At 48.9% G+C, this 57671-nt stretch carries 48 protein-coding genes and 1 tRNA gene (2 of these 49 running past the window's edge); 14 read left to right on the top strand and 35 right to left on the bottom strand.

From position 1 onward, the window contains the following. Positions 1 to 218: the beginning of a sensor histidine kinase gene (locus ACY2RQ_RS03225; protein WP_490111517.1), read on the bottom strand. The gene continues 871 nt to the left of window position 1, outside the view; only the first 218 of its 1089 coding nucleotides appear in the window; it begins with the start codon at positions 216 to 218; its stop codon lies beyond the left edge, outside the window. A gap of 135 nt (positions 219 to 353) precedes the next feature. Between ACY2RQ_RS03225 and argH the strand changes: the two genes are divergently transcribed. Then, on the top strand, positions 354 to 1703 hold the full coding sequence (argH, locus tag ACY2RQ_RS03230; protein WP_490111518.1) for an argininosuccinate lyase: 1350 nt from the start codon (positions 354 to 356) through the stop codon (positions 1701 to 1703). 19 nt (positions 1704 to 1722) lie between these two features. Here argH and rfbD read toward each other — a convergent pair whose 3' ends face one another. The 17 genes from rfbD to glnE all read right to left on the bottom strand — a co-directional run bounded on the left by rfbD (position 1723) and on the right by glnE (position 21752). Further along, positions 1723 to 2610, bottom strand: a complete 888-nt coding sequence (gene rfbD / locus ACY2RQ_RS03235) for a dTDP-4-dehydrorhamnose reductase (protein ID WP_490111519.1) — start codon at positions 2608 to 2610, stop codon at positions 1723 to 1725. Continuing rightward, positions 2610 to 3140: a dTDP-4-dehydrorhamnose 3,5-epimerase gene (gene rfbC, locus ACY2RQ_RS03240; RefSeq protein ID WP_490111520.1), complete on the bottom strand. Its 531-nt coding sequence runs from the start codon at positions 3138 to 3140 to the stop codon at positions 2610 to 2612. Before rfbC ends, rfbD begins: the two co-directional genes overlap by 1 nt. Then, positions 3140 to 4033: a glucose-1-phosphate thymidylyltransferase RfbA gene (gene rfbA / locus ACY2RQ_RS03245; RefSeq protein WP_490111521.1), complete on the bottom strand. Its 894-nt coding sequence runs from the start codon at positions 4031 to 4033 to the stop codon at positions 3140 to 3142. The genes rfbC and rfbA overlap by 1 nt, the downstream gene beginning before the upstream one ends. After that, positions 4033 to 5097, bottom strand: coding sequence for a dTDP-glucose 4,6-dehydratase (gene rfbB / locus ACY2RQ_RS03250; RefSeq protein WP_490111522.1), 1065 nt, complete (start codon positions 5095 to 5097; stop codon positions 4033 to 4035). The genes rfbA and rfbB overlap by 1 nt, the downstream gene beginning before the upstream one ends. Before the next feature lie 40 nt (positions 5098 to 5137). Next, entirely contained in the window at positions 5138 to 5992 is an 855-nt protein-coding gene (locus ACY2RQ_RS03255; RefSeq protein WP_490111523.1) for a glycosyltransferase family 2 protein, read from the bottom strand. Next, complete coding sequence (locus ACY2RQ_RS03260) at positions 5985 to 6899, bottom strand: O-antigen ligase family protein (protein ID WP_490111524.1); 915 nt, start codon at positions 6897 to 6899, stop codon at positions 5985 to 5987. Before ACY2RQ_RS03260 ends, ACY2RQ_RS03255 begins: the two co-directional genes overlap by 8 nt. A 436-nt stretch (positions 6900 to 7335) precedes the next feature. Next, positions 7336 to 8313, bottom strand: coding sequence for a glycosyltransferase family protein (locus tag ACY2RQ_RS03265; protein WP_490111525.1), 978 nt, complete (start codon positions 8311 to 8313; stop codon positions 7336 to 7338). Next, complete coding sequence (locus ACY2RQ_RS03270; RefSeq protein WP_490111526.1) at positions 8310 to 9230, bottom strand: glycosyltransferase family 2 protein; 921 nt, start codon at positions 9228 to 9230, stop codon at positions 8310 to 8312. Before ACY2RQ_RS03270 ends, ACY2RQ_RS03265 begins: the two co-directional genes overlap by 4 nt. Continuing rightward, entirely contained in the window at positions 9223 to 10965 is a 1743-nt protein-coding gene (locus ACY2RQ_RS03275; RefSeq protein WP_490111527.1) for a carbamoyltransferase family protein, read from the bottom strand. Before ACY2RQ_RS03275 ends, ACY2RQ_RS03270 begins: the two co-directional genes overlap by 8 nt. A 10-nt stretch (positions 10966 to 10975) precedes the next feature. Next, positions 10976 to 12430 (bottom strand): lipopolysaccharide kinase InaA family protein, encoded by a 1455-nt coding sequence (locus ACY2RQ_RS03280; RefSeq protein WP_490111528.1) that lies wholly within the window; start codon positions 12428 to 12430, stop codon positions 10976 to 10978. Continuing rightward, positions 12427 to 13194, bottom strand: a complete 768-nt coding sequence (locus tag ACY2RQ_RS03285; protein WP_490111529.1) for a lipopolysaccharide kinase InaA family protein — start codon at positions 13192 to 13194, stop codon at positions 12427 to 12429. Before ACY2RQ_RS03285 ends, ACY2RQ_RS03280 begins: the two co-directional genes overlap by 4 nt. Further along, a complete protein-coding gene (gene rfaP / locus ACY2RQ_RS03290; RefSeq protein WP_490111530.1) occupies positions 13191 to 14006 on the bottom strand; it encodes a lipopolysaccharide core heptose(I) kinase RfaP in 816 nt (271 codons plus the stop codon). Before rfaP ends, ACY2RQ_RS03285 begins: the two co-directional genes overlap by 4 nt. A 29-nt stretch (positions 14007 to 14035) precedes the next feature. Then, positions 14036 to 15157 carry a glycosyltransferase family 4 protein gene (locus ACY2RQ_RS03295; RefSeq protein ID WP_490111531.1) on the bottom strand — a complete coding sequence of 374 codons (1122 nt, stop codon included), beginning with the start codon at positions 15155 to 15157 and terminating at the stop codon, positions 14036 to 14038. 17 nt (positions 15158 to 15174) lie between these two features. Continuing rightward, positions 15175 to 16245, bottom strand: a complete 1071-nt coding sequence (gene waaC / locus ACY2RQ_RS03300) for a lipopolysaccharide heptosyltransferase I (protein WP_490111532.1) — start codon at positions 16243 to 16245, stop codon at positions 15175 to 15177. Next, a complete protein-coding gene (waaF, locus tag ACY2RQ_RS03305) occupies positions 16238 to 17305 on the bottom strand; it encodes a lipopolysaccharide heptosyltransferase II (RefSeq protein WP_490111533.1) in 1068 nt (355 codons plus the stop codon). Before waaF ends, waaC begins: the two co-directional genes overlap by 8 nt. A 289-nt stretch (positions 17306 to 17594) precedes the next feature. Beyond that, positions 17595 to 18524, bottom strand: a complete 930-nt coding sequence (locus tag ACY2RQ_RS03310; RefSeq protein WP_490111534.1) for a branched-chain amino acid transaminase — start codon at positions 18522 to 18524, stop codon at positions 17595 to 17597. A 288-nt stretch (positions 18525 to 18812) separates the two neighbouring features. Continuing rightward, the gene (glnE, locus tag ACY2RQ_RS03315) at positions 18813 to 21752 is read right to left on the bottom strand and encodes a bifunctional [glutamate--ammonia ligase]-adenylyl-L-tyrosine phosphorylase/[glutamate--ammonia-ligase] adenylyltransferase (RefSeq protein WP_490111535.1); all 2940 of its coding nucleotides are present in this window, start codon (positions 21750 to 21752) and stop codon (positions 18813 to 18815) included. A gap of 285 nt (positions 21753 to 22037) precedes the next feature. Here glnE and aceE point away from each other — a divergent pair, with 285 nt between their 5' ends. From aceE to rsd, 3 genes are all read left to right on the top strand, one after another. Beyond that, positions 22038 to 24701 carry a pyruvate dehydrogenase (acetyl-transferring), homodimeric type gene (aceE, locus tag ACY2RQ_RS03320; RefSeq protein ID WP_490111536.1) on the top strand — a complete coding sequence of 888 codons (2664 nt, stop codon included), beginning with the start codon at positions 22038 to 22040 and terminating at the stop codon, positions 24699 to 24701. A 66-nt stretch (positions 24702 to 24767) separates the two neighbouring features. Beyond that, on the top strand, positions 24768 to 26375 hold the full coding sequence (gene aceF, locus ACY2RQ_RS03325) for a dihydrolipoyllysine-residue acetyltransferase (protein WP_490111537.1): 1608 nt from the start codon (positions 24768 to 24770) through the stop codon (positions 26373 to 26375). 381 nt (positions 26376 to 26756) lie between these two features. Beyond that, entirely contained in the window at positions 26757 to 27242 is a 486-nt protein-coding gene (rsd, locus tag ACY2RQ_RS03330) for a sigma D regulator (protein WP_490111538.1), read from the top strand. Positions 27243 to 27338: 96 nt separating this feature from the next. Here the strand turns inward: rsd and bamJ are convergent, their stop codons facing one another. Then, positions 27339 to 28046: a BamJ family beta-barrel-assembly machinery protein gene (gene bamJ / locus ACY2RQ_RS03335; RefSeq protein ID WP_490111539.1), complete on the bottom strand. Its 708-nt coding sequence runs from the start codon at positions 28044 to 28046 to the stop codon at positions 27339 to 27341. 784 nt (positions 28047 to 28830) lie between these two features. Between bamJ and ACY2RQ_RS03340 the strand changes: the two genes are divergently transcribed. The 3 genes from ACY2RQ_RS03340 to brnQ all read left to right on the top strand — a co-directional run bounded on the left by ACY2RQ_RS03340 (position 28831) and on the right by brnQ (position 33343). Next, a complete protein-coding gene (locus tag ACY2RQ_RS03340) occupies positions 28831 to 29607 on the top strand; it encodes a histone H1-like repetitive region-containing protein (RefSeq protein WP_490111540.1) in 777 nt (258 codons plus the stop codon). A gap of 116 nt (positions 29608 to 29723) precedes the next feature. Beyond that, the gene (locus ACY2RQ_RS03345; RefSeq protein WP_490111541.1) at positions 29724 to 31655 is read left to right on the top strand and encodes an ATP-binding cassette domain-containing protein; all 1932 of its coding nucleotides are present in this window, start codon (positions 29724 to 29726) and stop codon (positions 31653 to 31655) included. Positions 31656 to 32020: 365 nt separating this feature from the next. Next, positions 32021 to 33343 carry a branched-chain amino acid transport system II carrier protein gene (brnQ, locus tag ACY2RQ_RS03350; RefSeq protein WP_490111542.1) on the top strand — a complete coding sequence of 441 codons (1323 nt, stop codon included), beginning with the start codon at positions 32021 to 32023 and terminating at the stop codon, positions 33341 to 33343. Between the two features lie 101 nt (positions 33344 to 33444). Here the strand turns inward: brnQ and ACY2RQ_RS03355 are convergent, their stop codons facing one another. Beyond that, a complete protein-coding gene (locus ACY2RQ_RS03355; protein ID WP_490111543.1) occupies positions 33445 to 33657 on the bottom strand; it encodes a cell division protein ZapB in 213 nt (70 codons plus the stop codon). A gap of 225 nt (positions 33658 to 33882) precedes the next feature. Between ACY2RQ_RS03355 and ACY2RQ_RS03360 the strand changes: the two genes are divergently transcribed. Next, positions 33883 to 34101 (top strand): hypothetical protein, encoded by a 219-nt coding sequence (locus ACY2RQ_RS03360; RefSeq protein WP_490111544.1) that lies wholly within the window; start codon positions 33883 to 33885, stop codon positions 34099 to 34101. Here the strand turns inward: ACY2RQ_RS03360 and ACY2RQ_RS03365 are convergent, their stop codons facing one another. The 8 genes from ACY2RQ_RS03365 to ACY2RQ_RS03400 form a co-directional block, all read right to left on the bottom strand. Beyond that, positions 34102 to 34833, bottom strand: a complete 732-nt coding sequence (locus ACY2RQ_RS03365; RefSeq protein WP_490111545.1) for an LrgB family protein — start codon at positions 34831 to 34833, stop codon at positions 34102 to 34104. Next, positions 34826 to 35188, bottom strand: coding sequence for a CidA/LrgA family protein (locus ACY2RQ_RS03370; RefSeq protein WP_490111546.1), 363 nt, complete (start codon positions 35186 to 35188; stop codon positions 34826 to 34828). Before ACY2RQ_RS03370 ends, ACY2RQ_RS03365 begins: the two co-directional genes overlap by 8 nt. A gap of 23 nt (positions 35189 to 35211) precedes the next feature. Next, positions 35212 to 35715: a disulfide bond formation protein B gene (locus ACY2RQ_RS03375; protein WP_490111547.1), complete on the bottom strand. Its 504-nt coding sequence runs from the start codon at positions 35713 to 35715 to the stop codon at positions 35212 to 35214. A 152-nt stretch (positions 35716 to 35867) separates the two neighbouring features. Then, entirely contained in the window at positions 35868 to 37496 is a 1629-nt protein-coding gene (gshA, locus tag ACY2RQ_RS03380) for a glutamate--cysteine ligase (RefSeq protein ID WP_490111548.1), read from the bottom strand. Positions 37497 to 37642: 146 nt separating this feature from the next. Next, positions 37643 to 40021, bottom strand: a complete 2379-nt coding sequence (locus tag ACY2RQ_RS03385; protein ID WP_490111549.1) for a Tex family protein — start codon at positions 40019 to 40021, stop codon at positions 37643 to 37645. A 901-nt stretch (positions 40022 to 40922) separates the two neighbouring features. Beyond that, the gene (locus ACY2RQ_RS03390) at positions 40923 to 41456 is read right to left on the bottom strand and encodes a hypothetical protein (RefSeq protein WP_490111550.1); all 534 of its coding nucleotides are present in this window, start codon (positions 41454 to 41456) and stop codon (positions 40923 to 40925) included. Positions 41457 to 43055: 1599 nt separating this feature from the next. Further along, positions 43056 to 43946, bottom strand: a complete 891-nt coding sequence (gene hslO, locus ACY2RQ_RS03395) for an Hsp33 family molecular chaperone HslO (protein ID WP_490111551.1) — start codon at positions 43944 to 43946, stop codon at positions 43056 to 43058. Positions 43947 to 44095: 149 nt separating this feature from the next. Further along, positions 44096 to 44728 carry a hypothetical protein gene (locus tag ACY2RQ_RS03400; protein WP_490111552.1) on the bottom strand — a complete coding sequence of 211 codons (633 nt, stop codon included), beginning with the start codon at positions 44726 to 44728 and terminating at the stop codon, positions 44096 to 44098. 162 nt (positions 44729 to 44890) lie between these two features. On the opposite strand from ACY2RQ_RS03400, the gene ACY2RQ_RS03405 reads away from it, so the two are divergent. Further along, positions 44891 to 45814 carry an alpha/beta fold hydrolase gene (locus tag ACY2RQ_RS03405; protein WP_490111553.1) on the top strand — a complete coding sequence of 308 codons (924 nt, stop codon included), beginning with the start codon at positions 44891 to 44893 and terminating at the stop codon, positions 45812 to 45814. 160 nt (positions 45815 to 45974) lie between these two features. On the opposite strand, the gene ACY2RQ_RS03410 is transcribed toward ACY2RQ_RS03405, so the two are convergent. Further along, entirely contained in the window at positions 45975 to 47165 is a 1191-nt protein-coding gene (locus tag ACY2RQ_RS03410) for a BaiN/RdsA family NAD(P)/FAD-dependent oxidoreductase (protein WP_490111554.1), read from the bottom strand. Between the two features lie 246 nt (positions 47166 to 47411). Then, positions 47412 to 48095, bottom strand: coding sequence for a zinc metallopeptidase (locus ACY2RQ_RS03415; RefSeq protein WP_490111555.1), 684 nt, complete (start codon positions 48093 to 48095; stop codon positions 47412 to 47414). A gap of 104 nt (positions 48096 to 48199) precedes the next feature. Between ACY2RQ_RS03415 and ACY2RQ_RS03420 the strand changes: the two genes are divergently transcribed. Then, positions 48200 to 49015 (top strand): hypothetical protein, encoded by an 816-nt coding sequence (locus tag ACY2RQ_RS03420; protein ID WP_490111556.1) that lies wholly within the window; start codon positions 48200 to 48202, stop codon positions 49013 to 49015. 382 nt (positions 49016 to 49397) lie between these two features. Here ACY2RQ_RS03420 and ACY2RQ_RS03425 read toward each other — a convergent pair whose 3' ends face one another. Together ACY2RQ_RS03425 and pdxH are read right to left on the bottom strand one after the other, a co-directional pair. Further along, positions 49398 to 49589 carry a hypothetical protein gene (locus tag ACY2RQ_RS03425; RefSeq protein WP_490111557.1) on the bottom strand — a complete coding sequence of 64 codons (192 nt, stop codon included), beginning with the start codon at positions 49587 to 49589 and terminating at the stop codon, positions 49398 to 49400. Positions 49590 to 50061: 472 nt separating this feature from the next. Continuing rightward, entirely contained in the window at positions 50062 to 50700 is a 639-nt protein-coding gene (pdxH, locus tag ACY2RQ_RS03430) for a pyridoxamine 5'-phosphate oxidase (RefSeq protein ID WP_490111558.1), read from the bottom strand. A 664-nt stretch (positions 50701 to 51364) separates the two neighbouring features. Here pdxH and ACY2RQ_RS03435 point away from each other — a divergent pair. Then, complete coding sequence (locus ACY2RQ_RS03435) at positions 51365 to 52075, top strand: TSUP family transporter (RefSeq protein WP_490111573.1); 711 nt, start codon at positions 51365 to 51367, stop codon at positions 52073 to 52075. Here ACY2RQ_RS03435 and ACY2RQ_RS03440 read toward each other — a convergent pair. From ACY2RQ_RS03440 to ACY2RQ_RS03450, 3 genes are all read right to left on the bottom strand, one after another. After that, positions 52072 to 53445: an ATP-grasp domain-containing protein gene (locus tag ACY2RQ_RS03440; protein ID WP_490111559.1), complete on the bottom strand. Its 1374-nt coding sequence runs from the start codon at positions 53443 to 53445 to the stop codon at positions 52072 to 52074. The genes ACY2RQ_RS03435 and ACY2RQ_RS03440 overlap by 4 nt on opposite strands. 59 nt (positions 53446 to 53504) lie before the next feature. Beyond that, on the bottom strand, positions 53505 to 54329 hold the full coding sequence (locus ACY2RQ_RS03445; protein ID WP_490111560.1) for a TauD/TfdA dioxygenase family protein: 825 nt from the start codon (positions 54327 to 54329) through the stop codon (positions 53505 to 53507). Between the two features lie 218 nt (positions 54330 to 54547). Continuing rightward, positions 54548 to 54624 (bottom strand) — tRNA-Arg (locus ACY2RQ_RS03450). Positions 54625 to 54958: 334 nt separating this feature from the next. Between ACY2RQ_RS03450 and ACY2RQ_RS03455 the strand changes: the two genes are divergently transcribed. The 3 genes from ACY2RQ_RS03455 to rpsF all read left to right on the top strand — a co-directional run. After that, positions 54959 to 55411 (top strand): c-type cytochrome, encoded by a 453-nt coding sequence (locus ACY2RQ_RS03455; protein WP_490111561.1) that lies wholly within the window; start codon positions 54959 to 54961, stop codon positions 55409 to 55411. A gap of 235 nt (positions 55412 to 55646) precedes the next feature. Beyond that, entirely contained in the window at positions 55647 to 56990 is a 1344-nt protein-coding gene (locus ACY2RQ_RS03460) for an EAL domain-containing response regulator (protein ID WP_490111562.1), read from the top strand. Between the two features lie 286 nt (positions 56991 to 57276). Continuing rightward, positions 57277 to 57671: the 5' portion of a 30S ribosomal protein S6 gene (gene rpsF / locus ACY2RQ_RS03465; RefSeq protein ID WP_490111563.1), read on the top strand. It continues 64 nt past the right edge of the window; the window shows 395 of its 459 coding nt (coding positions 1-395); its start codon is at positions 57277 to 57279; the stop codon falls past the right edge of the window.

Genomic DNA, 57671 nt, shown 5'->3' on the forward strand with positions numbered 1-57671 from the left:
CGTAAGGCACAGATAAGGCCGGCGGAAGAGAGCACAATCCACTGTACAAACAGGGATGTAAGGGCGAGCTTGTTCCAGTCAAGAGTGCCGGAACCGGTCCAGGCGAGTACAAGTACAAGAACAAAAAGTTCAGCGACAAGAACTAGCAGAAAAACCGCCCGGGATGAGCAGAAATTTGGAAGAAAAAAACGATCTGCTTCGTTGCCTGTCAGATTCATGGGCAAAAGAGCAACTCATGATTATTAGGATTTATATACCTGTTATACCGTTTATCGGCAGGCGAAGGAATGCCGGGCAAGGTATAATGCGGCAAATTTCGTAATCCAAGCAGAATAACAGAGCCAGTATTTACGATGACAGACCAGAAGAAATCCAATCAGCAATGGGGTGGACGTTTCAGCGAACCGGTTGATGAGTTTGTCGCACGGTTTACCGCATCAATTGATTTCGACAAGCGTCTGTATCATCACGACATTATGGGTTCGGAAGCCCATGCAAAGATGCTGAACAAGGCTGGAATTCTGACTGAAGAAGAGCTGACCAGTATTTTGACTGGCCTGCAGGAAATCAGGGAGGAGATTGAGCAGGGAGAGTTTGAATGGAGCGTAGCCCTGGAAGATATTCATATGAATATCGAAGCAAGGCTCACCGACAAGATTGGTATTGCCGGCAAAAAACTGCACACCGGACGTTCAAGAAATGATCAGGTGGCAACGGATATTCGTCTCTGGCTGAGGGATGAAATTGATAACATTCTGGGGGAGTTGCAGAGACTTCAGGACGGCCTGACTGAACTCTCCGGGAAAGAGAATAAAACCATTATGCCTGGTTTTACTCACCTGCAGGTGGCACAGCCAATTACCTTCGGCCATCATCTGAGAGCCTGGAGAGAAATGCTGGTAAGGGATTACAGTCGCATGGAAGACTGTAAGAAACGTATGAACCTGTGTCCGTTAGGCTCTGCAGCCCTGGCGGGAACCACCTTCCCTATCGACAGACACTTTACCGCTCAAGAACTCGGCTTTGATGGCCCGACAGCGAATTCACTGGACTCTGTGAGTGACCGTGATTTCGCCATTGAGTTCTGTTCGGCCAGCGCATTGATTCTGACCCACCTTTCCAGAATGTCTGAAGAGCTGGTGCTGTGGACATCCCAGCAGTTTGATTTTATCGAAATGCCGGATCGTTTCTGCACGGGGTCATCCATTATGCCCCAGAAGAAAAACCCGGATGTGCCTGAGCTGGTAAGAGGAAAGACAGGTCGGGTAAATGGCCATTTAATGAGCCTGCTTACCCTAATGAAAGGACAGCCCCTCGCCTACAACAAGGATAACCAGGAAGACAAAGAGCCGCTGTTTGATGCTGTTGATACAGTGAAAGACTGCCTCCGTGCTTTTGCTGATATGGTACCCCATATCAAATCCAAGCCGGAAAATATGAGAGCTGCGACAAAGAAAGGCTTCGCCACCGCCACTGACCTTGCCGACTACCTGGTGAAAAAGGGCGTTCCCTTCCGGGAAGCCCATGAGATTGTGGGTAAGGCCGTGGCTTATGGCCTGAACACCGGGAAAGACCTCTCTGAAATGTCACTGGAAGAACTGCAGCAGTTCTCCGGAGTTATTGAGAATGGGGTTCAGGATGCGCTTTCACTTGAGGGGTGTATTCAGGCGCGAGGGCATGTTGGGGGGGCTGGGGAAACTTGATTGATGCCGGGCTGTCTGCTCAGTTTTGGCGGGCAGCTAGTTTCTTGAGCACAAAACCCAAGCTCGTCTGCCAGTTTCGTTGATAGTTTCCTGGCGGATAGCTTTCGCAATCCAAAACAGAGTACTCCGGACGAGGGGCCTTAGTAGGGTACTCTGCAGTAGATATCGCTTTCAGCCGGGGCTTTTTCTCTAGCATGTTAATTTTATGTGCTTGGTCAATAATGGCTCTAGAAAATCCATGCCAGCTGGTAATGTCAGAGCCAGAGAAGTGGTAAATACCGAAGTCTGGTACAGCCTCTTCTGAGGTTATTGCATCAGCCAAAGATAATATAGCATCAGCCAAGTCTCCAGCATAAGTTGGGCAGCCATACTGATCAGCAACAATTGCAAGGGAATCTCGTTCTGAAGCGAGGTGCAGAATACTCTTCACGAAATTTGTGCCATGCTCGCTGAAAACCCAGGATGTTCTAATTATATAGTGCTTTTGAGATTGCCCTAGAACTTCACGCTCGCCTTCATATTTTGTTCTGCCATAAACGCTTTTGGGGCTGCACTTATCCCTTACGCCATAAGGGACTGTGGCTGTACCATCAAAAACGTAATCGGTAGAAATGTGTATTAAGGGGATACCAGAAGAGTGACAGGCTTGCGCTAAATACTTGGGGCCAAGCCGATTTACCCTGTCAGCGTTAGTTTGATCATCTTCAGCTTTGTCCACAGCAGTATATGCTGCTGTGTTAATAACAAGTGTGGGCTTATGTAAGGTGAAAAAATTAGAGATGGCTTTCTGATCAGAAATATCCAGGCTATTTCGATCCGTTGCGATTATTGAGAAAGAACTTCCGTTGGCTCTCTCCATGATACAGGAGCCAAGCTGACCACTAGAACCAGTAAGAAGTACGTTCATCAAAATAGCTCTTTAAATGGGAGTGCTTTGGCGTCTTTATCTGAGAGGATTGGTTCTTGAACTGGCCAGTCTATTGAGATGTCCGGATCATTCCACATTATTGAAGCCTCGTACTCAGGATGGTAGTAGTCAGTGCATTTGTACTCAAAGTCTGCAGACTCTGACAATACAACAAAACCATGAGCAAACCCCGGGGGAACCCAGAATTGCCTCTTATTGTTTTCAGAGAGAATGACGGAATCCCATTTGCCAAGAGTTGGCGATGAAGGCCTTACATCGACAGCGACATCAAAGACCTCTCCTCGGACAACTCTTACAAGCTTGCCTTGTGGATGTTTAGTTTGAAAATGCAGTCCTCTTAGGACATCTTTGGTGGATCGTGAGTGATTATCTTGAACAAAAGTCGAGGGAATACCGATTTCCTCATAACGCTTAGCCTGAAATGTTTCGAGAAAGAAGCCGCGATCATCACCAAAAACACTGGGCTCAATTATTAGCAGGTCAGGAATACTTGTTGTAACAACCTTCATTAGTGAGTTTCCTTCAGTAGTCTGAGCAAGTATTGTCCGTAATCAGTTTTGTTCATGCTTGTGGCGGACTTTTCGAGCTCAGAAGGAGTAATCCAGTTTTGGTTAAAGGCTATTTCTTCTAGGGCTGCAACTTTAAAGCTCTGGCGTTTTTCAACGGTTTGAACAAACTGGCCTGCTTCTAGCAGACTGTCATGAGTTCCAGTATCAAGCCAGGCGAACCCCCTACCCAAAAGTGTGACGTGAAGGTTGTCTGACTTTAGGTACTGCTGATTGACATCTGTAATTTCCAGTTCGCCACGTGGAGATGGTGTAATTCTCTTGGCAATATCAATAACCTTATTGTCATAGAAATACAGACCAGTTACAGCGTAGCTTGATTTAGGCTGAACGGGCTTTTCCTCAATGCCAGTGGCTTTACCGCTTTCGTCAAATGAAACGACTCCAAATCGCTCTGGATCACTCACGTGATAGCCAAAAATAGTGGCACCTTGAGAACGATTCTTAGCCTCAAGTAACTGAGAGGAGAAATGCTGACCGTAGAAAATATTGTCTCCCAGTATTAAACATACATTGTCTTGGCCAATGAATTTTTCGCCAATTAGAAATGCCTGGGCTAGACCTTCTGGTTGCGGTTGCTCAGCATAAGATAGGGACATACCAAACTGGCTACCATCTCCAAGCAGTGCTTTAAAAAAAGGTAAGTCTCTGGGGGTGGAAATAATAAGTATATCCCTAATCTCGGCCAGCATCAGAACCGAGAGAGGGTAGTAAATCATGGGCTTGTCATAGACGGGCAGTAACTGCTTCGATACACCTAATGTAATTGGGTGTAGGCGGGATCCCGATCCCCCAGCTAAAATGATGCCTTTGGTTGTTCTTTCGGGGTTTGACATTAGCTGTTCTCCCCCAAGCGATCTAATTTGTAATCGCCTGATAGAATACCTTCCCACCAGTTTTTATTGTTCAAAAACCATAGAACTGTTTTTCTCAGCCCAGTCTCAAAAGTTTCTTTTGGACGCCAGTCGAGTTCTCGAGAGATCTTCGAGGAATCAATAGCGTATCGTACGTCATGGCCGGGCCTATCCGGTACAAAATGGATCAGGTCTCGATAGTTGGTTATACCGGCAGGCTTATTGGGAGCTAACTCTTCAAGAAGAGCGCAAATATTGAGTACAACATCAATGTTCTTCTTCTCGTTATGTCCACCTATGTTGTAAGTGTTCCCTTCAACACCGGTCGTGAGAACCGTATACAAAGCTTGTGCATGATCATCGACATAGAGCCAGTCCCGAATCTGGCTGCCATCACCATATACAGGAAGAGGTTGGCCCTTTAATGCACTAATTATGATATGTGGGATTAGCTTCTCTGGAAAATGATAAGGCCCATAATTATTCGAGCAGTTGGTAACGACTGTTGGAAGACCGTATGTCCTATTCCACGCTCTGACTAAATGGTCTGACCCTGCTTTTGAGGCAGAGTAAGGGCTGCTGGGATTATATGGAGTCTCTTCTTTAAATAAATCATCTGTACCGTGAAGATCACCAAAAACTTCATCGGTTGAGATGTGGTGAAACTTGAACTTCTCTTTCCCTTCAGGTGAAAGACTTTGGTAATGCTGTTTACTAGCCTCAAGTAGATTAAAAGTACCAATTAAATTGGTTTCAATAAATTTAGCGGGGCTATCAATAGATCTATCGACATGTGACTCGGCAGCCAAATGCATAACTAAATCAGGATAATGTTTCCTGAAGATGGAGTGCATTGTCTCAAAGTTGTTGATGTTTTCTTTCTCAAAGAAATAGTTTTTTTCTTTCAAACTTTGAGATACAGAGTTGGGGTTGCCTGCATATGTTAAAGCATCAACATTGATAACAGTATGTGAGGTGTGAGTCAGTATGTGGCGGACGACAGCGCTGCCAACGAATCCATATCCACCTGTAATAAGAATCTTCATTTTGTGAGCTTGCTTTTTTGAAGTCTTGATACTTATGTTTTCACATAAGCGATTTTAAGATACTCTTAATGACTTTTAAGTTGTAATACTCAAAAGGTAGTTCTGTTAGAAGTTTTTTGAATGTGGCTTTGTCTGATGTGGCTGATTTATATAGCAGGGATCTTACATTGAGAGCACGAGACTCTTTATGTAGAGGGTGTGATTTGAACTGGTCGATGGTATCCAATATCGCCTTAGACATGAAGCTAAGGTTCTTATATGTATTTTGAGAATGAACACGATAGTATGCAACTGTGTCATCACTTATAAAAGCTCTCTCTCCTTTAGATGTTAGCAGTAATGCTATATATAAATCTTCGAGCTTGATGGTTGTATTAAATCCATCGTGCTTGCGTAAGATATCACTCCGGAATATCATTGTGGGTGCAGGTATTCCGCTCCTTTTGCCCAGGAATATATCTTCAAAAGATATAAAGCCTGCCTCTCTAACCTTGTTCTTTTTTGATGGCGTATTCTTCTCATCTATTGTTATTATGTTACCACCTAGCAATGCAATAGATGGATCTGCCTCCATGGTGGTTACTTGTTTTTGCACCCTATCATCAAACATTATGTCATCAGAGCCAAAGGGGATGAAATACTTCCCTTGACTCTTTTCCAACATGTGATTGAGGTTGCTAGGAAGTCCTCCGTTCTCTTTTTCTTGGAAAGAAAAGGAGAATTTATCTGCAAGAGGTCTTAGCAATGAGGGAGAATTATCACTTGATCCGTCGTCAATAACTAAGAGTTCAATATTCTTGTAGGTCTGATTTAGAATGCTGTTTATGCAGTCACCAATGTAAGGACCATGGTTGTAAGAAGATACTGCAACGGTGACAAGGGGTTCTTTATTCATGTTTATCTTTGGAAAGAGGGGGAGCTATGCAAGCGATTAGTAATGCGAGAGGAAACCAGAACTTAAACCATGAAAGACCAGGTCTTGATAGCATTGATGAGCCCTCCGTCAGACTGCATGAGAGGCTAAATGTAACCAAGGCTATCGCAATTGTTATCTCTTTTATATGTCTTAATCTAAAAGATTTATAGTATATATATGAGCAGAATAATAGAAATGCAGATAGCCCTAAGGCTCCAGAAAAATATGCTACCTGCAAAAATAGATTATGAGTATCATAGAGCTCAAGTGGGGGTACGCTAATGATTATGGTGCTATCGAATCCGTAGCCTAACAATGGATTTTCTAATACTTTGAGGAAGCTTTCTTTCCAAATATCTAAGCGAAAAGAAGTTCCCCTCTCCAAAATGGTGCTCGGATGAATGATAAAAATACCTAATATGGTCGCTGCAAATGCTCCGTAAGCTATTTTTGTGTATTTATTCCAGTTATATAATCCTACTGTTAATAGTGAAATTGCGATTGCCAATAGAGGGGTTCGTGACTGCGTTTGCAAAATAAGAATGAGTATTAATGTAGCCTGAGTCACATCTAAGAGGGAAATGTGTTTTTCAGTTATCGTGCGGCTGATAATGAAGGTAAAGAAAAATCCGTAAGTGAAACTGACAGGTAGAGGATTGTAAAGTATGTCGTTATTGTATGGCTCATACCCAAATCGATAACTGGAGAACAAAGTTCCATCAATGTACATTGATGTTAAGTGATAAAGTGCTGAGATTGAACAGAGTAATGTTGCAAGTTTGTAGAATTTGATGGTGAGGGTTTTGGATTTTTGAAACAGAATTATATTAAGGTAGATGTAAATGATTATGAATATGGCGCGTTTTAATAGATGCCCTGTGGACATGTCTGAGTCTGACCATGAGAGCGATATGACCTGTATGATAAAGTAGGTTGATAACAATAATACTGCTGGCTGGGTGATGAAGTGTAGGAGCTTTTCTCGGTATAAGAGTATATGTACGAGCGATGGCAGCAGAACCAGAATATAGAAGAATGTCTTGTATGAATTTATGCTTGGCATAAAAAATACGCCAGATAAAGCATAGAGAAGTCCAAAGAATAAGACATGGTCTAATAAAGTTAACTGATTTTCTTGAGGCATTTTTTAATATATAATAAATTCTAATTTATACGCTTTAGATGTAACGCTTCTGTCTCAAGCGCTGAGGTTTTGGGCGGTTTCATGGGCTACGATTATACTCGATTTGAATACCCAAAACATTGATGTCTGTGGGTTGACTTGCCTACGGATTCTGAGCAATTACTGAAAATGCGTAGATTTAAATATATGTTCTAATTCGAACAGCTATTTTTTCAAAAGGCGAGGCTCGGTACTCTGTCTCTGGAATAGAATTGATTATATTGCAAAGTTTATCCCCTATTGACTTGAATTTGTGGTTTTTGTTTGCAAGCTTTTGTCCCTCTTTTGCAATGTTTCCAGTCAAAGTGGGATTGGAACGGAGAATGTTTATTTTCTTGATGAGTTCTTCTTTATTGCTATACAGTACAACATTTTCCATGTCGCATAACCCTTGTCCCTCTTCCTCTCCCCTTCCTTGTCTATATGCAATTAGGACGCAGCCGCAAGCCATAGCTTCATAGTTCTTGGCCATGTACTCATTTAGTCCGACGTCTGCACTGATGAAGTATTTTATTTTACTTAGGGTTTCTCTATACTCTTTAATAGAACTGGTTCTAAGAGCCTTCAAGCCTTCGTTTTCTATCAAGTATTCTAAGAGATCCTTTCTCTTAGAGTAGGTGTTACTTTTGTAACGCCCGATAAAGCCAAGCTCAATACTCCTATCTTCTTTGACAGGGTATATTGATTTTTCATCATATCCTTTCTGTAAATATACGGCATTATAACCATCGCCGGAGAAATTTTTCGTTGTTATTATGCCGGATAGAATTAGGTGTGGTTTTTTCAGTTTCTGATAGAAATCTGTAAATTTTCCATGCCATTTAGACTCTTTTATTCGATCCTGACAAGCGTCTATTTCAAGCATTGCCAGATTCTTGTAACAACCAAGATGTCTTGTTTGGTTGTGTATTCTCTTGAAAAAAAGGTCTATTAATATAATGTCAAATGTAGAGTGGTTTTGCTTTGCAAAAATTTTCCTTAGGTTTTTCTGTTCTTTTGATGTTACTTTTATCAGGGTTACATCATGCTGCTTTGAGAGCTCTTTATACACTAAGTCAATGTTAGGGAGCCTTTCCTTGGAGCAGAGAACAAGTATTTTTCTTCTCTTGAAGTTCATTTTTTCTCGCAGTGTTTAAGAAAAGTTAATATGAATTTTCTTGTGTAAGACCACTTTAATATGTTTCTCGGCTTTATATTGACTGCCTGCTTATAGTATTTTCTTGTCTCGATATACTCGCCTGATAAATAGTGTGAACGCGACAGGGATAGTAATCTCAGTGACATATAGTCTTTTTTATATTTTTTCAGGGTTTTCGGTAGAGCTGAATGGCTAAATATTTCATCAACTATTCTGGTTTCGACGTTTTTTGCGTATTGTGTATTGTGCCTGAGACTATCATCATGCTTATGGATCTTGTTGATGGCTTGCTCTGTGATAGATGTTTTATATCTTGCAAGTATATGAGTAAATACAGAGATATCTTCCGAGTTTCTAAAGTTTTTTGGATACCGGTATCTCTTAAACGCTTCCCTGTGGATGGCAGTCGCACCATTAGAGATGGTTAAAGTTTTATCTAAAAGGTAGGCACAAAACCTTTTCTCGGCCGTGTCAGGTAGAAATCCAGGTGCCCGGTGTTTCTCTTTCAGGTTGCTATCAACCGAAATATGACCTCCGATTATCATCCTTGTATCTGGAGTCTCTCTAATAGCGTAGCGAAAGTGATCTAAGGCAGATGGCATGAATTCATCATCTGAGTCCAGAAAGATTAGGAAATCCCCACTTGTTTCATCAATGCCTTTATTTCGTGTGGCAGCAAGTCCTCGATTTTTCTGATTAATGTACCTGAAACGTTCGGGGAAACGTTGATTTAGCTGTATCAGAAGTTCTTCAGTATTATCCGTAGACCCATCATTAATCACTAGAACTTCATAATCATCTCCAGGCTGATTAATGGCTGAAGCGAGCGCCCTGGGTAGGGTGCTCGCATAGTTGTAAGCCGGAATGACTATACTAAAAAGCAAAGGTTCAGACATACTCCGGAAAATCCCCCTTCACAACCAGAATATCTTCCATAATCAAGTACTGAAGATCAGAACCAAAGAACATATTCAGGGCATCAGTAGGCGTGCACACAACAGGCTCGCCACGACGGTTCAGGGATGTATTCAGCACTACACCATTGCCAGTGAGTTTCTCCATCTCTTCCATAAGGGCGTAGTAGCGGTCGTTCATGCCGGGCTTGAGGGCCTGAGCACGGGAAGTGCCGTCTTCGTGAACAACTTCCGGTACCCGTGTTTTCCACTCTTCATTCACTTCAAAAGTGAAGGTCATGTAGGGAGCGGGGTGATCAACCTTGAACATTTCTTTGGCGGTACGCTCCAGCATGCTGGGGCAAAAAGGACGCCAGCGCTCGCGGAACTTGATCTGTTCGTTGATACGATCAGCAATGCCCGGGTGGTTGGGGCAGCCTACGATGCTTCGTCCTCCCAGGGCGCGGGGACCAAATTCCATACGGCCCTGGAACCAGGCCACAGGGTTTCCTTCGTGGAGAATCCTGGCAATGTTCTGAGGAACATCACTGATTTTCCTGAACTTGGGTTTGTCAGCGTGCTTCTCACAGGCTTCAATAACCTGCTCGTTGGTGAAAGAGGGGCCGAGATAAACATGCTCCATCTTTTCAACTTTTTTGCCTCGCATCACTGAAACATAGGAGGCTGCGCCGATAGCTGTACCGGCATCGCCGGAAGCGGGCTGCACGAACAGCTCCTTCACTTCGGGGCGGGCAACAATCTTCTGGTTCAGTTTTACGTTCAGAGCGCCACCACCAGAGAAGGCAATTTTTCCAGTTTCTTTGATGATATCGCCCAGGTAGTGATCCATCAGGCCGAGAGTGACTTTCTCATACAGCGCCTGAATAGAGGCTGCGTAGTGAATGTACGGGTCGTCAGCCATATCGCCTTTGCGACGGGGGCCAAGCCACTTCACTAGCTCAGGGGTAAAGTAGAAACCTTTACCCTTTTCCTTGTAACGGCGCAGGCCGACAACGTTTGTCAGCTTGGTGTTTACCTTGAAGTCTTTACCATCAAAGTCGATCAGGCGGCTAAGGTCGTATTTATTGGGGTCACCATAGGGTGCCATGCCCATAACCTTGTATTCACCGTCCAGCATATCGAAGCCGAGGTATTCGGTGATGGCGCCGTAAAGCCCACCAAGTGAATCGGGATCGTAGAACTCTTTGATTTTGTGAATCTTGCCGTTTTCGCCATAACCAAAGAAGGTGGTAGCGTATTCGCCCTTGCCATCAACACCCATAATGGCGGTTTTCTCTTTAAAACCGCTCAGATGATAGGTACTGGATGCGTGGGCCAAGTGGTGCTCAACGGGTTCAAATTCAAAATCACCCCAGGTGAAGCCCAATCCTTCCAGCATATTACGGATCTGGCCGACATAACGCTTGTAACGGCGGTTGCCGTTAAACAGGGCATCCAGGGAGCGATCGGGGGCATACCAGTAACGCTTGGCGTAGTGCCAGCGGGCACCGGAAGAGAGGCTGATGGGCGCCATGGGAACGGCAACAATATCAACATCGGCAGGTTTAATCCCGGCCTGCTGCATTACAAACCGTGTGGACTCTACCGGCATTTTGCCTTTAGCGTGTTTATCGCGAATCAGTCGTTCTTCTTCAACTGCGGCAACCAGCTTTCCATCAATATACAGGGCTGCGGATGGGTCATGGCCAATAGCGCCAGATACACCAAGAATGATCATGGATGGTTCCTTACTCTGAATCCCGATCGGTATTTAATTGGGTAATAATTGGAGAAAAAATTTTTTTGGCTGGAGTAATATCCAGCCAGTTTTTAGCAAACCGCTTCAGGTCTGTCTGATGTGCCTGTTCAAATCTGGATGGGCTCTTATAGGATATCATTGCATCCAGATCAATTAATGTGGGAACACCATCAACCAGCAGAATATTAGTGGCTTTCATATCTCCATGGCAAACAAGCGCGCGCTTCAGCTTGTACAGCATATCCCCTATGGACTCGGCAACCTGCTGGCTGTTGTTCGGCAGAGGAGTTTGGGAAAACCATTCCAGGGCATGGGGCGCTGGTTCATAGCTGTTTACAAGGTAGCTGCAGGTTGTAATCGGACCGAAACGTTTTTCCATCATAGCCAGAGGACGGGGAGTATTAATACCCAGCATCTCCAGCAAATGGCCGTTCAGCCAGCTGATTCTGGCCCGGGATGGCATCAGGCAGCGAAGGTATTTGTGCAGGATGCCTTTCCTGCTTTTGTAGCGCTTGATAAATACCTGTTTCCCATCACTTAAAGTGACAATGGCAACTGTATTGGTGCGCCCCCGTTTCAGGATTGTGCCCGCTTCTATTAAAGGCTCCGGATTATCCAGAAAATGTCGCAAAGCGGGGGAATCCGTTTGCTTGTCAAAAGCCGCAAACCGACGCCAGCTTTTTTCTACCCTGAAGCGTGTACAGTTACGCAGGGACTTTTGAATAAAACGTTCCCGCCATTTCCGTTGCTTCTGTACTTCCCGGGAGAATGTGGCTTTATTTGTTTCCTGGGTAAACTGTGGGGCACAGGCCGTATATGTTTGCCAAAGATCAGGAGTAAAGCGATCGTAAATTGGGAACAGCACTGCCTGAAACAGCGCCAGATTCTTTATGGCCGTCTGGGCATTGAGAGTCAATTTTTGCTCGCAGGCTCCACCATCAATCAAATATAACTGGCCATCTTTCACGAGGAAATTATCAAGATGGATATCCTTCTGATAAACACCCTCTTTGTGCATGGAGGCGATGATTCCAGCAATATTTTTCAGCCAGTGTCTGCGTTTTTCATCTGTTAGCTCTCCACTCCAGATGTTTTCAAAACTTTCTGAATCTTCCAGGTATTCCGTTAGCACCAGGCTGAAAGATGGGCTGGAAAAATGCTCAATCAGTACTGGCGTTTGAACATTCGCTTTTTGGAAACCATAAATGCCATTCAGTTCCCTTTGCTGGTCCCTCTGGGCCTGCGGGCCGAAGAAACACTTGGCTATAACCGTTTTATCGTTATAGCTGGCCTTAAATACAAGGCGCTTTCCGGGCAAAAACCGAAGAACCTCGGTGCATATAAGCTGCCCGGCGGGAAAATCCAGCTGGCAGGGTGCTACGGGCGCTGTTGTCAGGCCGGGAAGGTCATCAATATTAATGAAGAAAAGCTGACCTGCAGTCATTCGCGGCCCTTAAAGAAAACAACAATACGACGGATCATCTCTTTATCATTGTCCGTCAAACGGCTGATATTTTTATAGCGTTTGAAAAAGCGCAGCCTTTGGGTTCGGCTCAGGTGGTATTTACCCATTTTATCCAGACAGGCCAGATCTTTGATAATTCGATATCGAAGGAAAGGGCCAAACCACCGTTGTCCGGCCGGGCAGTCGATCAGGTAAATCTGAGGATTCTCCTGGTCATTGTTCACCAGAACATTACGCCATTTGAAATCGTTGTGGGCGAAACGGTGGTCATGCATGCGACGTGCGGCATTTGCAACCTGATCAGAAACCTGCCGGACCCATTCAGGGTTCTTGAAGCATTCGTGCTTTTTATCAGCCAGATCCGCAAGGTCCCGGGTATTTGGCAGTTCCTTGGTAATAAGAGCACCCTGTCCTGCCCGGGTAAGAAAGCGTTCTTCGCCGTAAGCAACCAGTTGAGCCGTGGGAAGATCAAGTTTGGCAAACATTTTCAAGTTGTTCCATTCCCCCCGCAGGCGGCTGAACCCGAGCCAGCTTCTCAGACCTTTGGTAGAACCGAAACGTTTAACGTAATAGGTCGTGTCATCAATTACATGCCGAAAAACAACACTTTCCGAGTCGCAGGTCACCGGGCGTTCCGGGACCGGAATAGCCAGAACTTTATCCAGGTTGGAGAAAGCCTCTTCAACCGCTGAGTTCCGGTACTTTACGTTGATGGTCCAGCGCACTTTTCGGAGCAAGCTCATGAAATGGCCTCTCCTTTGCGCACAAAACGGCTGTAGAGTTTGGCGGCTTTAGCTTCCAGCCTTTTCCACATTTTTTTGTGGTCTTTCAGGGCCTGCCTTAACGGTTGTCCGGTATAGGCTTTGATAAACCGAAGCTTGTCCCTTTGGGTTAACCCGATATTCAGTGCGGAGAAATAAAGGCCGGCAATATCTTTACGAATCCAGCGCTTTGGAGTTTTATCGCGAATCTGGGAGCGGTGCAGATCGATCAGGGAAACCTTAAGGTTATCCGGGTCTATATTTTCAACACCGTTGGGAATTGCCAGAAGGAAGTGGCAGATGTAGTAATCCCGGTGGTTTACGCCGTTGGTATGCAGCAGACGACTGACGTTGCCCAGTTCCTCAATAAGATTCTTCTTCAGTCGGAAAGAGGGCGGATTTTTGGGCCATTCAGCACATAAGTCTTCGAGGCTGATGGTGTTTACCAGGTCTTCAGTCACAATAAAGGACTGCTGTTTGGCAGGGTTGCAGCCTTTCTGGCCATAGGCGACGGTGCTCATGGTTTCCACGCCGATGCTTTCCAGTTTTTTTATTGCCTTCCATTCGTTTTCTGCGCCGAGTACCGGTAAACGAAAGCGAACAAGGTTTTCGATAATCTCAAACCAGCCAACGCCCCGGTGAATCTTGATGAAGTAGCTTTTCCCTTCCTGTTTGAAGCGCAGGGTTTTGCGAGCTTCCAGCTGCCGGAAGATTTCCCCCTGCAGCTGCTCGACTTTTATAAAAGGATCTGTGCCTTTCCAGGCAGTCTGAAAGTCCTCTCGGAGATACAGCACGTGTATCAGAGCTCCCTGTTTATGGCTGTTTATGGTCTTGCTTCTATGATGTCAGCCGCACGCTCAGGCATGCTGTATATATCTGCGCTGTCAGCAAAGGCGAGGGCATTAGCCTGCCACTGGCTCTTCTGTTGTGAGTCGGCATTTAACATATCAGCCAACTGGCGGTTCATGTCATTCTGGCTGAAGGGTGAAGCTATAATATCTCCGGCCCGGGCATCGGTGACATAGTGGGCATAACCACAAACATCCGTACATAACACAGGTAAGCCTGCCACCAGAGCCTCCAGAAGAACTGTCCCTGTGTTTTCGTTATAGGCAGGGTGCAGCAGAAGGTCTGCGCCAACCAGAAAACGGGGAATATCGTCCCGTCCCGCAAAGAAGGTCACCCTATCGAAAATGCCCAATGTTTTGGCCTGGGTCTGAAACAGCCTGGGGTCATCCTGTCCGATAATAAACAGTCTGGTTTTATTGTGAAGCTCTTTGGGGAGTCCTTTCAGCCCTTGTAAAGCACGGTCAACACCTTTGGTTTTAAAGCCGGAACCGACCATAAGAATCAGGTTGTCATCGTCGCTCAGTGAAAACTCTTTGCGAAACTCTTTCCGAATAGAGTCAGCGTTGTTTGCACGCCGACGGTCTCTGGATATGCCCGGTGGCAGAAGATGAAGCCTGTTATCCGGAGTGCCGTAGTACCTTTGGAAAGACTTTCCTTCGTTGGCGGAAATTAACAGAGAAACGGTTTTTGAATCCGAACCAAACACAGCCTGTTCATTAGCTGAGAAATGACGGTAACGACGTGAAAATTTATACCACCCTCCCCGCAGGTTTCGGGCTTTGTGCTCAAAGCAGGTATCGGCCGCGTAGTAAATATCCAGCCCGGGCATTTTGTTAAAGCCAATAACTTTATCAACAGGCGACTGGGTGAGTTGCTGCTGTACCCAGTTGTGGAACTTAATATTACGGCTTGGCGCTGTCAGGGTACGGGGCTTACAGGTATGAACTGTGAATGAATCCGGGCACTCCCCTTCCCAGTCCATGGTGTAAACAGTGATTTGGTGGCCCCGCTGCTGGCAGGCCTGTGCTATGCGCAGGAAATCGCGCTGCAGCCCTCCAAAGGGAAAATACTTATAAAGGATAAAAGCAAGGTGCATCAATCGGTGCTTGTTTTTTAATTATTTGCTGGTGTTTCAGCAATATTTGCCGGCTTGAGTCCCTCTACTGCCTGCCAGACACAATCCGGTGTCATAGGTGCAAAAATTGCCGGTTGAATATGTGTGTCTGGGTTTTCGGTTTTTTCGGCTGAAGCGCAATCATTCAGGGTCAGGTGTTTCTGTTCGGCACCATAGGCTCCGATCAGAAGCGGACTTGTGGGACCGTAAAGTGAGACCGCCGGAATTTCCAGGGCAGCGGTCAGGTGGCCAAGGCCGGTATCCACGGAGATAACTTTGTCTGCTCCGGCAATAATTGTGGCGACCCCTTTCAGGGACATCCTGGGCAGAATAACGGTTTCCGGGTTGTGGGAAGCAATCAGCTCAGCGCGCTTTTTCTCCTGCTCTCCATGCCAGGGCAGGCAAACGATGTAGTCGGCAGCTGACGCTTTTTTCGCCAACTCGCACCAGTAAGAGTCCGGCCAGTGTTTGTCTTCACGGGTTGTGCCGTGAATAAACATTACATAGGGCTTTTCGGGGCGTTGCTTTGAAATATCCCTGAAAGAATCTGCTTTTAACTGGAAGCGGCCTTTTTCTTGTGGGCAGGGATATCCAAGGGCCTTGGCAAACAGTTGTCGTACTCTTTCGACAGCGTGCTGCCCTTTGGCAACAGCTTGTGGATGAGAATAGAACTTTGCTGCCAGCGGCTCTTTTGCGGAATCTTTGTCCAGGCCGTAAACCGGAGCATTCAGCCCGCGGGTTAAGAGTGCGCTCTTCAAAAGACCCTGCGCATCAATAACAAGATCATATTGTCTGGACTTTACCAGCCTGCGGAACACCTTCCATTCACTATATTTCCAGGTTTGCAGAAGGTTTTTACGCCAGCGGCGGATGGCCACCGGAATAACCCGGTCAACTGCAGGATGCCAGGTGGGTATTTCTGCAAAACCTTCTTCCACAACCCAGTCAAAGCGAATACCGGGGATGGCTTCGGCAGCATCTGTGATGGCCGGCAGGGTATGAATCACATCCCCAAGGGAGCTGGTTTTTACCACCAGAACTCGCATGCTGTTTTCAGTTTGTTCACTCACCAACCTGTTCTCCTTCTCTGGGTTGATGAAGTGTTACAGGTTGACCGGATAATTCGGAAAGTGCTTTAAGTGCAAGTTCAGGCTCCAACTGCTTCAAGCAGTTCAGGTGCCCAAGGGGACACTCCCGTTTAAAGCAGGGGCTGCAATCCAGGCCGAGCCGGAGAATCCTGTGGTTCTTGCTTAAAGGTGGTGTAAACCCTGGAGAGGTAGAACCGTAAACCACCACCAGATTGCGATTCAGGGCCGCAGCAATATGCATTAACCCGGAATCATTGCTGACTACAGCCTCTGCACAGGACAGCAGGTCAATAGCTTCTGCCAGACTGGTAGAGCCTGCCAGGTTATAAACGTCATCGGAGTGCTGTTTGGACAGCCGGGAAATAATATCAGCATTACCCGGTTTGTCTTTTTCCGAGCCAAACAGCCATACCTGCCAGCCTTCTGATAATTTCTGTTCGGCGACAGCGGCATAGTGTTCTTCTGGCCAACGTTTGGCTGGACCAAATTCGGCACCAGGGCAGAGAGCCAAAACAGGTTTCTGGTTGTGCTGTTGGAATTTGTTTCGGGCAGCGTTCCTGTTTTCAGCATCAGCCTCAAGATCCGGGCTGGGCAATGTTTCCGGCAGGTTTTGTCCTTTGGGGTACGCGAGCGCGATAAAACGTTCAATCATCAGCGGGTAGCGTTCTTTATCCAGGTTACGGATATCGTTCAGCAGCCCATAGCGCATCTCCCCTTTCCAGCCGGTACGTTTGGGAATATCGGCCCAGAATGGAACCAGAGCGGATTTAAGAGAGTTGGGCAGCACTATAGCCTGATCGTATTTTTCCGGGATCAGGGATTTGCCAAGTTTCCTGCGCAGACCCAGTTCCAGCTTGCCGTGCCCTAAGGGCATAGCAATGCCCTTTCGTACTTCTGGCATGCGCTCAAGCAGAGGAGCGCTCCAAGCCGGTGCCAGAACATCAATAATGGCTTCAGAGTCAAACTGTTTCAATGTGGTGAACAACGTCTGGGCCATCACCATATCCCCAACCCAGGACGGGCCGACAATCAGGTACTTCACATATCTCCTTAACAGCCCGGGCAGGTTGCCTGGCTGGTTACAGTCGCTTCTTTTATATGTTCAGGTACGCTACCGCCCGCCAGGGAAGCGGGCATCAATAGCTCGCCCCGGCTCACGGGAGAAGGCTTTGCCGCAGCATGAGTGCAATTTACACGCTGTCAGGCTAAAGCCGGAGGTAAAAAAGAGGCGATCATTATACGCCTCTTTTCCGGATTAGGGCGGCCCTGTTGTACTGCTGATACAGGTTATATCCCGAGCCTGTTTTGGTAAAAACCGTTATTTTTTTACGTTATGGCCCTACCTGGGCCAGCCATTCGGGGTATTCTTCCCGCTTTCCCGTAACCTGGTCGAAATACATTGTCTGCAATTTCTCAGTGATGGGACCGCGTTTGCCTGAGCCAATAACCCGTCCGTCATGGATGCGGATAGGCAGAACCTCCGCCGCTGTGCCGGTGAAGAAAGCTTCTTCGGCAACATACACTTCATCACGGGTGATGCGTTTCTCCCGAACCTCCAAACCCAGACTCCGGGCAAAACGGATAATTGTATCCCGGGTAATGCCTTCCAGGCAGGAGGTCAGTTCCGGGGTATAGATAATGCCGTCTTTCTTGACGATAAAGATGTTCTCGCCACTGCCTTCTGCAACATAACCTTCGTCGTCCAGCAGAAGAGCTTCTTCACAACCGCTGTCCAGCGCTTCTTTCAGAGCCAGCATGGAGTTCATGTAGTTGCCGTTTGCCTTGGCCTTACACATGGTTATATTAACGTGGTGACGTGTGTAAGAGGACGTACGGATTTTAATGCCCTGCTCTTTGGCTTCCGGGGACATATAGGAAGGCCACTCCCAGGCCGCAACGATGCAGTGGACTTTCAGGTTTTCTGCCCGCAGGCCCATGCCCTCGGAACCATAAAAGCACATAGGGCGAAGATAGGCTTCAGACAGGTTGTTTTCTCTTACCACCTGTTGCTGGGCTTTAATAATCTGTTCTTTTGTAAAAGGAATATCCATGCCCAGAATATGGGCACTGTGGAACAGACGGTCAGTATGTTCCTGCAAGCGGAAAATGCAGGGCCCACGGTCGGTGTTATAGGCACGCACACCTTCAAAGACACCCATGCCATAGTGAAGGGTATGGGTCAGGACGTGGGTTTTGGCTTCGCGCCAGGGAATCAGTTCGCCATCAAACCAGATAACGCCATCGCGATCGGCGAAGGACATAGGTGCTCCTGTCAGTTCTTTCTTTGTAGCCTTTGTTCTGAAACGGATAAATCCCGTTAGCCTGTTGTTTGAAAGCCGTTCCTGCTGCCGTTATTTTTCGACACTTGGGGTGATGGCCTTCTCCGCGTTGCCTATTTTCGTTGTTAACTGCAATAGCATTGCAGGTAGTCTGCCGGTTGCCTGTGCCGTGAATTGGACGGGCAAATACTGCCTTTTAGGAAAAACACCGGCAGAGCTCCGCGGTTTGTGACCGAGACGCATGCCTATTGCACCATAAAATTGCGGTTCTTAACAGGCTATGTTGTCTCCCATTAGCTCGTTCCATATCTGAATAACACCCTGGCGGTGGTGATGGAGTTTATCTCCACTTACCTGGGAAGACATTTTTTGCAGAGCATGACGATGCAGTGTTTTCCGATAGGCCTGATAGGCCTGGTTTAACACCTGGACTGTGTCGGCAGACAGCAGCCCGACATGCTCAAGTTCCGCGAGTATGCGAATGTTATCTGTCCAGCGGGTCAGGGCCGGATGTTTGCAGGACCAGGCCAGAACCGCAAACTGTACCATAAACTCAATGCAGACTATGCCGCCGTGGTCGTGTTTAATGTTATAGGCGCTGTTTCTCTTCCAGGCTGAGGGAAGCGTCCCGCTCTTGGTCTTCCTGGTACCCAGACTTGCTGCCATTTTATAGCGCATGTTTCTGACTTCTTCCCGAAGCTTGGGAATATTCCGGGGCTGGGCCAAAATACTGGTGCGCATGGTGTCAAACTTTTTGGCCAGTTCAGGATCACCCGCTACACATCTGGCCCGCACCAGTGCCTGATGTTCCCAGGTCCAGGCTTCTTTATTCTGGTATTTTTCAAAGGCTTTCAGGGACGATACCAGCAATCCGGAGTTCCCGGATGGCCGCAGTCTCATATCCACTTCGTAAAGTTGCCCGGACACTGTGCTGGTGCTGAGCATATGGACAATGCGCTGGCCCATGCGGGTAAAGAACATGCTGTTTTCCAGCGCCCGCTCCCCAGCGGTCATCTTGTTGGCCTTACCGTTGTGGATAAACACAAGATCAAGGTCAGAACCCGGACCCATTTCTATGCCGCCCAGTTTGCCATAGCCGACAATCAGGAATCCGGGTGCCGGGTCATCTTCACCGGTGCCGGGTTCCCCATGGCGGATAACCAGTTGATGGCGGGCAAGATCCAGTACCGCATGCAGAATAGTTTCCGCTGTCCAGGTCAGGTAATCGCTCTCTTTCATCAGGGGCATCTTGTCCGTCACAGAGGCGGCGGCCACACGCAGCATATGGGCCATGCGGAAATAACGCAGGGACTCCATCTGGGTTTCCAGATCTTCCTCGGGAATATGGGCAAGTTGTTGCCGCAGTTCATCCTCCAGTTGGTGTTTTTCCGGCGGTGCGTAAAGGTTGGCAAGGTTGAGGAACTCATCCAGCAGTGCCGGGTGTCTGGCAATTTGTTCCGTAATCCAGGGGCTGGCGGCACACAGGGATACGAGATGCTCAAGAGCACCGGGATTCTCCAAAAGCAGAACAAGGTAAGCCGTTCTTCTCATTACAGACTCGACAATAGTGAGAAGCCGGAACAGGGCCTGATCCGGATTAATCTGCCGAAGAACGACTTTGATCAGTCGGGGCATGAACTGTTCGATACGTTCAGCACTCTGGCGACGAACAGTTTTCAGAACTTTACCATCCCGCAACGTGACCAGGCGATGATGGATATCTTTGGGAGACTCAAAGCCCAGGCGATCCAGCAGGTTTATTTCTTCTTCTTTATCCAGCTGGGCCGACCAGAATTCATGCCAGTCATCGGTAGGATTATGTTCCTCTACGCCGGGTTCTTCAGTCTCCGCAACTATGGCTGCGAAGTGGTTGGAGACACGGTTACGGTGGAACTCGAGCTGGCTATAGAAGCTGTCCCAGTCAGCAAAGTCCATGATCCATGCAAGGCGGCTCTGTTCGTCTGTGCTGGCAGGCAGGGTCTGGGTCTGTTTGTCTGCCCAGGCCTGCAGGCCATGCTCAACATTGCGGAGGAATTCATTAGCTTCACGAAGATCTTTGCAAACGGCAGGGGGCAGGTATCCAAGACCTTCAAGGCTGTTAAGAACCTGAAGTAACGGACGTTCCTGCAGGCTTCTGTCGCGACCTCCATGAATAAGCTGGAAACTCTGGATAATAAATTCGATCTCCCGAATACCACCGGGTCCGAGTTTGATGTTGTTATGCAAACTGCGACGGGTCACTTCCCTTTGAATCATTCGCTTCATATCCCGCAGTGCGGTGATTGCACCAAAATCGATATAACGCCGATAAACAAAGGGCCGAAGCATTTCCATTAACTGCTGGCCAGCGGCTTTGTCGCCGCTTATACAGCGGGCCTTGATCATGGCGTAGCGTTCCCAGTCCCGGCCCTGGTCCTGGTAGTACTGTTCCATGGCCGCATAACTGAGAGCCAGCGCACCACTCTGGCCATAAGGGCGCAGACGCATATCAACCCGGAAGACAAAACCTTCTGCTGTATTAGTATCGAGAGCCCTAATCAGTTTCTGTCCGAGACGGGTGAAAAACTCCTGATTGGTCAGCACACGACGGTGGCCTTGAGTTTCCCCTTTGCTCGGGTAACAGAAGATCAAGTCAATATCGGAAGAGAGGTTGAGTTCCCGTGCGCCGAGCTTGCCCATACCCAGAATCGTCATATGCTGTGGAGTAGGTTCTTCGCCGGTTTCGGCTCCCCAGGGGGTGCCGAGTTGCTGGCAGGTTTCCAGGTAAAGCCAGCCGCAGGCAAGGTCTATACAGCAGTCTGCCATGGAGGAAACGTCATCAGTTGTTTCATCCATGGCAGTCAGGCGGTTGAGGTCACGGAAAATAATACGCGCCTGATGGCGCTGACGGAATCTGCGCAGAAGGCTCATAAGCCGCTCTTCTGATTCGCAGTCTTTCATCAACCCGGACAGCTCTTTATGCATGGCATTTGGCTCAAGGCATTTATACAGGGAGCCGCTATTTATTAGGGAGAGGATGATATCGGGGGATTTCTGGCAGATATCCCAGACATATTCGCTGCCTGTCCAGCAGTGCTGAAGGTGGGCGTGGATTTGTGGATCTACTTTCTGGAAGTCCTCGATCTGGTCGGACGTCAGCTGTTCCTGAAATGCCTGCAGGCGTTGCTGTTGGAGTTGCAGAATGGTGTCTGGTGTTGCGACCGTCATCATGCCCTCAGCCTGGGTGTTGTGATTGTGGCCAGTGTACCGGAAAGGGAGGGCGCGGTTCTCGCACTTGGGAAATTTTGTGTTATTGCTATCAATAAAGAACGATTAATTCACCTTTTTGTAGAAAAACTACGAAATAAGTTGAGTTTCTTGTTGAAAAAACGATATTTTGTGTAGCAAAATTACAGATATTAAGGCGGGTTATCCGGTTTCTGATTTTGCAGTTTTTCGGTACTCGCGTACTAAACCTCTACCTATACTGATCTCGTTCAGTTCCGGGGGCTAAACATGCAGCAGCACGATTCCGATCCAGGTGAAACCCAGGAGTGGCTAGACGCTCTTGAATCCGTACTGGAAAAAGAAGGGGAGGAGCGGGTTCATTATCTTCTGACCCGGCTTGCCCGCAGAGCCAGCCGCAAGGGCACCCAACTGCCCTATGCCATTACCACACCCTATAGAAATACCATTCCGTCCTCCAAAGAAGCCCGTATGCCGGGTGACCTGTTTATGGAGCGTCGCATCCGTTCGCTGGTGCGGTGGAACGCTCTGGCCATGGTTATGCGAGCCAGCAAGCGCGGTGGTGATCTGGGAGGCCATATTTCTTCCTTTGCTTCCAGTGCCACCCTTTACGATATTGGCTACAACTATTTCTTCCACGGCCCTGACAATGACCGGGATGGTGATCTGGTTTATTACCAGGGCCATGTGGCCCCCGGTATTTATTCCCGGGCATTTCTGGAAGGCCGCCTGAATGAAGATCAGATGGATAACTTCCGGTCTGAAGTAGATGGTAAAGGGCTTTCTTCTTATCCCCATCCCTGGCTGATGCCTGACTTCTGGCAGTTCCCCACGGTTTCCATGGGATTGGGACCGCTGCAGGCGATTTACCAGGCCCACTTTATGAAATACCTGATTAATCGGGACATGATGCCTGAGCAGGGCCGTAAGGTCTGGGCCTTTCTGGGTGACGGTGAGATGGATGAGCCCGAGTCCCTGGGAGCTATCTCCCTGGCGGGTCGGGAGCATCTCGATAATCTGGTGTTTGTGGTGAACTGTAACCTGCAGCGTCTGGATGGTCCTGTCCGTGGTAACGGCAAGATCATGCAGGAACTGGAAGGTGTTTTCCGTGGGGCTGGCTGGAACGTTATTAAAGTCACCTGGGGCCGTCACTGGGACCTTCTGTTTGCCCAGGACAAAGATGGTATTCTCCAGCAGCTGATGGATGAAGCTGTTGATGGTGATTACCAGAACTGCAAGAACAAGGGCGGAGCCTGGACTCGCGAAAACTTCTTCGGACGTTATCCGGAAACCCTGAAGATGGTTGAGAATATGTCAGATGATGATATCTGGCGTCTTAACCGGGGTGGTCACGATCCTTACAAGGTTTATGCCGCTTACCATGAGGCTGTTCATCATAAAGGCCAGCCTACGGTTATTCTGGCGAAAACCGTGAAAGGTTATGGAACCGGAGCAACTGCTGAAGCGGCGAACATCACCCACAGTGTGAAGAAGCTGCCTATTGAAGACCTCAGGCACTTCCGTGACCGTTTCGACCTGCCTATCAAAGATGATGAGCTGGAAAACCTGCCCTACTACAAGCCCGATGCCGACAGCCCGGAAATGATTTACATGCGTCGTCGCCGGGAAAAACTGGGTGGCTTTATTCCCCAGCGCCGCCCGAAGACCAGTGTAGAGCTTCCGATTCCTGAACTTTCAGCTTTTGATGCGGTATTGAAAGGCAGTGGTGAGCGTAAGATTTCCACCACTATGGCGTTTAACCGGATTTTGGGCGTGCTGGTTAAAGACAAAAAACTGGCTAAACATATTGTCCCCATCATTCCTGATGAAGCCCGTACCTTTGGTATGGAAGGTATGTTCCGTCAGCTGGGTATTTACTCTGCCGTTGGTCAGAAGTATGAACCCCAGGATGCTGACCAGGTGATGTTCTACAAGGAATCCAAAACCGGTCAGATTCTGGAAGAGGGTATCAATGAAGCCGGTGCCCATGCTGCCTGGATTGCTGCTGCAACGTCTTATAGCAACAACGATATCCCAATGATTCCGTTCTATGCGTTCTATTCTATGTTCGGATTTCAGCGTACCGGTGACCTGGCCTGGGCATCAGGGGATATTCAGGCCCGTGGCTTTATGATTGGCGCGACATCTGGCCGTACCACCCTGAATGGTGAAGGACTGCAGCACCAGGATGGCCACAGCCATATTATGGCGGGTACGATTCCTAACTGTGTCAGCTATGACCCGACTTACGGTTATGAACTGGCGGTGATTATTCAAGATGGCCTGCGTCGTATGTATGGCGAGCAGGAAAACGTCTTCTACTACATCACCACCATGAATGAGAACTATGTTCAGCCCGCCATGCCTGAAGGCGATGATGTGGCGGAAGGTATTCTTAAAGGGCTGTATCTGCTCGACAAGGGCGAACAGAAGTCCGGTCCGAAGGTGCAGTTGATGGGGAGTGGCACCATACTTGAGGAAGTGCGTGCTGCTGCAGCTATTCTTCAGGAGCAGTTTGGCGTGGCCTCCGATATCTGGAGCGCAACCAGCTTTAATGAACTGCGTCGGGATGGTTTGGAAACCGCTCGCTGGAATATGCTGAACCCTGAGAAGGAACAGAAAACCTCCTGGGTTGAGCAGAAACTGGGTGAAACCCAAGGACCGGTGATTGTCGCAACAGATTATGTGAAGCTGTATGCAGACCAGATTCGGGATTTTGTTCCGGGTACTTATGTCACTCTCGGAACCGATGGTTTTGGCCGTTCAGACACCAGAGAGAATCTGCGTCGTTTCTTTGAAGTGGATCGTAAATCAATCGCTTTTGCCGCGCTTCATGGCCTGGTGAAAGACGGGGAGCTGGAAGAGAGTGTTCTGGCGGAAGCCATCAAGACACTTGGCATAGACCCGGACAAGGTCTCTCCCCTGAACAGCTGAACAACCTCCTCTGACGCCGGGTGATGTCCACAAGGCTTCACCCGGCCAGACTCGAAGGCTACAAGAATGGCAGAAACATTGATAAAAGTTCCAGACATCGGTGGCGAAGGCGCAGAAGTCATTGAGATAAATGTGGCGCCGGGCGATACGGTCGATTCTGAAGATACAGTTATTACCCTTGAATCAGACAAGGCGACTATGGAAGTTCCGGCATCCCGGACAGGAACTGTCGTTGAAGTGCTGGTGAAAGTGGGTGACACCCTCAGCGAAGGTGACGATATGCTGAAGCTGAGTGCGGAAGCCGCTGAGGAAACAACGGCAGAAGAACCCGCTCCCGCTCAGGAAAAAGCACCGGAACCTGAACCGGAATCCGCACCTGCGCCTGTTCAAACGTCCGCTTCACAGATTATTGATATTCCTGTTCCCGATATTGGTGGCGAAAGCGCGCCGGTTATTGAAATTGCTGTCGCAGTTGGTGATGACATTCAGGTGGATGATGCGCTCATCACCCTTGAGTCTGATAAGGCGACCATGGAAATTCCGGCTACCCATGCCGGACGGGTGACAGATATTTGCGTGAAGATCGGGGATGAGCTTGGGCAGGGGGATATTATCCTGTCCATGGAAGTTGCCGGAGAAGCACCCGCTCAACAGACTGTAACACCAGCAGCTGAACCAAAAAAAGAAACACCGATCCCCGCTGCTCTTATGCCAAGCGGAGAAACGAAACAAGCGCTCAGCATGGATGAGGTGAAGTCTCCGCTTCCTGCACTTGTGCATGCCGGGCCCGCTGTGCGCAAGATCGCTAGGGAGTTTGGCGTTGACCTGACCAAGGTGAAGGGAACAGGTCCCAAAGGTCGTATCATCAAAGAAGATGTGCAGGCGTATGTTAAGCATCAGCTAGCCAGACCTGCATCTGCAGACACCCCGACGGGTGCAGGGCTTCCTGAAATACCGGAAGTCGATTTCAGCCAGTGGGGTGAGGTCACTGTTGAACCGTTGAATCGTCTGCGTCAGGTCGCAGCCCGGAATTTCCAGCGCAGCTGGCTAAACATTCCCCATGTCACCCAGCACGATGAAGCGGATATCACGGAGCTGGAAGCTTTCCGTAAAGCTCAGAAAGCGGTTGCTGAGGCTCGTGGTACACGACTGACGCCATTACCCTTCCTGCTCAAGGCCGCAGCTTACGCTCTGCAGGAAATGCCGCAGTTCTGTGCGTCCCTTTCTCCTGATGGCAAGACCCGGATTCTGAAAAAGTATATTCATATCGGGATTGCCGTTGATACTCCGGATGGACTTCTGGTGCCGGTTATCAAGGATGTAAACAGAAAAGGGCTATGGGAGCTGGCAGCAGAGTGCGCAGAGCTGGCAGACAAGGCCCGCAAGAAACAGCTGAAGCCTGATGAGATGAAAGGTGGATGCTTTACTATATCCAGCCTGGGCTCCATTGGCGGAACAGCTTTCACACCTGTGGTGAACTCACCGGAAGTGGCCATTCTTGGAGTATCCAAAGCAGCAATGAAGCCTCAGTGGAATGGCAGTGGCTTTGATCCCCGGCTGATGCTGCCCTTGTCACTGTCTTATGATCACCGGGCAATTAATGGCGCTGAGGCCGCCCACTTTACAGTTCTGCTTGCGGCGTTGCTTTCTGATATTCGCAAATTATTGCTGTGATTTTTGTCGGGTGTTAATAATGAAAAGGGGCGGATGCCCCTTTTTTTGGTGTGGTTTTTAACGTTTGATTTAATTAAACGATGGGTATCGTTTAATTAAATCAAGAACGGTTTGGTACTTACTTAGAATGAGCTGTGGGAATATCAAATAATATGTTCTTATTAATAGTAAATTTATTATTTCAAATAAGTATCACCAAACACCTATTTCTTGTTGAATGAAATGAATTCTGCGTGATGTGCTTTTTTTTCACTTTTAACTCTTGCCGTCGGCATATTGGCTGCCGTACTCTAGGCAAAACCGGTCGAACAGAATCAGCCTTCGACCGGTCTTTCCTGATCTGGCTGTAAAATCTGGATGCTAACAGTAAAGGGGAAAGGTATGCTGGAGGGTTGCAAGTCGGCCAAAGAAAGGTGGGGAGGAGTTTCCGAGCTTATCGACAACTGGTTGAATGAGCGTCAGGAGATGATTGTTTTGTATTGCTCCATGACTGGAGTTGATTGTCAGAGTAATGATGATAACCGCCCCTTGCAGGATAAACTTCGAAATTTCTGCCAGCTTTTGGTTGATTATGTGTCGGCAGGACATTTTGAAATTTATGAACAACTGGAAAGAGAAGCTCTGGACTTTGGTGATAAAGAAGCACTGAGCCACTCAGGCCAACTTTTTAAGGCTATTCAGAAAAATACAGAGTTTTGTCTCGACTTTAATGATGGTTGTGAAAAAAGCGCCAGTGTGGCTGAATTGCACTCTGCGCTCTCAAAGATGGGAGAGACGCTTGAAGAACGCTTTGAGCTTGAGGACAGGCTCATCGAGGTTCTTCATAACGCTCACAGGGATGAAGTTGGGCAGAGTGCGACGGGTTGAGAATTTATCTGAAACGCTGCTGCCCCGTGGCCCCGTCCCGTGTAGAGTTTAAGTTCTGAGGCAGCAGATATGTAGATGTAGATATTGGTGTTGTGGTTACTGTTCCGGCTTGGTGACTTTAATCAGTTCTACCTTGAAGATCAGTAACTCATTGGGGCCGATGCCAGCCTGGGGCGCGCCACCGGGGCCATAAGCCAGATTGCCAGGAATATACAGCTCCCAGGTAGAGCCTTCAGGCATCAGCTGCAGTGCTTCTGTCCAGCCGGCAATCACCTGATTTACGCGGAAAGAGGTGGGTTGCCCGCGCTCATAAGAGCTGTCAAACACTTTTCCGTCCAATAATTTTCCTTCGTAATGAACGGTCACTTCACTTGTGGCAGTAGGCTTAACGCCTTTGCCTTCCTTGATGATTTTGTACTGCAGCCCGGATTCAGTGGTGATAACACCGGGCTTTTTACCATTCTCCTTCAGGAAAGCAGCGCCTTTTTCCAGGTTTTTCTGTTGTTGCTCAAGCAGTTTTGCCTGGGCCTTTTGAGCGGCTTCCTGCTGGGCTTTCTGGATGATGGCCATCATCTGGTTTTGGTCCAGAGCTGGCTTTTTATCGGTCAGAATATCGGATATGCCAGCTTTTACCATTTCCACATTAAGGTCTGAGAAATCTGCTTTGATTCTCATACCGAGAAGGGCACCCAGGCTGTAACTGAGCTTTTCGGCATCAGTAGTGGGCGTCTTTTCTGCTGCTATTGTGGGCTGGGTTGTTAGTGCTGACAGCGCCAGAACTGCAGCCATTGTTTTCAGCTTCATTGCGTTCTCTTCTTTAAATGACACTTTTTGTGACAAGTTACGGCTCGAAACCGCATTAAGGGCACATATTTGTTCAAAAAGGTGCCAAAGGCAAGTTAAACCCGGACGGGGGTAAAGCGGGGGTATAATTTTTTGACACAGTATACAAAGCCCGGCGTATATAAAGGGTGAGATAAGTAAGGGGATTTTATGTCTTTATATAAGAGTGTTTTATATTTGTTGGCTGGAATACACAGTTGTTTTAAAGTTATGGCTGTTCTCAGAGAGTGCATAAACTTCTTGTTAGTCAAAAAAATTTTGCAATTATATGAATGATTAGTCTAATGTCATAAAAAATAGTTTGAGTCATTGTATTCTTTAAGCTATCAAAAGATTTCTGCGGAAATTGAAAGTGGTTTAACCCTTGAAGTTTGAAAATGTAGTAAGGGAGATAAACGCATTTGGAAAGGTTGAATGAAAGTGGTTTTCAAATATGTTCAGCCTTGGATTAAGAAAGAAATGAGATAATGAAAAAAGTTGAGATAAGGCAAATTCATCGGCCTTAAATAAGTGGACTGCAGCCTAAACATATTCACTTTTCCATCAGGCTCAAGGACCACATAAAGCAGCAAGCATAAAAAATTGAGAATGGCTGATTTACAGGATGTCTGTCAGCCAGACCGACCAGAGTTTTATCGCAGAAAGCAGAACTGCAGTATTGCCTGAAGTGATAAAACCTGGATACCGAAAGACAAGGCACTGTCTGGAGGTATCGCGCTTGCAAGTGCTAATGATGGAGAAAACAATGAGTAATGTTGAAATGGACTTCGACAAGTCCGAGGCCGCTAGCCGGGAAGCCGGTGCCGCAGCCAAGAAAAAGACGTCTCGAAAGATGACGGTTCGTAAAACAGCCAGGAAATCTACAGCTCGCAAGAGTACTGCTAGAAAGACGACTGTCCGTAAAACCACACGCAAATCTGCAACCAGGAAGACTGTAGCCAAGCGTAAAACAACTGCCCGTAAGACGACTCGCAAGTCGACAGCTCGCAAGACAACTGCCCGTAAGACGACTCGCAAGTCGACAGCCCGCAAGTCAACTGCTCGCAAGACAACTGCCCGTAAGACGGCTCGCAAGTCGACAGCCCGCAAGTCAGCTGCTCGCAAGACAACTGCCCGTAAGACGACTCGCAAGTCGACTGCCCGCAAGTCAACCGCTCGCAAGACAACTGTCCGTAAGACGACTCGCAAGTCGACAGCCCGCAAAACGACTGCGAAGCGTAAGACAACTGCCCGTAAGGCTACTCGCAAGTCGACAGCCCGCAAAACGACTGCGAAGCGTAAGACAGCTGCCCGTAAGGCTACTCGCAAGTCGACAGCCCGCAAAACGACTGCAAAGCGTAAGACAACTGTCCGCAAGGCCACTCGTAAGTCTACTGTCCGTAAATCGACTGCGAAGAAAACTGCTGTCAAGCGGAAGCCAGCTGTTCGTAAGAGCGCAGCCCGTAAGCCTGCGGTGAAGCGTAAACCAGCAGCTCGCAAGACTGCGAAAAAGGCTGTTAAAAAGACTGCCAAGAGTCGGTAAATCTAACTGACATTCCGGCTGAGTAAACGGGGTCATTGGCCCCGTTTTTTATTGTGTGATTTATCACTCTTTAAACACATAGGAATACAGAACAACAAAGCCTAGAATTCGCCCCCATGATCAAATTAAATCAAGTTAGTTTATTACGTGGTGGCAAGAAACTACTGGGTGACAGTAATCTTGTTATTCACCCTGGGCAAAAGGTTGGCCTCACCGGTGTTAACGGGTCGGGTAAGTCTTCTCTCTTCGCATTAATTCAGGGAAAGGTCCATGCGGATTCCGGAGATGTATTTATACCTTCGGGGTGGCGCGTTGCTCACATGGCCCAGGAGGTGGAAACCCTCGACCGTCCTGCTGTGGAATATGTTCTTGATGGTGACAGTGAATTACGAAGAATAGAAAGCGATCTGACCCAGGCAGAAAAGGAAGGGGATAACCATGCTCTGGCCAGGCTTCATGCTGAATTTGATGGGCACCATGGTTATACGGCTCGTTCCCGCGCCGAACAGCTTATGCACGGCCTTGGTTTCAGGCAGGAGCAGACCGGCACCTGCGTAAAGGAATTTTCCGGTGGCTGGAGGATGCGTCTGAATCTTGCCCGTACGCTGATGTGCCCTTCTGACCTTATGCTCCTGGATGAACCAACCAACCACCTGGATATGGATGCTATCCTCTGGCTGGAAGTGTGGTTGAAGCGTTACCCGGGGACTCTGTTGCTGATTTCCCACGACCGGGATTTCCTCGATAACGTGGTTGATCATATCGCCCACATAGAACGGCAGGCCGTCACTCTGTATCGGGGGAATTATTCGGCCTTTGAACGGGTCAGAGGGGAGCGCCTTGCCCAGCAGCAGGTTATCCACGAAAGACAGCAGAGGGAGCAGGAGCGCCTGACCCGCTTTATCGAACGGTTCAAGGCCAAGGCGACCAAAGCCAAACAGGCTCAGAGCAGGGTGAAAGCTTTGGCTCGTATGGAGCTGGTGGCTCCGGCCCATGTGGACTCTCCCTTCACATTCCGCTTTCCTGTCTCGCCAAAAATGTCGAGTCCGCTTATCTCCATGCGTAAGGCTGCCCTTGGGTATAATGAGCCTTTGCTTAAGGATGTCACAATCAATCTGCAGCCAGGGGACAGTATCGGGTTGCTGGGACCGAACGGCGCGGGTAAATCCACTCTGGTGAAAGCTCTGGCCGGCGCTCTGGAGAAAATGGCGGGGGAAGAACAACGGGGAGAGCACCTTCGTATTGGTTATTTTGCCCAGCATCAGCTTGAGTCACTGGATCAGGTATCCACGCCGGCCATCCATATCCAGCGTCTTTCCCCTGAAGTGAGAGAGCAGCAGATTCGCGATTTCCTCGGATCATTTGGTTTTCATGGTGATAAGGTTGATGAACAGGTGGGCTCGTTTTCCGGCGGTGAGCAGGCCCGTCTGGCCCTCGCTATTATTGCCTGGCAAAAGCCCAACCTTCTTCTTCTGGATGAACCAACTAACCATCTCGACCTGGAAATGCGTCATGCCCTGACTATGGCTCTGCAGGAGTTTGACGGAGCAATGGTGCTGGTATCCCACGACAGGCATCTGCTTCGTTATACCGTAAACAACCTCTATCTGATCCATGACGGCGCAGTAGAGCCCTACGAAGGGGATTTGGATGAATATGCGGCCTGGCTGACCAGACAGAAACGGGAAGAAGTCTCAAAAGCCGAGCAGAATAATTCCGGAGACTCGAAGGGAGGAGCTTCTGCCCAGGATCGCAAAGCCCGCAAACGACTGGAGGCAGAGCTGAGGAAGAAACTGAGACCTTTCCTGCAGTCTGTGGAGAAGTGTGAACAGGAGATTAACAAAGTCCAGGCAGAGCTGTCCGCTCTTGAGGGGGAGCTGGCGAATCCAGAACTTTATGAGGAATCCAGCAATGCTGACCTGAAGAAACTTCTGGAGCGCCAGACTGCTTTACGGCAGCAGTACGCAGCTCTGGAAAAGAGCTGGCTGCAGGCTTCTGAAGATCTTGAGAAATCTGAAGAGGAGCTGGCCCGATTGGATCAGGGGTAATTATATTTGGAGCGAAACAAGAAGAAAATCTTGTTTTGGTCTGGTGCTGCCGAAAAAATAAACAAAAATATATCTCTTTGCAGGTATGGATGTTTGTTGCCGGCTCAGGAACTCTATGCCATATATGACACCAGTATAATGTTGTATTTGCTTGGATTGAATCATCCTCTGCCACGGAGTGGCAGAGGATGATTCAATCGCAGAGTCTGCCGGAGTTATCGGGTTGCTGTCCCCACAGGCAGTCCGGGTTCAAGAGTCGACTGGCTCAGTCCTGCAAATGACTCGTATGCAGCTAATATTTCATAAACATCATGTGCAGTTGTTCAGGGATTGAATTTGGGTGTTTTAAGTCGTAAGGAGCTATTTTGTCTTCATCAATCAAATCAATAGATGTTTTTGCCATTGGCTTGATGACATTTGCGCTGTTCCTTGGCGCGGGTAATATGATCTTTCCCCCCTATCTTGGCCAGGTTTCAGGGCCAGACCTTCTTGTGGCTGTAGCCGGATTTCTTTTAACCGGCGTTGGGCTTCCATTTCTTGGGGTGATTGCCGCTGCAAAGTTGGGTGGCGGGCTAAGCAGTTTCACCCGTGATTTGCCAACCTGGGTGTCTATGATTGTTGGTCTGGTTCTTTACCTGGCTATCGGGCCGCTTTTTGCTGCTCCCCGTACTGGCATCGTCGCCTGGGAAATGAGCTTTGCCAGTGTTTTCCCCGAAAGTGAATACGGGCAGATGATTTACAGTGCCCTGTTCTTTGGTGTGACCCTGTCGCTTTCACTGTTCCCAGGTCGGTTGATTGATAACATTGGCAAAATTATTACCCCTATGCTGGTTCTGGTGTTGCTGGCGATTGGCGCTGGAGTGTTTTTCGCTCCCCTTGGTCCAGTCGGACATCCGATATCAAGCCTGACTGAGAGCGCGTTCTCCTGGGGCTTCCAGCAGGGTTATCAGACAATGGATACCCTGGCTTCCCTGGCGTTCGGCATTGTGATCATCACAGCACTGAGGGAGCGTGGTGTGACTGACAAGCAGGAACTGACCCGCCATACTATCACAGCTGGTTTTATCGCCGTTGTCGGACTGGTCGCAGTATATATCACTTTGGCGATTCTTGGTGCTACCAGCCATGCGGTTATTCCAGATGCAGAAAATGGCGCGGATATCCTGACGACCTATATATTCGAACTCTTTGGTGGCTGGGGTACGGTTCTTCTTGGTATTTCCATCACTCTGGCCTGCCTGACCACTTCGGTTGGTTTGATGACCGCCTGCGCTGAGTACTTTAATGAAACTTTGCCGGTAATGGGATACAGGGCCTATGTGATTCTGTGTACGCTTATCAGCGGCCTGATTGCTAATGTCGGATTGAATGAGCTGCTGGCTTTAACCATTCCGGCGTTGTTGATTATCTACCCGGTTGCTATCAGCCTGATTTTTCTGGCGTTGGCACGGAACATGTTCAAATCGCCTTATCACACCTATGTCATGACCCTGACACCCGTATTTATTATCAGTATGGTGGATGGCCTTGCGGCCAGCGGCGTGTCCTGGGCGGGCAACTTTTCATCTGAGGTGCTGTCGGTGCTGCCTTTGCACAGCGAAAGCCTGGGGTGGCTGGTTCCGGGGCTTGTGGGCGGCTTCCTGTCCATAGTCTGGCCGTTGCCCGCCAGAGCCATTGATAACTCCTGATAACAGAGGTCAGCTATCAGGCATAACAAGGGCCACTGAGTGTGGCTCTTGTTATTTCCGCAGCTTTTGGAAAATCTCCCAAAGCTGTTTTGCAATTAATCTTATGCAGATTCTTCCTGCATGGTGTCCAGCCGACCTAGAAGAGAGCCGACTTTTTCAGACCAGGACTCAAGCTCTTTACGCAGAGCGGTGTTTTCCTGTTCCAGCTTGGTTTTAGCTTCGCGCAGTTCTTCTACTTCCAGCCGATAAATGCCAATGGTTTCAATGGCGTTCTGAATTCTGGACTCCAGCTGATTCAGGGATTCTATAGACATATTTCTAGCATCTCGAAGGGGTATCTGTGGCTACCCATAGTATGAGTAATCGGGGGACTGAGCAAATAAAAGAAAACAGTCGTTTTGCTTTGACTATGTATGCGACAGATGAAGACAAATCGTCAACAGAATCCAATATCAACAACCGATTATGCCTATACTGGAAACGATGCCCTGATCTGGCAAGGCAGGTTCTTTTTCTCTGGTTCGTACAGGGGTTAAGAAATGAAGTCTGCATCTTATGTGGCAGGACGTATTGTTTCCCACAGCGATGTTGCTGATGAGGCAATACGGGCGTTTTGCCTGTCGTTGCTTGCTGGAGAAAGCGTGGCTGAATATCTGTCCTCAAGGCATATCCACTTTGCCTCCCCGCAGGTGGAAAGTACTTTCCTCAGTCATATTCTTGCGCTTAGTGAATATGCCCTCGACAGGGGCAGAAGCTGATTAAAGAGCCTGCCCGAGTAAAGGCATTATGAAAGCGGTCAGTGCTCCCGTCAGCGCCAGCCCCAGGCTGGAGAAGACTCCCGCGACAGGGTTCAGCTCAAAAGCCCTGGCTGTGCCGACTGCATGGGATGTTAACCCCAGAGTAAATCCCCGAACAATCTGGTTGTTTATTTTCAACCGATCCAGAATAGGTGGCCCGAAAACTGCTCCGAAAATACCAACAACAATAACTGTTCCGGCAGAAATAGCAGGTATCCCACCAATACTTTCAGACACTGCTATGGCGATAGGTGTTGTCACCGATTTAGGTACCAGGGAAAGCAGAGTTTCACTATTGGCACCACAAAGCCATGCCAGCAATAAAGCTATGGCGGGGGCAAATGCCGAGCCAGCGACCAGCGTCAGCAACAAGACTTTGGCATGCCGACGGACAAGGTGCAGCTGGTTATACAGGGGCACCGCTAAAGCAACGGTCGCTGTACCAAGCAGAATGGAAAACAGTTCGGTGGTATCCCGATACTGCTGATAGTCGATATCCAGAGCCTCCAGAACAATAACAACAGGAGCCACAGCAATCAGAACAGGATGGAAGAGGGGGAAACGACCACAAAGGTTATAAACTTTCTGTCCGAAAACAAAGCTCCCAACAGTAAGAAGTAGTCCGAACAGGGGATTGGTAAACACTGAGTCGGTAAACAAATAGCTGGTAATCACAGAGAAAATGTCATTCATCCTGGTCACCATCACTTTCTTCAGCCCTTTTCATCAGCCAGCTCATAAAAAGTGCTGTAAAAATAATAGCTGCGGCTGTACCCAGAGAGATGGCTATGGCTATAGGGAGAATCTGCCCCTGTATTGCTACAAGGTAATAAACAAATCCGGTGGCAGCGGGTACCAGAAGCATTCCCATATTTGGAATCAGGATATTGCTGCTGCGTACAAGAGTATCGGGAGTGGAACCTTTCAAACAGAGGGTCAGAAGCAATAGCAGCATGCCCAGTACTGCTCCGGGTAGAGGGATACCGAGGAGATGGTTACCCGCCTCCCCAAGAGCCTGGAACAGGAGAAGAATAGAAAAACCACGCATAAGGGCTGCTGCCTGGTTGGGTGTTACCGGTAAATATTGTGTTTACGGACAATCTCAAAAAATCCGAGACAGGTATAAATAATAAAGCATATCAGTGTCCAACCGGGAATAGTTAAGCCAAGGAATTGCCACTGAACCTCCGCGCAATCGCCGGTACCATTCAGCATAACCGACAGTAGTTCCATAATTGGCAGGGCGTCAACGAGGAACTCCAGAGGAGGCATGCATGCAGGAGCCTGACCCGCAGGAAGGCTTTGCAGGTAGAGCTGGCGAATGGCCAGTCCAGATCCGGCAAGGCCAATAATAAAAATTAAAATACCATAACGTCGTTTGCCAGTGCTGCCCGGGTTATGGAGTGCCGCTATCAGGGACGCTACGCCAAGGGTAATCACAACAATTCTTTGAGACATACATAACGGGCAGGGTTCCAGCCCCATAATATGTTCAAAGAAAAGCGCAGCTCCCATCAGGGCAACGCTGCCCGAAAATGCAAAAAAGTAGAGAGTTCTCGAGCCTGGGATAACCATATTCTTCGGAATCCTTACACGAAAGTGGCCGAATAATGAACGACCGGTATTATTAATTTTTTTAAGAAATACCGTTGTGGGGTGCAATGGTATTTCCAACGCATGATTTTTTTTTACCTGGCAGGGTTTTCTACCATGATTTGAAACGGCTTTCAGGTTATTTCAATTCCACCGGAAAAATATTCCTCCAGGAATGTGTCAAAGTCCACATTGTCAGCAGCCTCCCGGATGGCCTGATTTTCCAGGGAGCGGGTGGCCAGTTCTTCAAAATACATCTGCCTTTCCGGATGTTGATTCAGATCCCGGAAATAGCTGGCATTCTTCCGGGAAAGGATATCTGCGTATTCCCGGAAGCTCTTTCCCTTGTTCAGCTCAGCAAGAATCATAGCTGAGGGGGTCAGGGATACATCATTCAGCTTCTTGTGTTCAGCGACCAGGCTTTCACTGTATTGACTGGAATTGTTGGCTTTATCCAGCAATTCTGCCACCGGAGCCAGTTCCTGAAACAACTCTTTGCCCCAGCCTGTAAGCGCAATCTTCTTGTCCTGATTCTGCAGCAGTAATCCTGGTTTGCGGCCTTCATGTACAGACAGGGAAAAATTGTCATTGATAACCGCGCACTCTTCATCAGAGATATCAGGACTTTCAGCCAGAGTGCAATATAGCAGGAAAATATCCATGAACCGTGACTGAGCAGCATCAATACCCAAAGGCAGGAGAGGATTGATATCCAGGCTGCGTACTTCGATATATTCAACGCCCCGTTCTTTCAGGGCCAGAACCGGCTTTTCGCCGGAGCGTATAACCCGTTTGGGGCGGATGGTGCTGTAGTACTCATTCTCAATCTGCAGCAGGTTGCTGTTGAGCTGGCGATATTCCCCATTCGGCCCTTTGCCAATCTTGTCGTAAGGAGGATAAGGGGTGTGAATGGCAGCCCAGAGGCTGTTTACGTAGTTGTCCAGGGTGTTGTAACAGACAGAAAGATCGGCCTGGGCATCGCTGGTGTATCCAAGGTCGCTCATTCTCAGGGAGGTGGCCCAGGGCAGGTAGAGAGTGTCTGCGTCCAGCCGTTCAAGGTTGTGCTGGTCTTTGCCTGTAAGGAAACTGCTGTCCAGGGCTGGTGATGCGCCAAACAGATAAGATAATAACCAGGCATAGCGGCGGAAGTTACGGATCAGGGCAAAATAGCCTGCAGACTGGTAATCCTGCCGGGAAGTGTTTTCCCCATCAATGGTCTGCAGGAGTGACCAGAATTCTTCACTCAAAGAGAAGTTGTAATGAATGCCGGCAATGGTCTGCATCGCTTTTCCGTAGCGGTGGGCCAGCCCAAGACGGTAAACGTACTTCATTTTCCCGATATTGGAGGGGCCATATTGGGCGACGGGGATTTTGTCGTCCCCTTCCAGCAGCGGTGGCATGCTGGAACTCCAGATCACTTCATTGTCCGGCATACCCCGCAGGGTTTCCGTGTGCAGTTCAGCCAGAAACGCCAGGGCATCTTCAGGGCTCTGGTAAACAGGGGTAATAAATTCCAGCAGCGCTTCTGAATAGTCCGTAGTGATATAGGGGTGTGTCAGCGTGGAGCCAAGGGAATACGGGTGAGGCTCCTGGGAAAGGCGCAGATCCGGGGTAACCCTTAGACCTTCTTTCTCAATCCCGTGATGAATCTGTCTGAGACAGGCATTATTGTCTCCCTGGGACAGGGTCTGGAGACGCTGTGAAAATCTGGCTGGCAAGGTCAAACCTTTCAGTGTGAATTCAGGTACTGCCCGCAGAGTCATTTATGCCACGCCGGACAGGATCGTAATTTTAAACCGCAGTAGACGGGCTCACTATACCTTGGACGCAACAAAGGGCAAAAGGATGCAAGAAAAAACAGTTAACGGGAGCACGGAGTTGTGCTCCCGTTAACGGGGAATGCCGTCAGTTACTTACGCAGTTTTTTGGCATTGGCGAACAGATCTGCGAAAGAGCCGTTCTTTTCCACCGGTTTGCTTTGTTGGCCACCACGGGGTTTGTTATGACCGGAGCGGCGGTTGTCGCTGCGATTGCTGTTATGGTGATTGCTGCCACGGGGGCGGTCAGCCTGTTTCTGGCTGCGGCCAGCGGGCTTCTGGTCACCGGCCATGGCGCTGGCATCGTCAGACATACGCATGGTCAGCGCGATTCTGCGGCGTTCAACATCCACTTCCAGAACCTTCACGCGCACAACATCGCCTGCTTTTACCACTTCCCGTGGGTCTTTAACAAATTTGCTGGACAGGGCTGAGATATGCACCAGACCATCCTGGTGTACGCCAATATCCACAAAAGCTCCGAAGTTTGTGACGTTGCTGATAACACCTTCCAGCTCCATGTTGGGCTTAAGGTCTTTGATATCCTCAACGCCTTCCTGGAACCTGGCGGTCTTGAACTCAGGGCGAGGGTCGTGGCCGGGCTTGTCCAGTTCCTTGATGATGTCGGTTACAGTGGGGACACCGAACTTTTCATCGGTAAACTCAGAGGCTTTTACGCCACGGAGAAACTGGGAGTCGCCAATCAGGCCGCGAACATCACGCTCAAAGCGTGAGGCGATTTTTTCCACCACCGGATAGGCTTCCGGGTGAACCGTGGAACGATCCAGGGGGTTGTCACCGTTCATTACCCGCAGGAAACCGGCGCACTGCTCAAAGGTTTTTTCACCCAGACGGGAAACTTTCTTCAGGGTGCTACGGTTGGTGAAAGCACCGTTCTCATCCCGGAAGTTAACGATGTTCTGGGCGATGGTGGTGTTCAGGCCGGAAACACGGGTCAGCAGCGCGCTGGAAGCAGTGTTCACATCCACGCCTACGACGTTTACACAATCTTCCACCACGGATTCCAGGCTGCGGGCCAGATGAGTCTGGCTTACGTCGTGCTGGTACTGGCCAACGCCAATGGCCTTGGGTTCGATCTTCACCAGTTCCGCCAGAGGGTCCTGTAGACGACGGGCGATGGATACAGCGCCCCGGAAGGAAACATCCAGATCAGGGAATTCCCGAGCCGCCAGTTCGGATGCGGAATAAACAGATGCGCCCGCTTCACTGACTACAACCTTGGACAGGTTCAGCTTTGGGAACTGTTTGATCAGCTCTGCGGCAAAGCGGTCGGTTTCCCGGGAGGCTGTACCGTTGCCAATCGCGATCAGCTCAACATTGTGCTTTAGCACCAGCTTGGCGATGGCTCCCAGGGATTCCGTCCACTTGTTGTGGGGAACGTGGGGGAAGATGGTGGTGTGATCAACCAGCTTGCCGGTGCTGTCGGTTACCGCAACCTTTACGCCGGTACGCAGGCCGGGGTCGAGGCCGAGGGTGGCACGGGGGCCGGCGGGAGCGGCCAGCAGCAGGTCGCTGAGGTTCTTGGAGAAGACCTTGATGGCTTCTTCTTCAGCGGCTTCCCGCACACGATTCATCAGTTCGGTTTCGAGGTGAGGCAGTAGCTTCACACGCCAGGTCCAGCGCACGACTTCCCGCAGCCATTTGTCCGCTGCACGGCCCTGGTCTTCCAGTTTCCAGTGCTCGGAAACCATCAGTTCGCAGGGATGGGTAACAGTACGATCTTCCGCGCCTTCAATAACCACGGATGCTTGCAGCAGACCGGAGTTACGGCCACGGAAAATAGCCAGAGCCCGGTGGGAAGGCACATTTTTCAGGGGCTCGTCGTGTTCAAAGTAATCCTGGAACTTGGCCGCTTCCTTCTCTTTGCCCGCCATAACCCGGCTGGACATGCGGCCATCTTCCCAGAGGTAGTCCCGAAGGCGACCCAGCAAGTCGGCGTCTTCGCTGAACTTCTCCATCAGGATGTATTTGGCACCGTCGAGGGCAGCCTTTGTGTCTTCAATACCGTTTTCGGCATTAATAAATTTGGCGGCTTCTGCTTCCGGCTCCAGGGACGGGTCCGCAAACAGGGACTCAGCCAGAGGTTCCAGACCCGCTTCGATCGCGATCTGGCCTTTGGTGCGACGCTTGGGTTTGTAGGGCAGGTAGAGGTCTTCAAGGCGGGTTTTGGTATCCGCTTCTTTGATGGCTTTCTCCAGTTCGGGAGTCAGCTTCTCCTGCTCGGTAATGCTTTTCAGAATGGCGCCACGGCGTTCTTCCATTTCCCGAATGTAACGCAGGCGCTCTTCAAGGTTACGGAGCTGGGTATCATCCAGACCGTTGGTCACCTCTTTTCGGTAACGGGCAATAAAGGGAACAGTTGCACCTTCGTCCAACAGCTGAACGGTCGCGGAAACTTGTTGTTCCCTGATGCTCAGCTCCGAAGCGATGCGCTGAAAGATACTCTCCATCAGGTGATCTCTGTGCGTCTTTTAAGGCAAAGACAGGGATTATACCCATGCAGCGCCGAGTTCCTACCCTGAGAACAAAAACCTTTTCCCGGAAACAGCGATTCAGAAAAAAAAGAGCCTGTTGTGAACAGGCTCTGAAAGAATGAAAAGAATCTTACAACGCCTCTCTTTCTCGATAATAATCTTGTAATTGTTGATGATGATAATCGCACCACAGGTATATCGCTGCGCAACTCATGCCCAACATCATAAGTAGGGCGATCGCGAAGGCTGGTCCGATTATCACTACTGCGAAAGCAGACCCCTCCGTGAGGGTTTTTGCCAGTTCCGGCCCTATCAGTCCTGTTCCACACCCTACGGTAAAGCAGCCTATTGAAAGCAGTGGTGACATGAATATGAGACAGAGACCTGCGATTGCAGATCCGATTACAATGATTTCACCCTCTGTGGGTTCTACCTGCCTGGGGGCAGAATCAGCTGGAGGTGGATTAACTTGACGGGGTGTCATTCTGTTGCCTGCTGCAGTTCTTACACCATGGCCAATGAACTGACTTTCATTGCTGGGTTTAAAGGAATTTCCCCGTGCAGCTGTTCCCGTTAACGGGGCTCCCCAGGTATGCCGCCTCTGGACTTGTGAGCGAGCTTCCATATTGAATGACCTCTGTTTCATGTTAATGGTTTGCCTCCTTTTGAGAGACGGATAAGGCCAGAGTTCACGCTTCTGGTAACAAGAGGGTTAGTCGGAATGCCGGTCTGTTCCCGGACTTCCAGACTGCGCGGGCGGAAAGACAGGGGTTATACCCATGCAGCGCCGAGTTCCTGCCCAGAGAACAAAAACCTTTGCCCGGAAACAGCGATTCAGAAAAAAAAGAGCCTGTTGTGAACAGGCTCTGAAAGAATCTTACAACGTCTTTCTTTTTCGATAATAATTTTGTACTTGTTGATGATGATAATCGCACCCCAGGTATATCGCTGTGCAACTCATGCCCAAGGCTATAAGTATCATGATAGCGAAGGGTGGTCCCATTATCACTGCTGCGAAAGCAGACCCCTCCGTGAGGGTTTTTGTCAGTTCCGGCCCTATAAGTCCTGTTTCACGCCCTATGGCAAAGCAGCCTATTGAAAGCAGTGGTGACATTAATAGGACAAAGAAACCTGCGATTGCAGCTACGCCTACGAGGCTTTCACACTCTGTGAGTTCTATTTGCCTGGGGGCAGAATCATCTGGAGGTGGATTAACTTGACGGGGTGTCATTCTGTTGCCTGCTGCAGTTCTTACACCATGGCCGGCGAACTGACTTTCATTGTTTATTCGATTGCTGGATTTACAAGAATCTTCCCGTGAAGCGGTTCCCGTTAACGGGGCTACCCCCGTATGCGGCTTCTGGACTTGTGAGCGAGTTTCCATACTGAATGACCTCTGTTTCATGTTCATGGTTTGCCTCCTTTTGAAAGTCGGTTAAAGCCAGAGTTCACGCTTCTGGTAACAAGAGGGTCAGCTGGAATGCGGTCTGTTCCCGGACTTCCAGACTGCGCGGACGGAAAGACAGGGTTTATACCCATGCAGCGCCGAGTTCCTACTCTGGGAACAAAAACCTTTGTCTGGAAACAGCGATTCAGAAAAAAAAGAGCCTGTTGTGAACAGGCTCTGAAAGAATGAAAAGAATGTTAGAACGCCCCTTTTCGTTGCGGATTATGTACTTCTGGACGAATATTGTTCACTACGCAGCCAAGGAATAGGGCCAATAATGGGGGGAAAAACAAGACTGGTGCGAGTAGTACTGGCAAAAAATTAGCCCCATTCGTGAGGGTTTTTGACAGTTCCAGCCCTATAAGTCCTGTTTCACGCCCTAAGGCAAAGGCGGTGACTCCAACCAATGGTGACAGGAATACGCCAACGATAAATCCGATTCCAACTGTGAGTGTGATGTCTCTATCAGTCAATATTTTTGCCAGAAGGGAATGAGAATCAGCTGGAGGTGGATTAACTTGACGGGGTGTCCTTCTGTTGCCAGTTGCAGTTCTTACATTATGGCTCGTGAACGGCCTTTTATTTTTGGGTTTACAAGAACCTCTCCGTGAGGCGGTTCCCGTTAACGGGGCTGCCTTTACATGCCGCCTCTGGACTTGTGAGCGAGTTTCCATACTGAATGACCTCTGTTTCATGTTAATGGTTTGCCTCCTTTTGAAAGTCGGTTAAAGCCAGAGTTCACGCTTCTGGTAACAAGAGGGTCAGCTGGAATGCCGGTCTGTTCCCGGCCACGCACCTGAGCCTGTTGTGAACAGGCTCTGAAAGAATGGAAAGAATGTTACAACGTCCCTCTTCGCTGTGGATTATGTACTGGTTGTTGATAATAATAATCGTACGTCTTCAGGCATATCGCTGCGCAGCCAATGCACAGACTTATCATTATGGGGGCAGCGATGGCTGGTCCGAGTAACACTGCCGCGAAAGCAGGCCCTGACGCGAGGGTTTTTGCCAGTTCTGGCCCTATAAGTCCTGTGTCACGCGCAATGAAAAAGCAGGCGAATGAAAGGATTGGTGACATAAATAGGAGAAAGATACCTGAGACTACGACTGGGAATGCGACTTCTCTGGTAGCCAGTTGATCCAGCGAGGGACGAGAACCAGCTGGGGGTGGATTAACTTGACGAGGTGTCCTTCTGTTACCAGCTGCAGTTCTTACACCATAGCCAGCGAACTGAATTTCATTGTTTGTTTCATTGTTGGGTTTACAAGAATCTCCCAGTGAAGCTGTTTCCGTTAACGGGGTCACCTCTGCATGCCGCCTCTGGACTTGTGGGCGAGTTTCCATAATGAATGACCTCTGCTTCATGTTAATGGTTTGCCTTCTTTTGAACGTCGGTTAAAGACAGAGTTCACGCTTCTGATAACATGAGGGTTAGTCGGAATGCCGGTCTGTTCCTGGACTTCCAGACTGCGCGGGCGGAAAGACAGAAAATACTGCTGAAAAACTGTTGGGGGAAAATTCCGGCGCTGGTGTTAAACCAGCGCCCGGAGTGAAGAAGCTTTTTAATGACGGGTTGCGTCAGAACCCTTCAGGCGGTTGATATCTTCTTCAGTAAAGCTGTAGCGGGTGTTGCAAAACTGGCAGTCCATATCAATCTGACCCTGTTCTTCCAGAATATCAGCGACATCTTCCGGCTTGAGAGTTGCCAGTGCGTTACCCGTACGTTCGCGGGAGCAATTGCAATAAAAGCTTACTGTTTCCAGGTCAAACAGACGGATATTTTCTTCATGGTAGAGGCGGTGCAGCAGTTCTTCAGTGGAAAGTTCCAGTTGCTCTTCGTCTTTCAGGGTTTCCGCCAGTACAGTCAGGTGTTCCCAGCGCTCCTCACGGGCAGCGGCATCTTTCTCTTCCTGTGCCGGAAGGGATTGCAGCAGGAAGCCAGCTGCACGGTCACCGGTGGAAGTCAGCCACAGGCGTGTGGGCAGCTGCTCGGACTGTTGGAAATAGGTGGCGAAACAATCCGCCAGAGTACCACCGCTCAGGGAAACAAGACCCTGGTAACGTTTACCGTTTACCGGGTCGATGGTGATCACCAGCTGGCCGTCGGGCAGCAACGCATGGAGGTCAGTGTGAGAGGGCGTCAGTTGTTCATCATCCCAGCGGGCAATGGTGCGGAAGGTTCTCTTCTCGGTGCATTCTACCATTAGCAGGCTGACCGGGCCGTTGGAACGGGCCTGCAGGGTCATGGTGCCCTCGAACTTAAGGGTGGTGCTGAGGAGAATAGCCGCCGCAGCCATTTCGCCGATCAGTACGCGAACCGGCTCCGGGTAGGCGTGGGATTCAATAGCCAGCCGCAGGCTTTTATCCAGAAGTACGCGCTCTCCGCGGATATCGGTTTGTTCAAACAAAAAGCGTTGCGCGGAGTCCCGCTGCAGAGAATCCAGTGGAGTCATGGACGATTGTGCCTGCCATCAAAAAAATCAAGGCGGCTATTATACCTGTTTCCACGACCATTCAGGCTACAGTGAAAGCCGCAGTTGTTGAATATACAGGTTGAATACACAGGTTGAAGAGCAGCGTGATAGCAGGTGCCCGAAGGACTCTAATTGTCTTCAGGGCAGTGACCATCGGATGGGTTGAAAGTAATCACTCCTGAACCGTTGCCGTCATCGCTTTCAAATCCGGGAACCAGGAAAACGTCCTGCAGGCAGAAACCCCGGTCTGTTCTGTAGGGGAACTGCATAATGTCATTCATAAGTACCCTTATATTTCCCATCAGACAGACATCCAGAAGAACAGCGTTCTTTGCGCTGTACTGGTAGCAGGTGTTATTGGTGATGCTGACCTTTTTGGTAAGTTCAGGCCATAGATGGGAATGTTTCTGTATGGTCATCTGACAGGTTTTACCGAGCAGGGGGTTAACCAGAGTCAGGGTAAGCTCAGGGCCAAACAGAAGATGATCCTCTGCCAGCAGAGAATGGGGGTTATGGGTGATAAGACGACCAGATTTTACGTCGATGTTATCTTCCTTTAGTACCCAGCCGGACTTTTCGCAGACCCGAAAGCAAAGTTGATGGCTATTGCCGCCGCTGCACTCAACATATTCGGCCAAAACACCACCAGCCAACACATTGAGGCCAATAAATACAGGAATGCTTTTCTTTAAAATACACCTGATGTTCAGTGCGGTTCTGGAATTCTGCAGAGGGGTACTCACAAAGCAGTGGGTGTTCATGGAATGCCTCACGGATTACATGAGTATCTACTATAGAATGGGAAAAGCTCAGAATGGGAAAAGCTCAGAACAAGAAAAACTTGTGAATGTTTTCAGGGGAATAATATCACCGTGTTTCAGACTACTTTAAATGCCTCGTTACGTAGCGGATTGCTAATTTTCATGGGCATGTTGGGAACTTTTCTAACGGGTTGTCAGGGTGTTCAAGACAGTCTTCTTGAAGCAGCCATTGACTTTGAGCGCACCCGCTCCGGGCTGGAAGTGCAACAGGTTCAGGCTGGCAATATTGATTTCACCCTGCTTACCGGTGGTGTGGAGGATGGCGAAACCCTATTTATGGTACACGGCTTTGGTGCCAGCAAAGATAACTGGATGCCTCTGGCTCGGGAGTTGAGCGACACATATCGTATTGTTGCCGTAGACCTCCCAGGCCACGGTGACAGCAGCTCCGGAGAAGAACTGGATTTCCTGATTACGTCCCAGGCCAGTCGATTAAAAACATTAATAGATACCCTTAACCTTGACCGGGTGCACTTTATGGGGAATTCCATGGGGGGCGCAGTTGGTTTGCAGTTTGCTTATCTGTACCCGGAAAGACTGAAGTCCCTGGTATTGCTTGATAATGCTGGCATTGATTCTCCCACTCCCAGTGAATTTTTTAGCCTGTTGGAGAAAGGAGAAAACCCGCTGATCGTGCGCAAGCCCGGTGATCTTAAGATTTTGACTGAGTTTGTGATGTCTAAACCGCCCTTTATACCCTGGCCTTTAACATCCGCCTTTGAGCGTCGTTCCATTAAACGGCAGGCGCTTAATGACCGGATATTTGCCGATATGATGAAGTCCCGGGAACTGAGCGGTTCCGCTGAACAGGTGGAGATTATGCTCCGGGGGATTCAGGTGCCGACCCTGGCCATTTGGGGGGAAGAGGACCGGGTGCTGGATGTGTCCAGCATCAATGTGATGGAGCAGTATATTCCTGACTTCACTTTCGAGATTTTCCCCGGTATTGGCCATGTGCCCATGATTGAAACTCCCGAACAGGTGGCCAGAGCATTCCGGACATTCAGAGCGTCTATTTCTCGGTAGAATACTCAGAAACCGCAGATCTGCCAGGTACTTAGCCCGGATATTTCATAAACATGCTCCCGATCTCGCTTGTTCCCTGCCGCTCTAAGGAGATTTGACTCAGTCGACCGTACACCCCGGTACGGTGCTTTTTCGCCAAACACCTTAGAGCAATGCACATTTAAGCATACAACCCGGCACAATGACCTGATGCCCAGGCCCATTGGAAGTTAAAGCCCCCCAGATGACCGGTGACGTCTACAACTTCACCAATAAAGTATAGATTGCCCTGTTTGCGGCTGGCCATGGTTTTGGACGAAAGTTCATCGGTATTCACACCGCCAATGGTAACCTCGGCTTTTTTATAGCCCTCTGTACCACTGGGTTTTAGACGACATTCCGTTAATACTTTAACCATTCTGTTTATGCTTTCCCGACGCCACTGGCTGGCCTCGTTTTGTTCGCCAATCAGAGCGGCCAGAGCAGAAGCCAGACGTTTAGAAAGATGTTCACACAATATTGTGGTGACGGAAGCTTTCGGACGGGCCAGTCGTTGCTCTTCCAGCCATGTTTCCACATCAATATCCGGCAGCCAGTTTATAGTGATTTCATCCCCCGGCTTCCAGTAGCTGGACACCTGCAGAATAGCCGGACCGCTTAAACCCTTATGGGTGAACAACAGGGCTTCCCGGAAACTGGCGTTGTTGCAGGTGATGACAACATTTGCGCTGATGCCTGACAGCCCCTCAAAGGTTTTCAGGTCTTTTGGCTCAAGAGTAAAGGGCACCAGAGCCGGTTGGACCGGGACAATAGAATGACCGAACTGTTTGGCGATACGGTAACCAAAGTTTGTGGCACCCATGGTTGGGAATGAGAGTCCACCTGTGGCAATAACCAAAGACTCTGCGCTGATATTGCCCTGGCGAGTGAATATATGGAACTGGTTGTCTTCCTGCCTGGTGATTTCGATCACATCGGTTTTGTTGGAGAAGGTGATATTGGGCATATCACACTCTTTCAGCAGCATATCCAGAATATCTTTGGAACTGTTGTCGCAGAACTGCTGCCCGAGGGTTTTTTCATGCCAGGGGATGCCGTGTTTATCCACAAGGGCCTGAAAGTCCCACTGGTTGAAGCGGCTCAGGGCTGATTTACAGAAATGTTCATTCTGGGAGAGATAGTTGGCCGGTTCCGTATACATATTGGTGTAATTACACCGACCGCCTCCGGACAGTAGAATCTTTCGGCCCGGGCGCTTGCCATGGTCCAGTACAGCAACCTTTCGCCCTCTCTGGCCGGCGGTCAGGGCACACATTAGCCCGGCCGCACCCGCGCCAATAATTACGAGGTCATAAGAAGGAGAAAGGGGCATTATTCAGGCTCCAGCAGGAAAACGGCAAACTATAGCTGGTACTATGTATCCGGCCAAAGTCGCAATTCTAACGATTTCAAGCAATAAAAACTGATGTATTTTCATCGGGGATGGTGAGTTAATGTTGAAAACTGTCGCAGAAATTTTCTGGTGTTTCCTGACACTGGGCTGATACTACTTGCAGGCGGAAGTTGTTCATGCTGGGGTGGGGACGCCCAATGCGTTTCTTGCGGGTTATCTCTTGTTTTAACGACGAAGTACAGCTATCCAGCGGCCAAGATTCAACAAACTGGCCAGAGCCGCAGCAACATAAGTAAATGCTGCGGCTTTGAGCACCTTGCGTGCTCCCGGCAGATCATCCGGGGGCAGGTAACCTTCCTCAAGTACCGGCATGGCTTTATTAAAGCTGGCATCATGCTCGATGGGCAGGTTCATAATCTGCACCCAGACCGCTGCCAGCATACCGGTGGCACCAATGGCCACGGTAATCAGCGTGCTCTGGGGGACCCGGGTGAGCAGAAACACTATGGGGGAAATCATCAGGGCAAAGGCGCTGAATCTTTCTATGGTAATGGCGGTTTTGATTCTGCGCTGGCGAACCATAAAACCGGGATGCTGTTCTTTATGTTGAATGGCATGGCCTACTTCATGGGCGGCAACAGCCACGGCTGCAACCGAGCGGCCATCATAATGTTCCGGTGACAGGCAAACCTGCTTGTTTTCCGGATTATAAAAATCCTCCCCCGTGCCGCCTCTTACTACCGTGACGCCGTCCAGTTGAAAACGTTCGGTAAGATGTTCTGCCAGTTCACCTCCTGTGCCGGGCATATCGGCATGGTCAGAACCGTAGCGTTTCAAGGTAAAACGAATCCAGAGCTGTGGACCGAATGCCAGAAGCAGAATCAGGAGAAGGGGAATGGCCAGAATCATTATGGGTTATAAACCGGATATTATTGTTAACAGACAGGGTATGAATGGGAATAATAATACCCGGAGAGACGGAAACATGCCGCATATCATATAGAGGAGGGACTATGGATCAACTGAAAAGGCTGCTGACCCTACTGGCTTTGGTAATGGCTGTGCTGTTTGTGTCTCCAGCCCAAAGTGCTGGACGGGAAATTATTGTTGTGCCACTAAAAAGCGTGGTACCGGAGCAGATTGTCCCCACTGTTCAATCTATTTTGCCGGAAGGGGCGTCTGTCACTTCGTTTAATAACCAGCTGATCCTGAAAGTGACCCCTGATGAAAAGAAGATGGTGGACTCTTTGCTGGGTCAGCTCGACAGATCCCCTAAACAATTTTTAATCACAGTTCGCATGCCCCAATCACTGGGCACTCAGAACAGTGAGATTTCCGCTTCAGGCACTTTTGCGAACGGGAGAATCCAGCTAGGAGACAACAGCACTCCGGGCAAGGTGGTGATTCGCAGTGACAGCGTCAGTTCCAATAGTCAAGGCAGGCAAAGTGTAAGAGCGACGGAAGGTTTACCGGCTTATATCACTGTGGGGGAATCCGTACCGGTCACAACTGTTACGACCGACCGGTCTGGTAACAGGGAAACGGCTACGGAGTATGTTGCTGTTGACCGTGGTTTTTATGTGACCGTACGTCTTAATGGTGATCAGGTACTGCTTAATATTCGTCAGAAGGATGATAAGCATCGTAACAAAACCATTGAAACCAGAAGGCTGGAGACAAGTCTGACCGGTCGTCTTGGAAACTGGATCACTGTTGGTGGAACCGGTCGTGTATCCGGTGCTTCCAGAAGCGGGCTGGTGGTAAAAAGTTCCGATGTCAGCTCAGGTTCTGGCAGTGTTCAGCTGAAAGTTGATCTGGTGGGCGGCTAGAGCCGCCAGCCATTGCCTTTCCGGGGAATCTGGCGCAGTTTCAGAAACTACCGGGCCTTTGTCCGGATTGAGATGTTACCCTTCGCGGATGGGTGTTACCCGAGCTGTAGTACGTAGTAACACTGGTCTTGATTGTGTGCCTGGCTTTAGCCTGAATTGATATATATCTTTTTGTTTTATAAGGAAATTTATTTTTATGGCACAACCTTGGCTTTAAGTTGGGACATAATAAAAATAATAAAGTCCTATGGTTCCATAGCCCCTAACAAGAATAATAACGGGCAACAAGTGGATCAGTTTGATGGTTGTTCTTTCAGGATTGAAAGGCAGTGATAAAAGAATAACAGGGATGAACCGGCGGCACGGACAGGCAGCAATCAGATTACAACAGCCAGTAAAGTAATCCATCTGTGCAAACTTCAAAACCGCAGCTCCAGAGTTGCGGTTTTTCTTCCTCTTCTGCTTTTGTCTCTTGATGCTTTTGACCTGCTGCCAGTGGATATCTTCGGTTTATCCACGAATAACCTGTGGGTAAAATTTGTATAACTGTCATTTCTTCGGCTTCTATCCACATATTCCTGTTGATAACATGCTGTATCCCTTGTGCACCAAGGGGTAGAGATTCCCTTTGTTTTTCTGAGCGTTTATCTTGGTATAAGCTCTTGCACTTCTTCGTTATTTCTTATTCCAATAAAGTTGAATGAATACCCCATTTATAAGGGGTTTGCCTGTATAAAATTTGTACAGTTCTTTTGAAGCAAACCATTTACAGGGATTTCAAAGGATACAAACAGGTTATCAACAGGAAATCACAGCCTATCCAAAGGGTTATCCACAGTTTCTGTGCATAACTATGTTATCCACAGAGAACTGTGTATTTATTGTGGGAAACAGGTGAACAGACTGTGGATAGAAAAATGTGTAAAAATTAAGGCTTTTGTGGATAAAAAGCCCCGGAATCGGGGCAGTAGGGATTGTGGATGCCTGTGGATAAAAAAGAATCATTACTACCAGGCGCGTAATTGTCCTCTGCAGAGAGTGAAAAGTCAGGGAGCCAGGCGATCAATATCCCAGGAACCATCGTCCTGCCGTTTGTAGCAGAAACGATCATGGAGTCTGCTTGGCCGCCCCTGCCAGAACTCAATACTGCGGGGACAAACCCGGAATCCACCCCAGAAATTCGGTACCGGAACTTCGCCCTTTTTGAATTTGCGTTTCATTTCATCAAGTTTGAGTTCCAGGATTTTACGATTGGTGATCACGCTGCTCTGGGTTGAACACCATGCCCCAAGCTGGCTGCCGTGGGGGCGGCTGAGGAAATATTTCACCGTTTCTGCCTTGCTGATTTTTTCGGCATGGCCGCGGATAATGACCTGGCGCTCCAGGGGCAGCCAGAAAAACATCAAGGCAACATTAGGATTCTGGTCAATATCCTGAGCTTTCTTGCTGGCGTAGTTGGTGAAGAAGACAAAGCCGTTCTCATCGTAATATTTCAGCAGCACCGTACGTAAATCCGGGTAGCCATCTCCAGATGCGGTGGCCAGACTCATGGCATTCGGCTCAGGAATCTCCATGGTCTGCGCTTGTTCAAACCATGAGGTAAATTGTTGCGTAGGGTCAGGATTCAGGGTTTCCCTGCGAAGTCCGTCCCGTGTGTACTCTTCACGCAGTGCGCTGAGGTTCATATTCAGATTTCCAATACAACGGTCAACAAATCTTAATACCGCCTAAGAGCCTGTGACAGTTCGCATGGCGGCACTGCTTTCAATAATTATAAAGGATATGTCGTAAGGCTGTTACCGGGTGTTACCTGGTCTGGGAAGTGTTACCCGATATCGGGTGTGTGGCGTAACAAACAGGGTAACTATCGTGGGAGTGATTTTATGAGAAACTACCTAACCCTATGATTTATTTGTATTTTGTAAAAGTTGGCCCGCTGCCTGCTAAGTTATGGACACAATAATAATAAAAACCAAAAAAACAATAATAAAAATAAAATGACCGCTTCGCCTGATAATAAAAACAATAAGGGCATATGAACGGATTGTTTTGCAGGATGCTTTTTTGTGGCTGTCAGTGGGAGTCCGGTATTTGGATAGAAGATCACTTAAGTGATTCGGCAGATACGGGAGCAAGGATGCCTGAAGATGATTGACCGCACATTCTATAAAGCAATCCGCTCATAACGAGCACACTGAAACGGAGCCTTTGGCTCCGTTTTCTTTTGCCTGAAAAATCTGCCGGAAATGTCTTCGGAAGAGAGTGCTACCTTCAGTTTCCTTGAGTTTATTTTCTGGAATTGATGTGCAGTTGTTAAAACTGATACCAGATACGCAGATTATTATCATAATGGTCACTGCTATCTGTCTGGCTTCTGTCACCCGCTCTTTTCTGGGATTTGGCGATAGCATTGTGGCTATCCCGCTTTTGACTCTGTTGTTAACCCTTCCCCAGGCTGACTCCGTTGCAACTGTATTTGGTGCGGGCCTGGGTTTGTATCTCAGTGGTTTGGGACTGAATACAATTACTGGCCGGTTCAGGGAAATTCTTCCATGTCTTCTGATATCCTGCGCTGGAACAGTGTTGGGTGTTTATGTCCTTGAGAATGTTTCGGAGGAGATTCTTAAGTTACTGCTGGGGTGCTTCATGGTGGCATTTCCCTTTCTTCGGTCTGTTCTTATAAAGACAGTGACAGGCAGGCCGTTATTGGGCAGTGTTCTGCCACTCTGTGCGGGCATTCTGGGCGGATCAATTAATATAAACGGCCCAATGCTTATAGCTTACTGCGCCATACAGAGCTGGGAAGAAGAGGAGAAATTTGCAGTACTTCAGCTCTATCTTATGGTAGGTAATGCTTTGAATATAGTGTTGTATGGGTTTTCTGGAATATTGAGTGAGTTGACTTTGCTGGCTGCGATACTCTCCGTGCCGTGTATTTTGGGTGGTGTCGCATTGGGACGATATTTACGTTCATGGTTTAATGTTGATGGATATGAGAAGGTCATTAACGGTGTTTTCGTTGTCTTCGGAATAGCCTATATCATTCAGGTTTTTGCTTAAGAAAATTCAATATTGTCCACAAATTTTATGTCCAGAATGCCGGCCTCCTCTGCACTGTAGACAGGAACTTTCAGTTTCTTCTTCACCAGGGTTCTGCGCTCAGCATCCGGGCTGATAAAGATCAAACGGGCATTGGATACGGGGATATCAGGAAAATCAGTAGAAACAATTTCATCAAAGATGGGGCCTATACGGTGTTGAGCCAGAATCTCTTCTATTTCCTGAGGACTCATAGAGGTAATGAGTGTATTTTTTATCTGCTTCCTCAGAGACTTATACAGTAGTTGAAACAGCCCCCAGTTAATTTCATCTGAAGCAGGAATCAGGCAGTCCAGACTATCGATGTAAATATGATCTGCCTGATATTCGATACAGTGTTTGGTGGAGAGAGAGCGGAACATTCTGACATTGAATGTGTTCTCGATAACCGGGTATTCATAACCCATGGATATAACCAGGCTTGCCCGAACCAGATTGACCCCTCTGGAAAGGTGGAGATTCATTGATCCGGCGATGCGTGCAGCCACCTCTATCAAGGTTAAAACACCTTCGGAATTTTCTTTTATCTGAAAAAACCAGGAGCCTTTCAGTTTCAGGGTGTTGGAAATGGTGTTGGCCATCTCTGCAACACTTGGTAGCTGTGTGACAGAAACACTCTGTGAGTCAATAGATGTTCCACCCAGTATGTGACGGCGAAGCCTTGGACCACAGAAAATCAGCTGGGATGTCATATTACTGATGCAGTCTACGGTGTACTCCTTGCCGGGAAGGTACTCGCATAACAGATAGTCTCTGTCGATAGCTTCTGATGAGTGCAGGAGCTGGAGGAGAGCTGCTTTATCTTCAATAAGATAGCCATGGGCACCGCAGACATCAACAGCGGGCTTGGCCCAGATAGGGTACTCCGGAATACTGTCCGGGGACGGGTAAAGTATTGGGAGAGGAACTTTACCTGCGAGTTCACTATAGGTACTTCTTTTGGAATAACAGATTTCGGAGGCGTGTGCCGAAGAACCAATAATTTTAGCAGATAAACGACTGGCGTTGCGGGATAGCAGCATTGCACTATGATCCCGGGCTGGAAAAATCGCATCGACCTTGTGTTTTTCAATGAATGCCTGAAACCAGAGTATTTTATCGTCGTCGCTTAATCCACTGGGCAGAGTCGTGTAACGCGGATAGCGCCATTGCGCGTTGTCGTAGCTGGATTCTTGCTCTGTGAGGGAAACGCCGATTAATTCAACATCGGGATAGCCTCTCAGGAAAAGGTAAATCTCTTCACCAACATGATAATTGCTGGGGAAAACAAGAACTGTAAGGGGCTTGCCGGTTACGTTAAGGAGGTCGTAGCGACTGTTCTCCTGAATCATATTAAAACCTGCGTTTAAAGGGAGAGTGAAGCTTGATTGCTTAAAGCGGATGTAGAGTGTCAGTTGATAGGGCAGCCCTGAATGGATACCCGATGCATCAGGCGGTAATGCCCCTGATAATCATTGCAGGCGTAGTGCAGAGTCGCGCGGTTGTCCCATATGGCGATATCACCTTTTTGCCAGTGGTGTCGGTAGCAGAATTCCGGGCGGGTTGCGTGCTGACAGAGTTGACGCAACAGGGGAAGGCTCTCCTCCCTGGAAAGCCCTTCAAATCTGTCAATAAACGCTTCGTTTACAAACAGGGTTTTTCTGCCGGTATCCGGATGAGTGACAACAACGGAATGGCTGACTTCACTTTGTTTTCCTCCGGCCTGCATGGAGGATTCCTGGTCTGTATTGCTGTAATGGCCACCTGCTCCAAAGGCAAGGGCTGGAGAATGTATCGCCCTCATACCTTCAACAATTTTTTTCAGGGTATCGGGTAATGCTGTATACGCAGAGTAAAGACTGGCGAATAAGGTGTCTCCGCCATAGGCAGGAACATTAAGGGCATACAGGACTGAACCCAGTGCGGGAGCCTGCTCATAGGACATATCGCTATGCCAGTTGCCGCCAATATTTGTGTCCTGGCCAGGTGTTTTCTGGATAATCGATATTTCTGGATGTCCTTCCAGGCATGGAAAAAAACGATTGATGTAAATGGGGCCAAAGCGTTGGGCAAAGGCAATATGCTGGGTTTCTGTCAGATTCTGTTGTCTGAAGAAGAGGACTCCATAATCAAGAAATGCCTGATGAATGAAATGCCATTGCTGTTCAGACAGGTCACTGAGGTCACACCCGGTAATTTCTGCGCCAAGGGCACTGGTCTGCTGAATTAGCTCCATAACGTCGCTCAGGTTTCGCCACATCTGGGTGGTTCGACGGGGTCATGGGTATGCAGAACATTCTCTGGTGAATGAGAGCATTAGGGAGATGAGTATAGCAGCGCGTGATAAAGGCGAAGTGAGTTAATGAATGATGGTGAGCTGCTTTCAATATTTAATAAATAAATGCCGGATATGAAAAAGGCCCGCTGTCGTATGACACCGGGCCTTTTTAAATATGGCGCACCCGACAGGATTTGAACCTGTGACCCCAGGCTTCGGAGGCCTGTACTCTATCCAGCTGAGCTACGGGTGCAAAAGATTGTGACGCCCTTGGGGCGGCGCCAATAATACTCAGGACACCCCAGCAAGTCTACGGCTTTTTTATGGATTCTCAAAGGATTGCTTCCCTGTCAGGACAGTGCTGGGCGGCCTTTTGTGGTCGCTATGGGTCAAAATGTGGAATGTTCAGCTTGACGGCTGAGCACTGTCATTGTTGGCGGAGTGGCGATTGTCTATAATCGCCGCTGGCTATAACAAACGGGCCGGTTCTCCTCTACCTGGGCAGGCATAATCTGAATAACAGAAATCATGTCAGGGGATTGAGGCGGATTCAAAAGCAAGTCCGTGGCAATGATGAGGAAAGGCGAGTGGCAAACGTCAACAGGATGCGTGCTGTTAAAGTTGCAGTTTTTCTGGGGGGTATGGTGGCCGGTCTGGTAACGGCGGCACCTGCGGAAGTCGATAAGGTAACCCGTGCGGAAATTGCCGAGCGTATCGCTCCGGTGGGTAAGGTATGCCTGGAAGGTGAACCCTGCGCGAAAGCCGCGCCGGTAGCGGCCGCAAGCAGTGGACCAAGATCTGGTGAGCAGGTGTTCGGCTCTTACTGTACGGCATGTCATACCGTGGGTGTGCTTGGGGCACCGAAGAAGGGTGATACTGCGGCATGGAAGAGCAAGATGGCGGCTGCCGGATCTTTCGATAAAATGCTGACCAACGCCATTAACGGTATCAAGGCCATGCCGCCCAAGGGTACATGTGCAGACTGCAGCAAAGAAGAACTCGCAAGTGCCATTGAGTTTATGAGTGGCCTGAAACCTTGAACTGAGAACTTGTACCCTGCAGATAAAACCGGTTAGCTGGCACTGGAGAGGGCTTCCATCATGGAAGCCCTCTCTTTTTGTTCTGTTTTTTTTATTTTTTGCTGTGAGGGGGGGGCTGATGTTTCGCAGATCCGCTTTTTACCTGCTGGGATCTATATCTCACCGATAAGGTGGAAAAAAACCTGTATATGTTCCAGCCTCTGGACAGCAAACTGCGCCGGGTTGTTTCCCGGAAATGGACCTGCATCACCAGCGGTCACTAAAACTTCTTCCTGCCAGGATAGCGGCTGTAGCCGGTATTCCCCCGGTCGATATATGTGTTGCCGAAGAAAAATATGTTGAGGCCGGGAATAAGCGTATGACTGAAGAGGGAAAGGGGTTAAGCCTGCTGGTTGTCGAAGATAACGACTTCCAGCGGGCAGTTGCGGTCAAGGTTCTGGAAGATCTTGGCTGCGATTGCGTGCTGGAAGCCTGTGATGGCCAGATGGCCCTGGAAACCCTCGTTGCTCACCCGGACCGAATACATATTGTTATCAGTGATCTGGATATGCCCGGCATGGATGGTGTGGAGTTTCTGCGTCATCTTGGAGAGCAGAAACTGGCGGATGCCATGGTGGTAGCCAGTGCCCTGGATGCGGCCCTTATCCATACCGTTGAAGATATGGCCCAGGAGCACGGATTGCTGGTGTTAAGTAATATCGAGAAGCCGGTGACCCGCAGCAAGCTGTGCCAGCTGTTCACCGAATACCGTAAAGCCGAAAGGGCACGTAACCCTTCAAAAACGCCTGATACTTTCACAAAAGAAGAGATAGAAGCCGGGCTGGACAGTAACCAGTTTGTCACCTGGTATCAGCCCAAAGTCCGCATTCAGGATGGCAAGTGGGTCTCTTCTGAAGCCCTGGCCCGCTGGGTGCATCCGGAGCGGGGGCTGATTATGCCGATCCGTTTTGTTCCGGAAATGGAAAAGCAGGGCATTATCGACCGACTCACCTGGAACCAGATTCACAGCATTATTGAAACCCTCCACAATTGGCAGCAGCAGGGCCGTGACCTGACGGTAGCCGTAAATCTTTCCCCCACATTGCTCGAAGATACTGATATGCCCCGGCGACTGGAAGAAATTCTCGGACACTATAGAGTGTCCCCCAGCCGGGTGACTCTGGAACTGACTGAGAATGTGATTATGCGAAATATGGCCAGAAGCCTGGAAACCCTGGCAAGACTGCGGATAAAGGGTTTCGATTTGTCCATAGATGATTTCGGCACCGGATTCTCCAATCAACAGCAGCTAAATCGAATACCTTTTACGGAATTGAAGATTGACCAGTCCTTTGTGCAGGATATCAGCCGCAAAGCCTCCAGCAGAGCCATCGTCCAGTCTAATATCGAAATGGCCAAGCGCCTGAACCTGCAGACTGTTGCTGAAGGCGTGGAAACACCCGAAGACTGGGCAGAGCTGAAAGCACTGAACTGCGATCTTGCCCAGGGCTTTCTTATCGCTAAAGCCATGCCGGCAGAGCAGTTGAGTCAGTGGGAGCAGGACTGGTTGCGGCGTTATCACAATGATTTTGAGGGTTAAACTTCAGCTTCTCCCTTCGTTTACAGCTTGATTTCTTTCGCTTTTACCTGTTCCAGACCCCATAAAGATGGGGTGATTGGCATTTCTGTGGTCGACGCCTCACTTGCACCTGCCTTCGGCCTTCTCTAAAATGCCCGGTTCCCATGGCTCATGCCACGGGCTTGTCCGGAGATCGGTTAGATAAAAATAGTCGCCTCCATTTACTCCTTGCCTTACCCGGATAGGGTTGCCGGATTTCTGCAGCCTGTAATCCCGTGGGAGGCTATTAAACCCGTAAGGAGCAGTCATGCGTCATTACGAAATTGTGTTCCTTGTACACCCTGACCAGAGCGAACAGGTTCCCGCTATGGTTGAGCGTTACAAGAAATTCATCGAAGAAGACAACGGTTCTGTACATCGCCTGGAAGACTGGGGGCGCCGCCAGCTGGCTTTCCCGATCCAGAAAATCCACAAGGCTCACTATGTTCTGATGAACATTGAGTGCGGCGACGCAGCTCTGGCCGAGCTGACCAGCAATTTCCGTTTCAACGACGCTGTTATCCGTAACATGGTTATTCGTCGCAATGAAGCGATCACTGAGCCTTCCATCATGATGCAAGCTGAAGAGCGTCGCGAAGATCGCCGTGAAGATCGTCGTGAAGATCGCCGCGAAGAGCGCCGTGAAGAGCGTGCTGAAGATCA

Source organism: Parendozoicomonas sp. 209JJ7-1, from assembly GCF_058147085.1.

What these genes read in the sequence shown, in the direction of transcription:
- argH (WP_490111518.1), top strand. Translation starts at nt 354, where the DNA reads ATGACAGACCAGAAGAAATCCAATCAGCAATGGGGTGGACGTTTCAGC.
- rfbD (WP_490111519.1), bottom strand. Translation starts at nt 2,610, where the DNA reads ATGAACGTACTTCTTACTGGTTCTAGTGGTCAGCTTGGCTCCTGTATC.
- rfbC (WP_490111520.1), bottom strand. Translation starts at nt 3,140, where the DNA reads ATGAAGGTTGTTACAACAAGTATTCCTGACCTGCTAATAATTGAGCCC.
- rfbA (WP_490111521.1), bottom strand. Translation starts at nt 4,033, where the DNA reads ATGTCAAACCCCGAAAGAACAACCAAAGGCATCATTTTAGCTGGGGGA.
- rfbB (WP_490111522.1), bottom strand. Translation starts at nt 5,097, where the DNA reads ATGAAGATTCTTATTACAGGTGGATATGGATTCGTTGGCAGCGCTGTC.
- ACY2RQ_RS03255 (WP_490111523.1), bottom strand. Translation starts at nt 5,992, where the DNA reads ATGAATAAAGAACCCCTTGTCACCGTTGCAGTATCTTCTTACAACCAT.
- ACY2RQ_RS03260 (WP_490111524.1), bottom strand. Translation starts at nt 6,899, where the DNA reads ATGTCCACAGGGCATCTATTAAAACGCGCCATATTCATAATCATTTAC.
- ACY2RQ_RS03265 (WP_490111525.1), bottom strand. Translation starts at nt 8,313, where the DNA reads ATGAACTTCAAGAGAAGAAAAATACTTGTTCTCTGCTCCAAGGAAAGG.
- ACY2RQ_RS03270 (WP_490111526.1), bottom strand. Translation starts at nt 9,230, where the DNA reads ATGTCTGAACCTTTGCTTTTTAGTATAGTCATTCCGGCTTACAACTAT.
- ACY2RQ_RS03275 (WP_490111527.1), bottom strand. Translation starts at nt 10,965, where the DNA reads ATGATCATTCTTGGTGTATCTGGCGCTATTGGCCATGACCCATCCGCA.
- ACY2RQ_RS03280 (WP_490111528.1), bottom strand. Translation starts at nt 12,430, where the DNA reads ATGACTGCAGGTCAGCTTTTCTTCATTAATATTGATGACCTTCCCGGC.
- ACY2RQ_RS03285 (WP_490111529.1), bottom strand. Translation starts at nt 13,194, where the DNA reads ATGAGCTTGCTCCGAAAAGTGCGCTGGACCATCAACGTAAAGTACCGG.
- ACY2RQ_RS03295 (WP_490111531.1), bottom strand. Translation starts at nt 15,157, where the DNA reads ATGCACCTTGCTTTTATCCTTTATAAGTATTTTCCCTTTGGAGGGCTG.
- ACY2RQ_RS03310 (WP_490111534.1), bottom strand. Translation starts at nt 18,524, where the DNA reads ATGTCCTTCGCCGATCGCGATGGCGTTATCTGGTTTGATGGCGAACTG.
- glnE (WP_490111535.1), bottom strand. Translation starts at nt 21,752, where the DNA reads ATGATGACGGTCGCAACACCAGACACCATTCTGCAACTCCAACAGCAA.
- aceE (WP_490111536.1), top strand. Translation starts at nt 22,038, where the DNA reads ATGCAGCAGCACGATTCCGATCCAGGTGAAACCCAGGAGTGGCTAGAC.
- aceF (WP_490111537.1), top strand. Translation starts at nt 24,768, where the DNA reads ATGGCAGAAACATTGATAAAAGTTCCAGACATCGGTGGCGAAGGCGCA.
- rsd (WP_490111538.1), top strand. Translation starts at nt 26,757, where the DNA reads ATGCTGGAGGGTTGCAAGTCGGCCAAAGAAAGGTGGGGAGGAGTTTCC.
- bamJ (WP_490111539.1), bottom strand. Translation starts at nt 28,046, where the DNA reads ATGAAGCTGAAAACAATGGCTGCAGTTCTGGCGCTGTCAGCACTAACA.
- ACY2RQ_RS03340 (WP_490111540.1), top strand. Translation starts at nt 28,831, where the DNA reads ATGAGTAATGTTGAAATGGACTTCGACAAGTCCGAGGCCGCTAGCCGG.
- ACY2RQ_RS03345 (WP_490111541.1), top strand. Translation starts at nt 29,724, where the DNA reads ATGATCAAATTAAATCAAGTTAGTTTATTACGTGGTGGCAAGAAACTA.
- ACY2RQ_RS03355 (WP_490111543.1), bottom strand. Translation starts at nt 33,657, where the DNA reads ATGTCTATAGAATCCCTGAATCAGCTGGAGTCCAGAATTCAGAACGCC.
- ACY2RQ_RS03360 (WP_490111544.1), top strand. Translation starts at nt 33,883, where the DNA reads ATGAAGTCTGCATCTTATGTGGCAGGACGTATTGTTTCCCACAGCGAT.
- ACY2RQ_RS03365 (WP_490111545.1), bottom strand. Translation starts at nt 34,833, where the DNA reads ATGAATGACATTTTCTCTGTGATTACCAGCTATTTGTTTACCGACTCA.
- ACY2RQ_RS03370 (WP_490111546.1), bottom strand. Translation starts at nt 35,188, where the DNA reads ATGCGTGGTTTTTCTATTCTTCTCCTGTTCCAGGCTCTTGGGGAGGCG.
- ACY2RQ_RS03375 (WP_490111547.1), bottom strand. Translation starts at nt 35,715, where the DNA reads ATGGTTATCCCAGGCTCGAGAACTCTCTACTTTTTTGCATTTTCGGGC.
- gshA (WP_490111548.1), bottom strand. Translation starts at nt 37,496, where the DNA reads ATGACTCTGCGGGCAGTACCTGAATTCACACTGAAAGGTTTGACCTTG.
- ACY2RQ_RS03385 (WP_490111549.1), bottom strand. Translation starts at nt 40,021, where the DNA reads ATGGAGAGTATCTTTCAGCGCATCGCTTCGGAGCTGAGCATCAGGGAA.
- ACY2RQ_RS03390 (WP_490111550.1), bottom strand. Translation starts at nt 41,456, where the DNA reads ATGAACATGAAACAGAGGTCATTCAGTATGGAAACTCGCTCACAAGTC.
- hslO (WP_490111551.1), bottom strand. Translation starts at nt 43,946, where the DNA reads ATGACTCCACTGGATTCTCTGCAGCGGGACTCCGCGCAACGCTTTTTG.
- ACY2RQ_RS03400 (WP_490111552.1), bottom strand. Translation starts at nt 44,728, where the DNA reads ATGAACACCCACTGCTTTGTGAGTACCCCTCTGCAGAATTCCAGAACC.
- ACY2RQ_RS03405 (WP_490111553.1), top strand. Translation starts at nt 44,891, where the DNA reads ATGGGCATGTTGGGAACTTTTCTAACGGGTTGTCAGGGTGTTCAAGAC.
- ACY2RQ_RS03410 (WP_490111554.1), bottom strand. Translation starts at nt 47,165, where the DNA reads ATGCCCCTTTCTCCTTCTTATGACCTCGTAATTATTGGCGCGGGTGCG.
- ACY2RQ_RS03415 (WP_490111555.1), bottom strand. Translation starts at nt 48,095, where the DNA reads ATGATTCTGGCCATTCCCCTTCTCCTGATTCTGCTTCTGGCATTCGGT.
- ACY2RQ_RS03420 (WP_490111556.1), top strand. Translation starts at nt 48,200, where the DNA reads ATGGATCAACTGAAAAGGCTGCTGACCCTACTGGCTTTGGTAATGGCT.
- ACY2RQ_RS03425 (WP_490111557.1), bottom strand. Translation starts at nt 49,589, where the DNA reads ATGTGGATAGAAGCCGAAGAAATGACAGTTATACAAATTTTACCCACA.
- pdxH (WP_490111558.1), bottom strand. Translation starts at nt 50,700, where the DNA reads ATGAACCTCAGCGCACTGCGTGAAGAGTACACACGGGACGGACTTCGC.
- ACY2RQ_RS03435 (WP_490111573.1), top strand. Translation starts at nt 51,365, where the DNA reads ATGGTCACTGCTATCTGTCTGGCTTCTGTCACCCGCTCTTTTCTGGGA.
- ACY2RQ_RS03440 (WP_490111559.1), bottom strand. Translation starts at nt 53,445, where the DNA reads ATGATTCAGGAGAACAGTCGCTACGACCTCCTTAACGTAACCGGCAAG.
- ACY2RQ_RS03445 (WP_490111560.1), bottom strand. Translation starts at nt 54,329, where the DNA reads ATGGAGCTAATTCAGCAGACCAGTGCCCTTGGCGCAGAAATTACCGGG.
- ACY2RQ_RS03460 (WP_490111562.1), top strand. Translation starts at nt 55,647, where the DNA reads ATGGACCTGCATCACCAGCGGTCACTAAAACTTCTTCCTGCCAGGATA.